At 60.9% G+C, this 57,671-nt stretch carries 55 protein-coding genes (1 of these 55 running past the window's edge); 27 read left to right on the top strand and 28 right to left on the bottom strand.

Annotation, left to right across the window (positions count from 1 at the left end; genetic code table 11):
* The 3 genes in view from JJE47_02915 to JJE47_02905 are tightly spaced (at most 9 nt apart) and all read right to left on the bottom strand, a layout consistent with a single transcriptional unit that may run on beyond the window.
* A protein-coding gene (locus tag JJE47_02915) for an FAD-binding protein (protein MBK5266360.1) crosses the window boundary here: on the bottom strand, positions 1-272 show its beginning. 1,126 nt of this gene lie to the left of the window's left edge; 272 of the gene's 1,398 nt are visible here — the first part of the coding sequence; the start codon lies at positions 270-272; its stop codon lies beyond the left edge, outside the window.
* Between the two features lie 9 nt (positions 273-281).
* Positions 282-1,466: a hypothetical protein gene (locus tag JJE47_02910; protein ID MBK5266359.1), complete on the bottom strand. Its 1,185-nt coding sequence runs from the start codon at positions 1,464-1,466 to the stop codon at positions 282-284.
* Positions 1,463-2,326: a fumarylacetoacetate hydrolase family protein gene (locus tag JJE47_02905; GenBank protein ID MBK5266358.1), complete on the bottom strand. Its 864-nt coding sequence runs from the start codon at positions 2,324-2,326 to the stop codon at positions 1,463-1,465. The genes JJE47_02910 and JJE47_02905 overlap by 4 nt, the downstream gene beginning before the upstream one ends.
* Positions 2,327-2,504: 178 nt before the next feature.
* Here JJE47_02905 and JJE47_02900 point away from each other — a divergent pair, with 178 nt between their 5' ends.
* Positions 2,505-3,617: a UPF0104 family protein gene (locus JJE47_02900; protein MBK5266357.1), complete on the top strand. Its 1,113-nt coding sequence runs from the start codon at positions 2,505-2,507 to the stop codon at positions 3,615-3,617.
* A gap of 92 nt (positions 3,618-3,709) precedes the next feature.
* Positions 3,710-4,465, top strand: a complete 756-nt coding sequence (locus JJE47_02895) for a hypothetical protein (GenBank protein MBK5266356.1) — start codon at positions 3,710-3,712, stop codon at positions 4,463-4,465.
* Here the strand turns inward: JJE47_02895 and JJE47_02890 are convergent.
* Genes JJE47_02890 through JJE47_02880 form a run of 3 tightly spaced genes read right to left on the bottom strand, consistent with a single transcriptional unit; the run spans position 4,453 to position 6,808 of the window.
* Complete coding sequence (locus tag JJE47_02890; GenBank protein MBK5266355.1) at positions 4,453-5,502, bottom strand: Ldh family oxidoreductase; 1,050 nt, start codon at positions 5,500-5,502, stop codon at positions 4,453-4,455. The genes JJE47_02895 and JJE47_02890 overlap by 13 nt on opposite strands.
* Entirely contained in the window at positions 5,495-5,905 is a 411-nt protein-coding gene (locus JJE47_02885; GenBank protein ID MBK5266354.1) for a cupin domain-containing protein, read from the bottom strand. The genes JJE47_02890 and JJE47_02885 overlap by 8 nt, the downstream gene beginning before the upstream one ends.
* Positions 5,906-5,920: 15 nt before the next feature.
* Positions 5,921-6,808, bottom strand: a complete 888-nt coding sequence (locus JJE47_02880; protein ID MBK5266353.1) for a TRAP transporter substrate-binding protein — start codon at positions 6,806-6,808, stop codon at positions 5,921-5,923.
* Between the two features lie 75 nt (positions 6,809-6,883).
* Here JJE47_02880 and JJE47_02875 point away from each other — a divergent pair, with 75 nt between their 5' ends.
* Both JJE47_02875 and JJE47_02870 read left to right on the top strand, forming a co-directional pair.
* Positions 6,884-7,957 (top strand): hypothetical protein, encoded by a 1,074-nt coding sequence (locus tag JJE47_02875; protein MBK5266352.1) that lies wholly within the window; start codon positions 6,884-6,886, stop codon positions 7,955-7,957.
* Positions 7,958-7,967: 10 nt separating this feature from the next.
* The gene (locus tag JJE47_02870; protein ID MBK5266351.1) at positions 7,968-9,011 is read left to right on the top strand and encodes a DUF3500 domain-containing protein; all 1,044 of its coding nucleotides are present in this window, start codon (positions 7,968-7,970) and stop codon (positions 9,009-9,011) included.
* 429 nt (positions 9,012-9,440) lie between these two features.
* Here JJE47_02870 and JJE47_02865 read toward each other — a convergent pair whose 3' ends face one another.
* Positions 9,441-10,616, bottom strand: a complete 1,176-nt coding sequence (locus JJE47_02865; protein ID MBK5266350.1) for a CoA transferase — start codon at positions 10,614-10,616, stop codon at positions 9,441-9,443.
* A complete protein-coding gene (locus JJE47_02860; protein MBK5266349.1) occupies positions 10,613-11,821 on the bottom strand; it encodes a thiolase family protein in 1,209 nt (402 codons plus the stop codon). The genes JJE47_02865 and JJE47_02860 overlap by 4 nt, the downstream gene beginning before the upstream one ends.
* A gap of 72 nt (positions 11,822-11,893) precedes the next feature.
* Between JJE47_02860 and JJE47_02855 the strand changes: the two genes are divergently transcribed.
* The 3 genes from JJE47_02855 to JJE47_02845 are packed head-to-tail and all read left to right on the top strand — an operon-like array spanning position 11,894 to position 15,269.
* The gene (locus JJE47_02855) at positions 11,894-12,967 is read left to right on the top strand and encodes a Gfo/Idh/MocA family oxidoreductase (GenBank protein ID MBK5266348.1); all 1,074 of its coding nucleotides are present in this window, start codon (positions 11,894-11,896) and stop codon (positions 12,965-12,967) included.
* Positions 12,964-13,818 carry an NAD(P)-dependent oxidoreductase gene (locus tag JJE47_02850; protein MBK5266347.1) on the top strand — a complete coding sequence of 285 codons (855 nt, stop codon included), beginning with the start codon at positions 12,964-12,966 and terminating at the stop codon, positions 13,816-13,818. The genes JJE47_02855 and JJE47_02850 overlap by 4 nt, the downstream gene beginning before the upstream one ends.
* Positions 13,815-15,269: an NAD-dependent succinate-semialdehyde dehydrogenase gene (locus JJE47_02845; protein MBK5266346.1), complete on the top strand. Its 1,455-nt coding sequence runs from the start codon at positions 13,815-13,817 to the stop codon at positions 15,267-15,269. The genes JJE47_02850 and JJE47_02845 overlap by 4 nt, the downstream gene beginning before the upstream one ends.
* 8 nt (positions 15,270-15,277) lie before the next feature.
* Here JJE47_02845 and JJE47_02840 read toward each other — a convergent pair whose 3' ends face one another.
* On the bottom strand, positions 15,278-15,925 hold the full coding sequence (locus JJE47_02840) for a hypothetical protein (protein ID MBK5266345.1): 648 nt from the start codon (positions 15,923-15,925) through the stop codon (positions 15,278-15,280).
* Positions 15,926-16,065: 140 nt separating this feature from the next.
* Positions 16,066-16,818 (bottom strand): SDR family oxidoreductase, encoded by a 753-nt coding sequence (locus JJE47_02835; protein ID MBK5266344.1) that lies wholly within the window; start codon positions 16,816-16,818, stop codon positions 16,066-16,068.
* A gap of 73 nt (positions 16,819-16,891) precedes the next feature.
* Here JJE47_02835 and JJE47_02830 point away from each other — a divergent pair, with 73 nt between their 5' ends.
* From JJE47_02830 to JJE47_02810, 5 genes are read left to right on the top strand one after another with little or no spacing between them, the layout of a single operon-like run.
* The gene (locus JJE47_02830; protein ID MBK5266343.1) at positions 16,892-17,689 is read left to right on the top strand and encodes a hypothetical protein; all 798 of its coding nucleotides are present in this window, start codon (positions 16,892-16,894) and stop codon (positions 17,687-17,689) included.
* Positions 17,690-17,701: 12 nt separating this feature from the next.
* Positions 17,702-18,799, top strand: a complete 1,098-nt coding sequence (locus JJE47_02825; protein ID MBK5266342.1) for an Ldh family oxidoreductase — start codon at positions 17,702-17,704, stop codon at positions 18,797-18,799.
* Positions 18,796-19,335, top strand: coding sequence for a hypothetical protein (locus tag JJE47_02820; protein MBK5266341.1), 540 nt, complete (start codon positions 18,796-18,798; stop codon positions 19,333-19,335). The genes JJE47_02825 and JJE47_02820 overlap by 4 nt, the downstream gene beginning before the upstream one ends.
* Complete coding sequence (locus tag JJE47_02815) at positions 19,332-19,940, top strand: thiamine pyrophosphate-binding protein (protein ID MBK5266340.1); 609 nt, start codon at positions 19,332-19,334, stop codon at positions 19,938-19,940. The genes JJE47_02820 and JJE47_02815 overlap by 4 nt, the downstream gene beginning before the upstream one ends.
* A 4-nt stretch (positions 19,941-19,944) precedes the next feature.
* Positions 19,945-20,586 carry an O-methyltransferase gene (locus tag JJE47_02810; GenBank protein MBK5266339.1) on the top strand — a complete coding sequence of 214 codons (642 nt, stop codon included), beginning with the start codon at positions 19,945-19,947 and terminating at the stop codon, positions 20,584-20,586.
* Here JJE47_02810 and JJE47_02805 read toward each other — a convergent pair whose 3' ends face one another.
* Positions 20,587-22,257: a thiamine pyrophosphate-binding protein gene (locus JJE47_02805; protein MBK5266338.1), complete on the bottom strand. Its 1,671-nt coding sequence runs from the start codon at positions 22,255-22,257 to the stop codon at positions 20,587-20,589.
* Between the two features lie 97 nt (positions 22,258-22,354).
* Here JJE47_02805 and JJE47_02800 point away from each other — a divergent pair, with 97 nt between their 5' ends.
* The 3 genes from JJE47_02800 to JJE47_02790 are packed head-to-tail and all read left to right on the top strand — an operon-like array spanning position 22,355 to position 25,635.
* Positions 22,355-23,326: a cyclase family protein gene (locus JJE47_02800; GenBank protein ID MBK5266337.1), complete on the top strand. Its 972-nt coding sequence runs from the start codon at positions 22,355-22,357 to the stop codon at positions 23,324-23,326.
* Positions 23,327-24,472: an MFS transporter gene (locus JJE47_02795; protein ID MBK5266336.1), complete on the top strand. Its 1,146-nt coding sequence runs from the start codon at positions 23,327-23,329 to the stop codon at positions 24,470-24,472. It abuts the gene before it with no gap.
* A complete protein-coding gene (locus JJE47_02790; GenBank protein ID MBK5266335.1) occupies positions 24,469-25,635 on the top strand; it encodes an MFS transporter in 1,167 nt (388 codons plus the stop codon). The genes JJE47_02795 and JJE47_02790 overlap by 4 nt, the downstream gene beginning before the upstream one ends.
* Positions 25,636-25,656: 21 nt before the next feature.
* Here JJE47_02790 and JJE47_02785 read toward each other — a convergent pair whose 3' ends face one another.
* Both JJE47_02785 and JJE47_02780 read right to left on the bottom strand, forming a co-directional pair.
* A complete protein-coding gene (locus JJE47_02785; GenBank protein MBK5266334.1) occupies positions 25,657-27,753 on the bottom strand; it encodes an amino acid permease in 2,097 nt (698 codons plus the stop codon).
* Between the two features lie 259 nt (positions 27,754-28,012).
* A complete protein-coding gene (locus JJE47_02780) occupies positions 28,013-29,839 on the bottom strand; it encodes an S-layer homology domain-containing protein (protein MBK5266333.1) in 1,827 nt (608 codons plus the stop codon).
* A 132-nt stretch (positions 29,840-29,971) separates the two neighbouring features.
* On the opposite strand from JJE47_02780, the gene JJE47_02775 reads away from it, so the two are divergent.
* Entirely contained in the window at positions 29,972-30,538 is a 567-nt protein-coding gene (locus JJE47_02775; protein MBK5266332.1) for a GNAT family N-acetyltransferase, read from the top strand.
* Positions 30,539-30,550: 12 nt separating this feature from the next.
* Here JJE47_02775 and JJE47_02770 read toward each other — a convergent pair whose 3' ends face one another.
* Positions 30,551-32,437: a hypothetical protein gene (locus JJE47_02770; GenBank protein MBK5266331.1), complete on the bottom strand. Its 1,887-nt coding sequence runs from the start codon at positions 32,435-32,437 to the stop codon at positions 30,551-30,553.
* Positions 32,434-32,943, bottom strand: a complete 510-nt coding sequence (locus JJE47_02765) for a sigma-70 family RNA polymerase sigma factor (protein MBK5266330.1) — start codon at positions 32,941-32,943, stop codon at positions 32,434-32,436. The genes JJE47_02770 and JJE47_02765 overlap by 4 nt, the downstream gene beginning before the upstream one ends.
* 183 nt (positions 32,944-33,126) lie before the next feature.
* Between JJE47_02765 and JJE47_02760 the strand changes: the two genes are divergently transcribed.
* From JJE47_02760 to JJE47_02750, 3 genes are read left to right on the top strand one after another with little or no spacing between them, the layout of a single operon-like run.
* Entirely contained in the window at positions 33,127-33,504 is a 378-nt protein-coding gene (locus JJE47_02760) for a hypothetical protein (GenBank protein ID MBK5266329.1), read from the top strand.
* 17 nt (positions 33,505-33,521) lie between these two features.
* On the top strand, positions 33,522-34,202 hold the full coding sequence (locus JJE47_02755) for a response regulator transcription factor (GenBank protein ID MBK5266328.1): 681 nt from the start codon (positions 33,522-33,524) through the stop codon (positions 34,200-34,202).
* A complete protein-coding gene (locus tag JJE47_02750) occupies positions 34,195-35,277 on the top strand; it encodes a HAMP domain-containing histidine kinase (GenBank protein ID MBK5266327.1) in 1,083 nt (360 codons plus the stop codon). The genes JJE47_02755 and JJE47_02750 overlap by 8 nt, the downstream gene beginning before the upstream one ends.
* Before the next feature lie 47 nt (positions 35,278-35,324).
* On the opposite strand, the gene JJE47_02745 is transcribed toward JJE47_02750, so the two are convergent.
* The 6 genes from JJE47_02745 to JJE47_02720 all read right to left on the bottom strand — a co-directional run bounded on the left by JJE47_02745 (position 35,325) and on the right by JJE47_02720 (position 42,681).
* Positions 35,325-36,932 carry a HAMP domain-containing protein gene (locus JJE47_02745; GenBank protein ID MBK5266326.1) on the bottom strand — a complete coding sequence of 536 codons (1,608 nt, stop codon included), beginning with the start codon at positions 36,930-36,932 and terminating at the stop codon, positions 35,325-35,327.
* Positions 36,933-37,049: 117 nt separating this feature from the next.
* The gene (locus JJE47_02740; protein ID MBK5266325.1) at positions 37,050-37,931 is read right to left on the bottom strand and encodes a DMT family transporter; all 882 of its coding nucleotides are present in this window, start codon (positions 37,929-37,931) and stop codon (positions 37,050-37,052) included.
* Positions 37,932-38,185: 254 nt separating this feature from the next.
* On the bottom strand, positions 38,186-38,374 hold the full coding sequence (locus JJE47_02735) for a hypothetical protein (protein MBK5266324.1): 189 nt from the start codon (positions 38,372-38,374) through the stop codon (positions 38,186-38,188).
* 362 nt (positions 38,375-38,736) lie between these two features.
* Positions 38,737-40,584 (bottom strand): sodium:proton antiporter, encoded by a 1,848-nt coding sequence (locus tag JJE47_02730; GenBank protein MBK5266323.1) that lies wholly within the window; start codon positions 40,582-40,584, stop codon positions 38,737-38,739.
* Between the two features lie 42 nt (positions 40,585-40,626).
* Positions 40,627-41,841, bottom strand: coding sequence for a DNA polymerase IV (dinB, locus tag JJE47_02725; protein MBK5266322.1), 1,215 nt, complete (start codon positions 41,839-41,841; stop codon positions 40,627-40,629).
* Positions 41,842-41,952: 111 nt separating this feature from the next.
* Positions 41,953-42,681, bottom strand: coding sequence for a GNAT family N-acetyltransferase (locus JJE47_02720; GenBank protein ID MBK5266321.1), 729 nt, complete (start codon positions 42,679-42,681; stop codon positions 41,953-41,955).
* On the opposite strand from JJE47_02720, the gene JJE47_02715 reads away from it, so the two are divergent.
* Both JJE47_02715 and JJE47_02710 read left to right on the top strand, forming a co-directional pair.
* A complete protein-coding gene (locus JJE47_02715; protein ID MBK5266320.1) occupies positions 42,670-43,920 on the top strand; it encodes a glycosyltransferase family 39 protein in 1,251 nt (416 codons plus the stop codon). The genes JJE47_02720 and JJE47_02715 overlap by 12 nt on opposite strands.
* 148 nt (positions 43,921-44,068) lie before the next feature.
* Entirely contained in the window at positions 44,069-44,539 is a 471-nt protein-coding gene (locus JJE47_02710; protein MBK5266319.1) for a GyrI-like domain-containing protein, read from the top strand.
* A 4-nt stretch (positions 44,540-44,543) separates the two neighbouring features.
* Here the strand turns inward: JJE47_02710 and JJE47_02705 are convergent, their stop codons facing one another.
* On the bottom strand, positions 44,544-45,740 hold the full coding sequence (locus tag JJE47_02705) for an ABC transporter permease (GenBank protein ID MBK5266318.1): 1,197 nt from the start codon (positions 45,738-45,740) through the stop codon (positions 44,544-44,546).
* Entirely contained in the window at positions 45,737-46,618 is an 882-nt protein-coding gene (locus JJE47_02700; GenBank protein ID MBK5266317.1) for an ATP-binding cassette domain-containing protein, read from the bottom strand. The genes JJE47_02705 and JJE47_02700 overlap by 4 nt, the downstream gene beginning before the upstream one ends.
* 108 nt (positions 46,619-46,726) lie before the next feature.
* Between JJE47_02700 and JJE47_02695 the strand changes: the two genes are divergently transcribed.
* The 5 genes from JJE47_02695 (at position 46,727) to JJE47_02675 (ending at position 50,869) form a co-directional block, all read left to right on the top strand.
* Positions 46,727-47,674: an SDR family NAD(P)-dependent oxidoreductase gene (locus JJE47_02695; protein ID MBK5266316.1), complete on the top strand. Its 948-nt coding sequence runs from the start codon at positions 46,727-46,729 to the stop codon at positions 47,672-47,674.
* On the top strand, positions 47,671-48,231 hold the full coding sequence (locus JJE47_02690) for a TetR/AcrR family transcriptional regulator (GenBank protein MBK5266315.1): 561 nt from the start codon (positions 47,671-47,673) through the stop codon (positions 48,229-48,231). The genes JJE47_02695 and JJE47_02690 overlap by 4 nt, the downstream gene beginning before the upstream one ends.
* 81 nt (positions 48,232-48,312) lie before the next feature.
* Positions 48,313-49,284, top strand: coding sequence for an ATP-binding cassette domain-containing protein (locus JJE47_02685; GenBank protein ID MBK5266314.1), 972 nt, complete (start codon positions 48,313-48,315; stop codon positions 49,282-49,284).
* Positions 49,281-50,087 (top strand): ABC-2 family transporter protein, encoded by an 807-nt coding sequence (locus tag JJE47_02680; protein ID MBK5266313.1) that lies wholly within the window; start codon positions 49,281-49,283, stop codon positions 50,085-50,087. Before JJE47_02685 ends, JJE47_02680 begins: the two co-directional genes overlap by 4 nt.
* Positions 50,084-50,869 carry an ABC-2 family transporter protein gene (locus JJE47_02675; protein MBK5266312.1) on the top strand — a complete coding sequence of 262 codons (786 nt, stop codon included), beginning with the start codon at positions 50,084-50,086 and terminating at the stop codon, positions 50,867-50,869. The genes JJE47_02680 and JJE47_02675 overlap by 4 nt, the downstream gene beginning before the upstream one ends.
* Positions 50,870-50,878: 9 nt before the next feature.
* Here JJE47_02675 and JJE47_02670 read toward each other — a convergent pair whose 3' ends face one another.
* Positions 50,879-51,265 (bottom strand): hypothetical protein, encoded by a 387-nt coding sequence (locus JJE47_02670; GenBank protein MBK5266311.1) that lies wholly within the window; start codon positions 51,263-51,265, stop codon positions 50,879-50,881.
* 38 nt (positions 51,266-51,303) lie between these two features.
* Positions 51,304-52,515, bottom strand: coding sequence for a DUF222 domain-containing protein (locus JJE47_02665; protein ID MBK5266310.1), 1,212 nt, complete (start codon positions 52,513-52,515; stop codon positions 51,304-51,306).
* Between the two features lie 129 nt (positions 52,516-52,644).
* Between JJE47_02665 and JJE47_02660 the strand changes: the two genes are divergently transcribed.
* On the top strand, positions 52,645-54,312 hold the full coding sequence (locus JJE47_02660) for a hypothetical protein (protein MBK5266309.1): 1,668 nt from the start codon (positions 52,645-52,647) through the stop codon (positions 54,310-54,312).
* 33 nt (positions 54,313-54,345) lie between these two features.
* Here the strand turns inward: JJE47_02660 and JJE47_02655 are convergent, their stop codons facing one another.
* The 3 genes from JJE47_02655 to JJE47_02645 form a co-directional block, all read right to left on the bottom strand.
* Positions 54,346-55,698 (bottom strand): stress response protein, encoded by a 1,353-nt coding sequence (locus JJE47_02655; protein ID MBK5266308.1) that lies wholly within the window; start codon positions 55,696-55,698, stop codon positions 54,346-54,348.
* 103 nt (positions 55,699-55,801) lie between these two features.
* On the bottom strand, positions 55,802-57,049 hold the full coding sequence (locus JJE47_02650) for an RNA-directed DNA polymerase (GenBank protein MBK5266307.1): 1,248 nt from the start codon (positions 57,047-57,049) through the stop codon (positions 55,802-55,804).
* 237 nt (positions 57,050-57,286) lie between these two features.
* The coding region (locus JJE47_02645) for a hypothetical protein (protein MBK5266306.1) at positions 57,287-57,671 on the bottom strand (385 nt) is incomplete at its 5' end.

Genomic DNA, 57,671 nt, shown 5'->3' with positions numbered 1-57,671 from the left:
CTGACCGGAATGGCATGACCTTCTGAACTCGATGCCGCCCCCCACCCGGTGATCGGCTCGCCATATTCGGCGGCCAGCGTAACGATCCGGACCACGTCGTCGGTGGATTGCGGCCAGACCACGAGATCGGGCACCACGGCTGGATAGGTCGATTCGTCCTGTGAGTGCAGGTGCCTTTCGGCCCCGCTCACTGAAACCGCTTGTTCACCAAGTGCCGACTTCAACCCCTCGAAAAGATCCGGATTGGTGGGGCGCAATGGTTCTTCCAACATATGATGTCGCTACCAGCGGCCTTCGATGGCCAGGCGGGCGCCGTGGAGGGCCCCGGTATTGGCGAATTGTCTGGCTCGCTCGTCGTCACCGAGGATGTTGAGTTCTCGCGACGACACTCCATTGGGCGTTCGGACGGCGATTCCGACCGTGCGGGAAGTATTCGGGTTGGAGGGATCTCCGGCTACGCCGCTCACCGCGACGACCACATCGGCCGGGCAGTCATGGGCGTCGAGCAACTGTCGGGCTGCCGCCTGGGTATCGGCGCCCTCAGGAAGCCTGACCGGTCGTAGTCCGATCGATTCGGCAAAGTGGGCAGGACCGACATTGGCGAAACGGGCGCCCACCGCACCGGCCGTGAACTGTTCGATGGTGCCAAACGTCCAGTTTTTCCGCGAGAGGCTGTCGATCAGGACGACCTCGATCACCTGGTCATCTCGCCCGAACACGGCGTCGCCGAGTTTTGCCACGATGGCGGCGTCGACCCGATCCAACATGGCGTCGACCGTGGCTTCGTCGTCGTCCTTGGCGGTGATCCGAATCCGGACCTCGCTGGCGTCGATGAGAAACGCAATCGACGGGTTGGAGGACTCATAGAGGTCGTCGAGTTTTTCCGCCACCGACGACTCGCCGTATCCCCAGGTGCGCACCACCCGGCTCTTGAGAATGGCCGGTTCGCCGGCCGAGGCCCGCAAGCGGGGCATGACCTGCTCGTCGAACATGACCTTCATCTCGGTTGGTACTCCCGGCATGGCAAAGATCCATTTGCCGCCCTGATCAAGCGCGACTCCGAGCGCCACCCCTTTGCGATTCTCCATTGTCTCGGCGCCTTCCGGATAATCGGCCATCCGCAGGGTGTTGATGTTCACTTCGCCGCGCAGGCGCATGAGGCGTTCGCGGATTTTCTCTTCGTGTTCGAGGTCCCGGGTCATGGCCCTTCCGGTTACGCGGCAGATGGCTTCGCGCGTCACATCGTCCTGGGTCGGTCCGATCCCTCCGGTGAGGATTACCGCATCGGCGCGTCCGAGCGCTTGCTCGATTGCGAAGGTCATTCGGTCCAGGTTGTCACCGACGGTTACCTGGAAGTGCGCGTCAAATCCCTCGTCGTGCAGGCGGGATCCTAGGAACGCCACGTTGGAGTTGATGATCTGGCCGATCAACAATTCCGTGCCGACGGCGATGACTTCAACGATCACTCGATGACCGGATTGGTAATGGTCCCGATTCCGTCTACCGAAACGTCAACGATGTCCCCGGCTTTTAGGTAGATCGGCGGGTCGAACCCGATCCCGCAGCCGACCGGTGTGCCGGTGGCGATGATGTCGCCTGGCTCCAACAGGACGGTCTCGGAGATGGAAGCGATCAGGGTCGGAATGTCGAAGATCAGCTGTGAAATTTCTGCGTCTTGTCTGGTCTCGCCATTGACGACGGTGCGTAAGCGAGCCTTCGTGATGTCGGGAATCTCGTCGCGGGTCGTGATGCACGGTCCCATCGGGCAGTAGGTTGCCGGGCTTTTACCGAGGAAGAATTGCACATGGCGGCGCTGCACCTCGCGGGCGGTCATGTCGTTGATGACCGTGTACCCATATACGTGATCCCACGCATCCTCCTTGGCGATTTTGGTGCCGCCAATTCCGATAACCACGCCCAACTCACCTTCGTAATCGCTTGTGTTGCTGGGGTCGTTGGAGATGTCGATGGCGTCGCCGGTCCCGATGATCGATGACAGAGCTTTCGTAAAGATGATCGGGAAATCGGGGATCACTTTCACTTCCGACGCATCAAAGCCGCTGTCCGAGAACTCCTGGGCGTGATCGAAGTAGTTGCGCCCGACCGCCATGATGTTGTTTCGGGGACGAATCGGGGCCAGAAGTTTGTCCGGGGTCACGGCCGTTCCGGTGACCTCTGCAGCGCTGGCGGCGGCTAACCCCGGATCGCCCATCGCCACGAGTTCTCCGACCGACCCGGCGATGTCCGAAAGGTCGATGACCGACCCGTCCGGTTGGACGGCGCCGGGTCGGGCTGACCCTTCTGAGGTATAGGTGACGAGTTTCATTTCAGTCTCCGAATGGGGTTGGTTCAATTAATACAGGCAGGGACGACGCCCCGCACACTAGATCATATATTTTGTATGGCTCTTCAGTTATGCGTCATGCTCGTCGTGAGAGGCCCAAGTTCCGTAACTATCGCGTTAAACCCCACATCTAGGGGCCTGAGTTTGCCAGACTGATGCAATGGCAGTTCCTCGCACTAGACGGCGTATGTTGACGGGCGCCCGCTCCACCTTGCTGATGGTTGGGTTTGGCGGGTATGCCGTGGCGCTCGTATTGGCCTTTCGGCGGTGGGATCTACCGAGCTTCACTGCCCGAGCGTTGGCGTTTCTGGTGTTAGCCCTGCTGTTTGAGCTCCTCGGCAAACTGATGTTTGCGGCCTTGTTCAGGTGGGAGCTTGGTTCGGTGAGCCACCTGGTCAGCTGGAAAGGTGCCATCTCGGCCGCCTTTGCGGGTTCGGCCGTCGCCAGGCTGATTCCGGCCGGGGGAGCACTGACTCCGGCGACGATGGCCTGGTCAGTGCGCGATGAGGAGAATGACGCCGCCGGAGCAGCGGTTCGCGCCACTCTCCTGACGTATGCGGGATTGCTCATCATCACGGGTCTCGGCCTGGTTTGGATGGCGACGGAAGGTCCGCATCCAGTTGTGTTTGCCGGCGCGGTGATACTTGGGGGGTTGCTCCTTGTCGCCGGCTTCGTGGTGATGGCCGGAGCCGCCTGGCTTGACCGGGTTGTGGTTCGACTTCCGCGCCGTCTGGCGAATTATCTTGGTCCGACCGCGGGTGGGGGCCGGGTGACCCCGGTTGAGGCGGTGCTGGTGGCCGTGCGAGTTCTGGCTGAGTCGGCAGTGTTGTGGTCGGCGCTCGCCGCGTTCGGGATCTTTCTAACTCCATCCGAGGTGTTCGTTGCTCACGGACTCTCGATGCTCGTGGGTGGTTTGCCCGGTCTGCCAGGAGGTCTTGGCATTGTTGAGGGCGGCCTTATCGGGATTCTCTCGCTGTACGGGTTGTCGGCAGGAGTGATAGTCGCTCCGGTGCTCGTCTATCGGGTCGTGGACTACTGGATCCCGGCGGGTGTTGGCCTGGCGGCTTTCGGAGTCATCAGTCGGTCGATATTTGATCGGCAGGCGGCAACGGACCGGTCTCCGACCGCCAATGAGCCATCCGCACCGACAGGCGGGAATCTGGATGCCTCCCCCCTGTCTGGTCCGCGTGTGCCGCGCCGACCCGGTGATCCCGGTGTGGCAGATCTAGATGAAGATGGGACTCGGCGGGATCGAAGCCGGGCGGGCACCTAACGCTATGTCACCCTGACTGGTTTAACTAGCACGCTACGTGAAGTGGTGATACTCTCCCGCCAAGGGAAAACGGATACCGGGGGGTGTTTGCGATGCAGTGGGCCAAATCAGTTGTGAATGGACTATCAGCGGAGTGGCATCCGAGTCGTTGGTTCACTGCCACTACCTTCTGGTTTCCTTTCGTTATTTCGATCGTCACCATTGTGGCGGCCGTCCTGGCCCGTCCAGTGTTCGACTTCATCATTGGTGAAGATCTTCTTGCCGAAGACCTCCAGGTGGTGGGGTGGGCTGTGGCCCTCTACTTCTGCATCCGGATTGCCAGGAATGCGGATTTCCCGACCTCGACGAGGGTTCTGATGGCGGTTTTGGGGGCCGGGATCTTCTTCATCATCGGTGAGGAGATCAGCTGGGGGCAACGTATCCTCGACTTCCAGACTCCTGCCGAACTTGTCGAGCAGAATCGCCAGGGGGAGTCCAATCTTCACAACATCTACGGCGTCCAGGACGTGTTCAGTTGGCTGATGTTCCTTATTGGAGGCTACGGCGTCGGGGCATCGTGGTTCGCTATGAAGCGGTACGGTAATTATGAGTCGTGGTCGCCCCTCACCCGGACCCTGGCGCCGCACCCAATCCTGATTCCCTCCTTCCTGTTGATGTTCGTCTGGAGGTCCTACCGGAACTTCTTTGAGCCACCCGAGAGCCTGTACTACGGGGTCTCGGAGTTCGGCGAAATCACCGAACTGGCCCTGTCCTCAGTCTTCGGGTTGTATACCTGGCGGCGGTGGGCCAACCCGTTCGCGAAGTCGGAAACGCCCGCTTTGGCTATTGAGGACGTTCAGTCGAGTTGAGCGACGACACCCAGGCGAGCGGCTAATTCGTTCAACGAATGGCGCAGTTGCTCTGGTAGCGGGATCCCGATTCGGAGATTCTCGACTTCCGTTGCGTGGGCGCCGTCGCCTGGCAATCGGACTCGTTCTCCACTCGCCGTCCGCGAGTTCCGAAGTTGTTCGAGATGAGCATCGATTGAGGCCAACGCTTCTTCGGCAGGCAACATGAGGTCCGAACGCATCACGAGCATTGCCTGACCGGTGTTGGTAGGTACCTCAAGGTGCTTTCGATGATCGACCACCGCCTTGCCAAACGCCGCGCCGTTCATGGCACCGGCGAGGAGTCCGATGGCAATGTTCAGGCCGGCTCCCTTGTATCCGCCAATCGGAAGCAGGAACCCTTCATGGGCCCTGGCAGGGTCGGTAATCGGGTTACCATCGGCGTCGGCGACCCAACCGATCGGCATCTGCTCGCCGGCCTGAGCAACCACTTTGATCGTGCCGTGCGATGCCACTGTCGTCGCGATGTCGAGCTGAAACGGTATGCCATCGCCAGCCGGAATGGCAATGGAGATCGGGTTGGTGCCCAGAATTGGTTCGATCCCACCCCAGGGTGGCATACCGTTGGCGTTGGCCACCGCGAAGTACATGGCGATGAGACCACGTTTGGCGGCCATCGCCGGGTAGATACCAGCCGCCCCGGCGTGATTCGAGTGCACCGTGCCCACCCAGGCCATGCCGAGGGCTTGCGCCTTGGCGATCGCAACCTCGGCGGCCATCGTCATGACCACCTGGCCCATTCCGTTGTCACCGTCGAAGTGAGCGGAAACGGGAGTTTCATGGATGATCCGTATGTCGGGGTCGAGGTTGACCCCTCCTGCTTCGATTCGCTGCACATACGGTCCGACCCGGATCAGCCCATGACCGGTCCGGCCCCGCAGGTCGGCTTCAACGAGACGGGTCGCCACGATGTCGGCATGCTCAGCTTTGACCCCGACGGAGCGAAAGATCGCTGACGTAAACTCTTCAAGTTCTGCGATCGGATAGCGACTACTCATGGACGTGGTCGTCGTGGCCGGGCCGCCCGAACTGTTCGACCGTCTCGCCCGTTTCGGCGAAGGTTCTCGTCACGTACGTGTTGCCGTACACCCAGAGGATTTTCATGGGCGTGTCACCGGTGTTGATGAACCGATGTACCGAGCCGGGTTCGATCATGGTGGTGTCGTAGGGAACGGCCTCCTGTTGAACACCGTCAATCTCGGCGATCCCCGATCCTTCAAGCACCGTGACTTGCTCGATGGTGTTGTGGGTATGGAGGGGGAGTTCACCACCCGGCGGGAACATCGTGATACCCATGACGAAGCATTGGCCGTCCACCGGTGGGTCGGTCAGCCGGATGCTCTGGATTCCGTTGCCTCGTTCGACGACGTCGGCATCCGCGAACTTGATCAATTGTCCCATATTCCTCTCCTCTGTTTACAAGAAATTCAGGGCCGGTTGGCCCGCTCTGGCTGCGGCGATCACATCGGATGCCGCGTCTGCGAAGGCCTGTCGGTCGGTCGGGTCAAGATCGATGACCACTCGACCTTCCCCTTCAAATCGGGTTCGCAATTCAGCTTCATAGTCGGCGGCGGCTCGTCGTTGGAAAATGATCGCCGCCCTGGCGGCGGAGCGGACCGCGGTTGCTACGTCTGATCCGAGGGTCGACATCTGGGACCGATTGGCATAGAGGCCGCGGGCGCCATAGAGGTGTCCCGTCATCGTGATGTGCTGGTGATCGACGCCATAGGCGGCCGAGTTGGCGAGGGGGTTCTCCTGAGCGTCAACCTGCCCCGAGGCGATCATGGCGATACCATCGCTCAACTCGGCGGGCACGGGTTCTCCACCCCAGGACCGGATGAGCGCCTCGTGGACGGCGTTCGGTTGGAGGCGGACCCGCATGCCGGCAACGTCGGCGGGGGAGCGCACCTCGCGCAGTCGGTTCGTGAAGTGTCGGAACCCGTTGTCCCAGTAGCCGAGTACTTCGAATGGAGTGGCCGCTTCGGTGGCGGTGGTCAGCGCTGCGCCGAAGTCGCCGTCGAGTGCGGTATGGGCCTGTTCGAGGTCTGCGAAGAGGAATGGGACCTCCAGCGCGTTGAGGGCGGGAACTTGTTTGCCGAGGTATGAGGTCGAGAAATAGCACAAGGTCAGTTCGCCATTCGCCACCATGTCGAACAAGTCGGTGGCGGGTCGACCATCGTCCATGACGTTATACATGACTTCGGCCGGATGATCGGTAACGGCTGCCAGGGCGTCCACAAAATGGTCAAGAGCCCGGCTGTGGGCACTTCCCTGGGGCGCGTAGCCACCTACTCGAATCGTCATGTGAACCTTTCCCCGAAGCGGTCGACTCGAATCCTATATAATGCAAAAACCGTTTGGTGCTCGTATGGAGGGTTTATGAAGATTGTCAGCGTCGAAGCCATCCCCATTGCGGTCCCGCTCACCAAACCGATCGTGATGTCGCACATCACCATTACCCAGTCCAACAACGTTCTTGCCAAGGTGACCACCGACACCGGGATAGTTGGATGGGGCGAAGGAGTCGAGGCCACCGATCTGACGGGAGACACCCAGGAGAGCATCAAGGCCGCCCTCGAGTTTCTCGGCCCGCAGATCGTCGGTGCCGACCCCCTTCGCCGGACCACGCTGTGGTGGGCCATGAAGAAAATGATGCACGCCAACGAAACTGCCATCGGGGCCATCGATATGGCCTTGTACGACATTGCCGGCAAAGAGTTTGGTGTCCCGGTCGTCGAATTGTTGGGGGGACGGGTGCGCGACGAAGTTCCTGTGCTGACGATGGTCGGCAGTGGTGTGCCGGATGTCGACATTCAGGCGGCCGTCACCAAGTATGAGGCTGGTTATCGCTGGTTCAAGGTGAAGCTTGGCATCGGTGAGGTCAACGACGAATTGAAAACGGTTCAAGGGGTCCGCAGTGAGCTGCCACCGGAGGCGATCGTGAGTGGCGACGCCAATCAGGGATGGGACGAACCGACCGCCATGCGTTTTCTGAACGGCCTGTCGGGTCTCGACGTCCGGTTCATCGAACAGCCCATTCCCCAGGGTGATCACGCCGCCATGGTGCGAATCGCCCAACGATCGCCCATCCCGATCTGCGCCGACCAGAGCGTTCATTCGCTCAACGACGTGATGTCGTTCGGACGGACCGGTGTGGCAGGTGTGAGCCTCAAACTTGTCAAACTGGGTGGCATCACCGGAGTGATGCGCGGTGCGGCGCTCTGCGAATCGCTCGGGCTTTCGGTAAACCTGGCAGGCAAGATCGCCGAATCGAGCGTGGCGGCCGCTGCCAATATTCACTGCGCAGCGGCCATGAAGGCAGTGGATTTCGGTTGTAGCCCAGGCAATCAGGGGATCAGTTCCGACGTTACCTCCCACCCACTGGCAATCGAGAACGGTGTGATTGCCGTGCCAACTGCCCCCGGATTGGGGATCGATGTCGACCAGCCCTAGCCCGACCCGGATGGCCGAAGCGGCCATAGATTTCCTTGAGTCGCTGCCGGCCGATGCCCAGGCTACGTTCGGGTTTGATGATCCAGGTCGCATCGACTGGGCGTTCTTCCCGAGAGAGATGGCCAACGGCACCTATCTTGGCGTACCTCTGTATGCCATGACCCCGGTCCAGCGAAAACTGGCCCTGAAGCTGGCCCGGACCGGTTTACGTGCCGAGGCCTATCACCGGGTGGCGACCATCATGTCCCTCGACCTGGTTCTAGACGAACGCGAGAACTACGTTCGCACCCATTGGCGTGACCCGCTGCGGTACTGGATAACTATCTACGGCGAACCAGGTCCGACCGGGCTGTGGGGGTGGCGCTACGAAGGACACCACGTGTCCGTCAACTACACGATTCGCGACGGCGAGGTTTTGTCGAGTACGCCGTTGTTCATGGGGGCGAGTCCGGCCGGGATCGGCCCGTCCGCCCATCCCATCATCAGGCCCTGCGGTCAGGAAGAGGACGCCGGGCGGGCCCTCTTTTCGTCATTGGATGCCGATCAACAGGCAGTGGCGCTCCTCGACGCCACAGCTCCGATTGACACCATCGTTCCCAACGTCTCGTTCGTACCGGAGGTCAGCGAACCGGGGAACCCGCCGGCCGCCTTGACCATGTTTCAGGAAGTCCATGAGGCCATGACCGCCGAGCAGAAAAGCAACTTGCGGTTGGTCGCCGCCGAGCCGTCCGGCCTGAGAGCTGATGCCATGACTAAAGATCAGGTCGGCTACCTGCACGATCTCATTGCGGTTTATCTCGACCGGCTCCCTGAGGATCTGGCTGATCGAGAGAAGACTCGTCTCGGAGCCAACGATTGGGCTGGCCTGCACTTCGCTTGGGCAGGGCCGGCCGAACGCCATCAACCGCACTATTACCGCATCCACAGTCCCGATTTTCTGGTTGAGTACGACTGCGTCCAGGACAACGCCACCCACATCCATGCCGTCTGGCGAAACCCCCGGGGCGACTTCGGCGAGGATATCCTCCAGAGCCACGTTTCGCGCGCTCACTAGCTTCATCGCCTAACTCTCGATCAATGTGCCCTTTGCGGTCACCAGGAGATTCGCGACGTAACGATCTGGCGGGTTCTCGGAGATGCAGTCACCTGGAATTACCTCACTTTCAACCCACTCAGCTGGTCCCCAGGTACCTTCGATATCGAATGAGAACGTTTGGCAGGCCTCTGACGTACTAATGCCGAGCCAGCACATCGGGGTATCCCCTTCCCAATAACGTCGGTAGGTCATCGTCGCCTCTGCTCCTTCCGGCGGTCCGATGAAGGAGCCGCTTGTCACGGCTTCATTCCAGACGTCGACGCACCCACCTGGGCCGGTAAAGGTCGGTCCACTGCACGCGGCCACAGCTAGGGCGACTGCAAGAAGTCTTGTTGCTTGATGGACTGCTGCCATACCGCTGTAACGTCCCTTACCGGGTGTGCGTTCCTACAAGCGTCTGATCAGGTGGGCAGCCTTGAGCTGGGCAATCTCCTCATCGGTGGCTCCCAAACTGCGCAGGACGGAGTCGGTGTCTGCTCCCAGACGTGGCGCGGCCGATGGTGCCAGCGAGGGTTCTCCGGTCATCCTCACAGGGGAGCCGGTAACTGCCGCCCCATCGGGCAACTCGACCCTCATCCGGTTGTGTTGGACTTGAGGGTCGTCGAACACCTCGCCGAATGTCATCAGCCTCCCGACTGGCAGGCCAAGGCCGAGCAGTCTGTCCATCCAGGCGTCCGTGCTGTCGGAGGCGAAGATCGGCTTGACCAACTCGTTGAGTTCGGTGCGATGTTCGACTCGAGCTTCGTTGGTGGCGAAGCGGGGATCGGCGACTATGTCCAGGCCGAGGTCGTCGCAGAGGATCTTGAAGTGCCCATCGCTGACGATCGCCAGGTTGAAGTAGCCGTCGGCGGTCGGGAAGGTTTCGGTCGGTGCCGTGAACCAGGATGCGGTGCCGACCCGTCCGGGCTGGCCTCCTGAGGCAAAATACATGGCGTTCCAGGTCGACTGGATGGCAATGAGTCCGTCTCTCAGGGAAACTTCGATCTTGCGACCCTTTCCAGTCCTGGCCCGGCCGACCAGGGCAGCCGATACGGCCATCGCCGCATTCGTTCCTGCCAGGTAGTCCCCGACCGTCGTCGCCGTTTTGGCCGGTGGGCCTCCCTCTTCACCCGTGATGCTCATCATCCCCGATTCGCCCTGGAAGATGATGTCGATCCCGGCGCGCTCGGCGTCGGGACCGGACGACCCGAAAGCCGAAATCTCCGCATATACGAGCCCGGGGTTCTCGTCGGCGAGATCCTCGTAGCCCAGACCGGCGCGTTGCATGGCGCCATGACGAAGGTTGTGGACGATCACATCGGCATCCAAGCAAAGCTTGCGAACCCATTTCTTCGATGCATCGGCGCGGGGGTTGATGACTGCGCTCTTCTTTCCGCGGTTGACGGCCGCGAAGTAGTAGCTGACGCCATCGACGTATGGGCCGAATGCCCTGGCCAGGTCGCCCGAAGACGGCTCGACCTTGGTCACGTCCGCTCCGAGATCAGCCAGCAACATCGCGCAGTATGGGCCGGCAATCAGGTTGCCGAATTCCACAACCTTGATGCCTTCCAACGGTTGACTCATACCCGCTCCACGATCATCGAAATGCCTTGTCCAACGCCAATGCACATCGTGGCCAATCCGTATCGGTCACCCCGCCGGTGCAGTTCGTGCACCAGAGTGGTGAGTATCCGGGCGCCGGAGGCTCCCAAGGGATGCCCTATGGCGATGGCTCCACCGTTGACATTGACGATTTCCGGATCGATGCCGAGTTCGTCGCGAGACGCCAGAGCCTGGGCGGCGAATGCTTCGTTCAGCTCAACCAGATCAAGATCTTGAATGGATAACCCGGCCCGAGACAGGGCTTTGCGGGTTGCCGGCACCGGGCCGATCCCCATGTAGTCGGGGTGAACTCCCGCCGCGCCGCTGGCGACTATTCGCGCCATCGGCCTCAGGCCATATCGCTCGAGCCCGGCCGTGCTGGCAAGCAGCACGGCGGCGGCTCCATCGTTCATAGGAGATGAGTTTCCGGCTGTCACGGTCCCGGCTTCGGTGAACACCGACGGGAGCTTGGAAAGCATCTCAACGGTTGAGTTGGGACGAACACCCTCGTCGGTATCGACGGTGGTTACCGTACGGCCTCTGGCATCCTGGGGTGCCTCGATAGGCGAGATCTCGCTCGTGAAGCGACCGGCCTGCTGGGCTGCGGAAGCCAACAAATGTGATCGAAGTGCGAACGCGTCTTGCCGCTCACGGCTGACCGCGTACTTTTCGGCTACCCGTTCGGCGGTAAGACCGAGGCTGATTGGTGGATAGTCCTGCTGCATTTGCGGGTTGATCAGCCTCCATCCGAGTACGGTGTCGGCGACCTGGGGTGGGCCAACGGGGAACGCCGTGGCAGCCTTGAGCGTGACGTACGGTGCTCGGCTCATCGATTCGGATCCGCCGGCCACCATGATGTCGCCCCAGCCTTCGGCCAGGGAATGGGCGGCGGAAATGACCGCCTGGAGCCCTGACCCGCACAACCGGTTCACGGTCATCCCGGTGACTTCGATCGGCAAACCGGCCAGCAGGGCAGCCATGCGTCCGATGTTGCGGTTGTCCTCGCCGGACTGATTGGCGGCTCCCCAGACCACGTCTTCGATCCCAGCCGGATCCAGGTCGCTCTGGCGAGCGACGAGCGCCCGGATGGCGTGAGCCGCCAGGTCGTCTGGTCGGATGTGAGCCAACTGACCCCCGATGCGACCCATCGGGGTACGGACCGCATCAACAACATAAATGTCTGTCATGAACCCTCCAGGAGCAGATCATATATGATGTAGAACCCGGAGGTCGACCTTGCAAAAAGACGAGACAACCCGATGAACCGTCGATCGGTTGGTCTGGCGATCGTGGGTGCCGGCAAGATCGGCCGCCATCGCGCCCGGCTGGCATCGGCCCATGCCGGTGTCGGGTTCTTGGCCATTGTCGACCAGGATGCCGCAGCTGCCGAGAAGTTGGCTGCCGAGACAGGAGCCGATGTTTGGTCAACTGACACCGACGCCACCGTTCTGCTCGACGAGGTGGACGCAGTCGTCGTGGCTACCCCCGAAGGCGCCCACATGGCCCCCGTCGAGGCGGCATTGCGGGCCGGTAGATCCACCATGGTCGAAAAACCGATCACCCTGAACCTCGATGAAGCGGACCACTTGACGCGACTTGCCGATCAACTCGGGGTGGATCTTCGGGTCGGTTACTCGATGCGATATGCGCAGCGCTACGCGGTTGCCCGCCAACAGATCGCCGCGGGCAGGATCGGAACATTGATTGGTGGTCTGGCACGAACCTATGACACGCTGGCGATCGGCGAAGCGATCCTGAAACGGTCGCCGACGGCCACCCCGGTGATGGACATCCTCACCTACCTCGTCGATATCATCGGCTGGTATCACCCGTTTGCACCGGTGGAAGTGGTGGCTCGCTCCCACGGGTCCATTCTGCGGGCCAAAGGCCACGACGTAGATGATCTCACCGTCGCTTTGTTGACGTTTGCCGATGGGGCCGTGTTCGAGTTGGCCACCAGCTATTCGCTGCCGGCCGGCTATCCGATCAACGGAATGGCTACCCGATTCGAGTTGCTCGGGACCGACGGGGTCCTCATGGTGACCGAGGATCACGGTGACCAGATCATGTACAGCGAGGTCGGCCACGACAACGAGTATGTCGATCAACATCTCAGGCTGACGTTCCTCGGAAGTCGCACCTCGGGGGAGTGGGTGGGCGACACCATGTTCGGACGGGTGGCAGATGAAACCCGTGCATGGCTCGATTTTCTGACCACCGATAAGCCGTGCCATCTCACCACCGCCCGAGAGGCCCGGCAGACCCTCCAGATAACGTTGGCGATCGACGCGGCGGCCCGGACAGGAGACACAATCACATGGGAGGCGAAATGAAAGTTGCGATGGTTGGTTTGGGCCGGATGGGATTTCCGATGGCCCGCCACATGCAGGAAGCAGGTCATGACGTCGTCGGTTTCGACGAGTCGCCGGTGGCCCTCCAGAAAGCTGCTGCCGCCGGCATGGTCATCGCTGACGGTCTAGCTGGTGTAAAGGACGTGGAGTTGGTCTGCTCATCGCTTCCTGCCACGCCCCAGGTCGAGGCGGTTTATGGCCAGGTATTCAAGCTCGTGAAGGAAGGCACCGTGTGCGCGGATTTATCAACGATTGGGGTCGAGGCGTCCAGGAACCTCGCCGCACTGGCAGCGGACCACGGGATCCGTTTCCTCGATACCCCGGTGAGTGGCACGTCGATCCACGCCGATGCGGGCACTCTCGTTGTGATGGTTGGTGGAGAAGACGACGCACTCGCAGTAGCCAGACCTGCTCTCGAGACTTTCGCATCCCGGGTGGAACACGTCGGTCCAAACGGTTCCGGTCTGTTGCTCAAGCTCATCACGAATCGCCTTCTCACCTCGCACTTGACGGCGATGGCAGAGGCGGTTCTCGACCTCGAAGCGGTCGGCCTTGACGTGTGGCAAGGTATTGAAATGATTCGATCAGGTGCGGTCGCGAAGCTACTGGAGTACAAGGCAGCGCCTCTCGTGGATCGTGACTTTACGCCCACGTTCACCGTCAACCTGATGAGAAAAGATCTGGGCCTGGCGGCGGAGGCTCTTCCGGCCGCCAGGGTCGGTTCGCTCACCCGCCAGATTCTTGAGGAAGCCGGCGAACTCGGGTACGGAGAAGCGGATCTGGCAGCCCTCATCAAAGCCCTTGAAACCGGACCGACGGGAGAGGCAACATGAACCTTACCGACCAGCGTTTGTTGCGAACCGACGCCTACATCGGTGGTGAGTGGGTAGAGGCAGACTCGCGAGCAAGGTTTCAGGTGCTCGACCCGGCCGACGGAGCCGTCCTCGCCGAAGTAGCCGACCTGGGTCAAGCCGAGACGCGACGTGCCATCGAAGCGGCCAATGAAGCGTTCCCGGCGTGGAAGGCGCTGACCGCCAAACAACGATCAGCTCTCATTCGCCGGTGGTACGAGTTGATGGTCGAGCACGCTGACGATCTGGGGGCGATCGTCACCGCCGAAATGGGCAAGCCGCTGAACGAGGGCCGGGGGGAAATCATCTTCGGAGCGAACTACGTCGAGTGGTTCGCCGAAGAAGCCAAGCGTGCCTACGGTCAAGTGATCCCGACCCACGATCCCAAGTTGCGACTTATTGTCGTCAAGGAGCCGATTGGCGTAGTGGCGGCGATCACGCCGTGGAACTTCCCTTCGTCAACCATTGCCCGCAAGGCGGTCCCGGCCATGGCTGCCGGATGTACGGTGGTTGCCAAGCCAGCCGAAGACACCCCGCTTTCTGCTTTGGCGTTGGCCGAACTGGCCGATCGCGCCGGTATCCCGCCAGGAGTCTTCAACGTCGTGACCGGGTTGGATCCTGCTCCGATAGGCGCCGAACTGACTCGCAACCCGATCGTGCGGGCGGTGTCGTTTACCGGGAGTACCGAAGTCGGCAAGCTGTTGATGCGTCAGAGCTCCGACACCGTCAAGAAGGTGAGTCTGGAATTGGGAGGCAATGCCCCATTCATCATCTTCGATGACGCCGATCTCGATCAGGCCGTTTCCCAGGCGATCATCGCCAAGTATCGCAACGGTGGACAGACGTGTATTTGTTCCAATCGGGTGTTCGTCCAGGACGCCGTGTACGACGAGTTCGTTGATCGATTCACCGCGGCCGCCAGCCAGCTCAGGGTTGGCGCCGGCGGATCAGCCGGCTCGGATGTCGGCCCGCTGATCAACCGGGAAGCTTTCGACAAGGTGATTCGCCTGGTCGATGCAGCCGTTGCTGGTGGGGCGCAAGCCCGGATCGGGGGCAAACCCCATCCGCTCGGACATACGTTCTACGAACCAACGGTGTTGACCGGCGTGACCGGTTCGATGGCGATCGCCAACGAAGAGGTATTTGGGCCGGTCGCCTCGATCTTTCGATTCTCAACCGAAGAAGAAGTCATCGCGGCCGCCAACGACACGCCGTATGGCCTGGCTGCCTACTTCTTTGCTCGCGACGTCGGGCGTGTCTGGCGGGTGGGAGAAGGACTCGATTACGGCATGGTCGGCATCAACTCCGGTCTGCTGATGACCGAGGTCGCCCCCTTCGGCGGTGTCAAAGAATCCGGCATCGGCCGGGAGGGTGGCCACGAAGGCCTCGAGGAGTTCCTGGAGACCAAGTACCTCGCCATGGGCGGGATCTAGCGGACGAACTAGTCCCAGGTGAGACCCGCGATAAGCTCGTCGAGTTCGAACTGGAAATCCGGCCAAAGGTCAGGTCCGGCAACGCCGATGATCGTGACCACTTCGCTGCCGACATCCACCATGTAGACGCGGCCGGAGTCGCCGGGTTCAAACGTAAAGTCCAATTGTCCAGGTGCTACTGAGTTCTCTTGGGCCGTGAATGTCAGGTAGGCACCGGTAATGCCACCGATCTCGACCTCGGTCGACTCGTTCGAAACGGTGATTGGCTTGCCTACCTGGCTCTCTCGCCACTCATCAAGGGTCGATGGGCCCCTTGTCGTCAAGACGACGCCCGCGTTCTCGCCGGACTTGTGTTCAAGGTAGTTGACCTCGCCTGAGTCGGGAGATTGTTTTAGAACCGTCTTCTCCGGCTTGATGATCGCATACGACACGGGGAAATTTCGGTCCTTGAAGGTCGCCGGCCCTGGCGCAGCGGTGGCGGTCGTAGGAGTCTCCGGAGTCGGGGCAACGGTCGTGTCGACGGGGACGGTGGTGGGCGTCTCAGTTGGGGCCGTCGTGGTCGTTGCAATGGGGACCGTGGTGGCGGCCACTGTGGTGCTTCCGCAAGCGCTTGCGAGGAGTCCGATGATCGTCAACGAACCAATTAATCTTCTCACGGTCCCTCCCACTTGGTCGATGGAGAGATCATATGGATCTCACCGAGCGTTGGGACCCGAATCGAGACTATTTCGGCGAGTGGGCTTCCTGGCTATTGCAGAAGAATTCGCTCGCTCTGCAGGCGATATGTCGGCCAGCGCTAAATCATGAACCGGCCGCCGTTGACCGTGATGGTCTGGCCGGTCATGTAGGCAGACTCGTCAGAGGCGAGGAACATCATCCACTGGACGATGTCATCGACTTCGCCATAGCGGCCGAGCGGGATGGTTTTCTGGGTGGCGGCACGCTCTTCGGGCCCGCGAACTTTGAGGATTCGATCGGTGAGTACCGCACTCGGGGCGATGACATTCGATGTGATACCGTCGGCGGCCAACTCATACGCGAGGTTCCGGCTGAGCGCCATGACCCCGGCTTTGGCTGCGGCATAGGGAGGCGACGATCGATACATCGTGGTCTGGCCGGCCAGAGATCCGATCGTGATGATTCTGCCGCTCGACGACAGCCGAAGAAGGGGGATCGCTCTTTGCGCACACAGGAACACGGCTTTGAGGTTCAGATCGATGACCTTGTTCCATTCCCCTTCGCTGGTTTCTTCGACCGTCAACTGTTCCCAGAAACCGCCGGCATTGTTGATGAGGATGTCGAGCTTGCCAGATTCGGCAGCTATTCGATCGAACGTTGTTCCCACCGCGCTCCGGTCGGTGATGTCACAGGCAATGAAGGTCGTGTCGGTGTCCAGGGCTACCTGGGAGCCGCGTTCCTGATCAATGTCGAGACCGTATACGGTGGCTCCGGCCTGGCGGAATCTGGCTACGGCATCGGCACCCATCCCGATGGCCGAACCGGTGATCACTACCACCTTGCCCGAAAAATCCCAGTTGATGTTGCTCAAGAAATGTCTCCCGTCGGCTTGCCCGATGTCGTGTGGCCGCCGTTCCGGCCGATCACCAAATATAATGCAAAATATGAACCCTGCTGCGCTCGCCCCCGAAATTGACCGACTGGTGTGGGCGGTGAATTTTCGAGCCCGCGATCACGAGGTGGATCTGGCGATTCTGGAGAAGGCGGGGATGGACCCTGGCGCCTTCGGCACGCTCAATAACCTGGTGCCGTTCGTTGATGTTCTGTCCGAAGAGTTCGTATTGCGACGCTACCTCTATCGGCCGCCGGAAGTATTGAAGGCGTTTATCGAGGACATGGTCGACGGCGGCTTCTTTTCGAGAGACGGGGACCACTTGCGCCCGACAGATCGAGTTCAGCCGATCCTGGAGGAGTTGAACACCGCGGTCCGAAACTCGGCGCGTTACTTTTGGATTGATCATCGAGACACGGTTGAAGCGGCCGCCGGACCCGTGCGTCGGATTCTTGAAGCGAGTCCTGAACGGTACGGCCTGGCGCAGGCCGCCATATCCGGTCCAAAACCTGACGACCTCTTCCACCGATTCCACTATCGGTTGTCCGGACTGCGGCTTCTCCGCAACGAAGCTCACGTCGAAGCGTGGAAGCGGTATGACTTGAACCCGGCTGAGATCGAGATGCTGACGGCCGCCTGGGGTGGAAGTGACACTCAGGCACCGGTGGTCATGACCGACCGCCTCGAGGAGCGCGGACTGGTCGCCGACGGGGCAGTAACTGCGGCAGGTCTCAAGTTGCGTCAGACCATCGAAGACGAAACCAATGTCGGCGTGGTGTCAGCTTTTGCGACCGTCGATCAAGTTTCTCTCTACGCGGCTCTCGTTTCTCTTCCGCCTGAGACGCCATGACGAGCGCACCACTTGGTTGAAGCAGCGCCCCCGGCGGGAACCATCCGGGTTTCTCCAGCCGACGCCAAGGCGTTGGTACGGCGACTACTTGAAGCCGTCGATGTACCGCCTGCCGACGCCGACCTGGTGGCGGACGTTCTGGCTAGTGCCGACCTTCGGGGGATCCGCAGCCATGGGGTTGCCAGGGTCAGCTACTTCCTCGTGCGCCTCACCCGCGGCACCATCAATACGCGACCGACCTTTTCATACGCTTCCGATTCGCCCACCACCGGAGTGCTCGACGCCGACAACGCCATTGGAATTGTGGCGGCCAACCGCGCCATGGACGAGGCCCTCACGATGGCCAATGGATACGGCTCGGGCTTTGTGGCCGTCGGCAACTCGAGCCACTTCGGTTTCGCAGGCTATTGGGCGCAAAAGGCCATGCGGCAAGGGTGCATTGGTATCAGCGTTTCCAGCGGGGGAAGGCGGGCGGCCCCGACATTCGGGGTCGAGTCGATTCTCGGAACGAACCCGATCAGCATCACCATGCCGGGAGCGGGAGATGGGACCGATTTCTACCTCGACATGGCGACCACCGCCGTGGCGGTTGGCAAGATCGAAACCGCGCTACGGGAAGATCGCCCGGTCCCTCCTGGGTGGACCGCATCAGCTGCTCCGACCCCGCAACTAGATTCGAACGGAGTGCTTGATTACTCGGCTCCGCTCCTGCCGCTCGGTGGGGAAGGCGTAGAAACCGGCGGACACAAGGGTTATGGGCTCTCCCTGCTGGCCGAGCTTCTATGCGGGGCGTTACCGGGCAGTCCACTGGCTGATCGCCTGGCGGGTGCCGACGGGCACCAGCCGCCCGCCATGGGCCACTTTATGGGTGCCATCAAGCTCGCCGGGTTTCGGCCACCGCAAGAAATTGCCGCCGAGATGGAAGCGACTTTCACGCTCATACGCGACTCCGCCAAGGCGCCCGGTCATGACCGCATCTTCATTCCTGGCGAACCCGAGGCGATGGCCGAAGCCGCCAACCGTGTGGAGGGGATCCCGATCACGCCAGCCGTGCTGGCCAATCTCAAGCGGTGGGCGGATCAGCTCGGCGTCGAGCCGATTACCCCGTGATCGCCGATCCCGCCGTGATCGCCGATCCCGCCGTGATCGGGGCGAGCGCCCGACTTACGATTGATGAGATCGTTCGGCTTGGATTCACTCACGTGATCGCCATTCCCGACAGCGAAAGCCGGCTGCTCTGTGAAGCTGCCGCCGCCCACGAACGGCTTTCCTATCTCACCCCCTGTCGAGAAGGCGAAGGTATCGCAATTGCCGCCGGTCTATGGGTGGGTGGCGCCAAGCCGCTACTCGTCATTCAGAACACGGGGCTGATGGAAGCGGGCGATGCCTTGCGAGGATGTGGAATTGGGCCCAGAGTTCCTCTGCAAATGCTGATCGGGTGGCGCGGCTACGCCGGGGCCTCCCAGGGTAAGCAGCCGGTGGATTCGGCCTATCCATACACCGAGCCGATCCTCGACGCCTGGCAGATCCCCTATGAACACCTCATGTCGAACGACGATATCGGCGTTATCGCCAGCATGGATGAGCGGGCCGCCCGCACGTCGAAACCGGCCGCAGTCATAACCGGTTGGAAGTTTCGACCATGATGGAACGGCTCGATGTCTTCAGAGCGTTGGCCGACTCCCGGACTGACGAAATCGTGGTCATGACGATGACGGCGACGTTGCAGTGGCCTCTCGTGTCGGACCATCCGCTCGACTTTGATTTTCTGGCGTTCGGGATGGGGCACGCCTCGGACTTTGGGATGGGACTCGCCTTGGCTCGACCGGAACGAAAAGTGATCGTGCTCAAAGGCGACGGTGGACTGCTAATGAGCCTCGGATCGCTGGTGACCATGGCCCAGTACGGTCCGGAGAATCTGATCGTGTTGCTGCTTGAGAATCGAACGTACGAAATGGTGGGTGGCCAGCCCTTGCCGGCCAGGGTCGACTTCGTGACATTGGCGAAGGGGGCAGGGATCCAGGGTGGCGGCGCTACGGGGAACGGCAAAGTCGAACGTATCGCTGACCTCGAGACCTTCCAGTCGGAGCTTCCCGGCCTGCTTGACGAACCCGGTCCCCACTTTGTGGTGATGCCAGTTCTCAACACCCATGAGCTTCGGGCAGTGCATCACAGCGATCACGCCGGGCGGATCCGTCGGCTCAGGGATGCCCTGGCCGTGGGAGAACCCGGAGCGACGATCAAGGAGTGACCTGATGGACAATGCGATCGAGCTCCCCGAGGAACTCCAGGACTACATCTTCGCCTCGTCCGAGCCAGTCCATCCGGTCGTGCGTCGCATCATTGCCGAGACCCAGGCCATGCCGGAGCGCTCTATGCAGATCACGCCGGACGAGGCGATTTTCCTACGAGCCATGGTCCGCCTCATTCGCCCAGAAGCAATCCTCGAGATCGGTACTTTCACCGGCCTGTCCTCGCTGATCATGGCTGGCGCCATGGTCGATGGTGGGCGGATGACCTGTCTCGACATCAGCGATGAGTTCACCGCCATCGCTCGTCAGGCCTGGGCAGAGGCGCGGGTTGCCGATCGGATCGATCTCATTATCGGCCCCGCCCTCGAGTCGATTGCCCACCTCGACGGTCCCTTTCAACTCGTCTTCATCGACGCCGACAAAGAAAACTTGCAGGCCTATGTCGAAGCAGTAATTCCCAAGGTGCCGCAAGGCGGCGTCGTCATGGTCGACAACACGTTGTGGAGACGCCAGGTGATCACCGACGATGCGTCACCGTCCACCGTCACCATCCGGGCTTTCAACCAATGGCTCGTCGCCCATCCAGCCTTCGACGTCGAGATGGTTGGCATCGCCGATGGGCTGACTCTGGCCATCAAGAAATAGCTATTTGGTGACGGCGAGGGGGGCCAGGGCGTCGATGTCGGTCACCGTGTCGATGATGACCGGCCGATCCATTTCGAGCGCTCGCTCCAACGCAGGGCCAAAGTCGCCTGGCCGTTCCACTCGTATGCCAACCGCTCCCATGTCCTCGGCGATCTTGGCAAAGTTCAGTTCGGTGAACTTCCAGAGTTCGCCGGCCTGGTCGGTTTGCTCGCCACCGTAGGCGCGGTCGAACCCGCGTTTTGACTGGTTACCCGACGAGTTGTTGTTCACGACGGTGACGGTATTGATCTTCGAACGGACGGCAGTCTCGATATCGCCGATGTGGTAGAGGAATCCGGAATCGCCGGTGAAACAAACCACCGGTCGATCGGGGGCGGCACACTTGGCCCCGAGGCTGGCAGGGAAGGCCCACCCCAGATGGCCCGCGCTGCGAATGTACGTCTGTCCGGCCCGCACGTCGTACATGCCCCCCATCCACATCCCGGCATGGCCCGTGTCGACTACGAACACTCCGTCGTCGGGGACGAGGCTGCTCAGCTCTGAAGCGAGTCGCTCGGGGCGGATGGGTGCTTGGTCGGATGTCAACAATGGCTCGAATTCGGTTCGCCATGCGGCGACCCGGGCCTGGGCGTCGGTAATCCAACCAGCTCTGCGACTGGCCGTCGAAGGGTCAGCCAGTTTGATCATGGCCGCCAGGGTCGTTCTGGCATCGGCCTGGATAGCGACCTCTAGCGGGTAGTTGCGACCGAGAGCTTCGGGATCGATGTCAATCTGCATGGCCCGGCGACCGACCTCGGGGACCTGCCAGAAATGTGTGGTCATCCCGCCGGTTTCGGTTCCGATGAACAACACCAGATCGGCGGACGCTACGACCGAATTGGCCGAGGAACGCGAATAGCTGCCGACGACCCCAACCGACATCGGGTGTGAAGCAGCAATGGTGTCCTTTCCATTGAGGGACGTCGCGACCGGGATCGCCAACGCTTCGGCCAGGGCAACCAACTCGGCGCCGGCCCGTGAATGGCGTACTCCGCCACCGGCGACGATCACGGGACGCTCGGCTGTTTCCAAAGCCCGGACGGCGGCCTGGATGGCGGAGGCGTCTCCGGCCGGACGGAACGGGGGAACGGCCTTGAACAAGTCGTCAACGATGACATCCATGTCGGCTTCGCCAAGATCAATCTGGCCCTCGTTCCCGGCGAATTGCAGATGCACGGGTCCTGGTGATCCGCTTACTGCCACCCGGAACGCTTGGCGAACCATGTCGGGGATTCTTTCGACCTTGTCGACTGTCGCGTTGAACTTGGTCACCGTGTCGAACGAGGGGAGGTCATCGACTTCTTGATAGACCTTGCGGTACTTGTTATTCGGGTCGCGTCCGCCGGTGAAAGCGATGACCGGCGAGTGGGCAAGGTGGGCGTCTCTTAATCCGGCGGCCAGATTCTGGGCGCCGATGACTTGTGCCATGCAGAGGCCCGGTTTGCCGGAGACCCTGGCAAAGCCATCCGCCATGTAGGCGGCCGGTTTTTCACCATGCGGTCGAATACGTTTGATGTCGGTGAGGAATTCCAGTTCTGCCATCGTTCTGCGGAGAACGGCTGGGACGGCGAAGATGTGGGTCACCTCGTAGAGATCGAGCATTCGTGCCAGTACCTGTGCGCCAGTAATCATCTTCTACCTCCTGTGGGCATACTGGCACATTCGGACGGTGTATGGTTCACTTGGTACGACACCGTCTCACAAAATGAGACACTTAGGGAGGATTAACATGTCTGATGGTCCCAACATTGATACCGTTCGTGCCCTCGGTCAGCAGCTATCCAACTGGGGTCGGTGGGGACCCGAAGATGGCAAAGGGACGCTCAACCTCATTCGACCTGAGCACATCACCCACGCCGCTTCGCTGGTCCGATCGGGGAAGGTGATCTCCATGGCGGTCCCGTTCGACGAAGACGGGCCGCAGACTGGTGGACTCGGGCGTTTCAACCCTATCCATCTCATGATCCGCGATGGGGCAGATGCCATTGCCGGAACTTCGATCCGGGACTTCTATGGCGGTGTCGATAAGCACTTTCGTGGCACCGATGACATCATCATCATGCCGCTCCAGTCCGGAACCCAATGGGATGCTCTCGGACACGTCGTGTTCGGCGACATCATCTGGAATGGATACTCCGCCGATCAGGTCAGTAGCAAAGGAGCCATGAAAGGCGCCATCACGGAAGCAGCCGAGGGCATGGTTGGTCGAGGCGTGTTACTCGATGTCGCGGCCGCCCTAGGCGTGGAATGGCTTGAGCCAGGATTCGCGATCGGCGCCGACGAACTTGATCGCGCCGCCGCCTTTGGCAATGTCACCGTTGGCGAGGGCGACTACGTGTTCGTACGCACCGGAGCCATGGCGAAAGTCAAGGCAGATGGAGCTTGGGGCGACTACGCCGGGGGCGATGCTCCGGGGCTAGGACTCAAGAGTGCCGAGTGGGTGCACAGCCGCAATATTGTCGCCGTGGCTACCGACACATGGGGCCTCGAAGTGCGCCCGAACGAGACGGCTGACGTTGCTCAGCCCATGCACATCATCTTCATCGCCCACATGGGGCTTTGGCTCGGTGAGATATTCGACTTCGAAGCCCTCGCCAAGGACTGCGCAGACGATGGCGTGTACGAGTTCATGTTCGCCGGTCCGCCATTGCCGTTCACCCGGGCGGTTGGTTCGCCTCTCAACCCGTTGGCCATCAAGTAGGTGCGCTCGACCGGACCTATCGCGACACTGGCCACCGCGACACTTTCGGTAACTCTGGGTGCTCTACCTATCTTCCTGGTCGGGGCCAATGCCATCTTCATCCGGACCGAGATCGGCTTCGGTGAGACGGCGCTTGGGGCGGCCGCTTCGTTATTTTATCTAGGAGCGGCTGCCTTCTCCGTTCCGGGCGGCCGAATCACCGAGCGCCTTGGTGCGGCCTGGTCGATGGGAATCGCCGCGCTACTGACGCTGGTGTCGGTCGCCGGTATTGCCGGACTGGTCCACGAGTGGTGGTCTCTGGGCCTTTTTCTGATGATCGGCGGCTCGGCGAACGGCCTCTCCTTCCCGGCCTCCGCTTTGGCGCTGGCCGAAGGGATCCCGATCCAACGGCAAGGAATCGCTTTTGGGGTCAAACAGTCTTCGGGGCCCTACGCCACCCTTTTGGCGGGAGCTTCGGTGCCGTTGGTAGCCCTTACCATCGGATGGCGGTGGGCCTTCGTACTTGCCGCGCTGATAACGATCCCGGTGCTGGCCCGTTCGAATGTTGGCTCAAGTCCTAGCCGGGCCGGAAAGCGGCCAACCCGGTCTGTCGACACCCGCTCCCTGTGGATCCTGTCGATGGGCGCCTTTTCTATCGTTGTTGCGACCAGTTCTTTCGGGGCCTTCTATGTTGAGTCATCGGTGGTCAGGGGGATTACGCCGGCATTGGCCGGGACCCTGTTGGCGGTTGGAAGTGCACTTGGCGTTGTCACCAGGATCGTCTGGGGCGGTATCGCTGATCGTCAACGTGAGTGGCACTTTCCGATGATCACGGCGTTTCTCCTGATCGGAGCGATCGGGTTCTCGCTTATGGGGCGAATCTCCGGTGGCACCCAGCTGTTCTTCTTGACCGTGCTCATCTACGCGACCGGATGGGCGTGGCCGAGCGTGCTCAGCTTTGCCGTGGTGCAACGGCAACCCCAGGCCCCGGCGGTCGCATCGGGCATCATCGGGACCGGGCAGTACGGGGGTGGCATCATCGGACCGATCGGGTTCGGGTTTCTGGTCGAGCGGTTCAGCTATCAGGTGGCGTGGCAATACGCCGGTGTGATGGCACTGGTGGCGGCCGGCTTCATGTTCGTCGGTGGGCGCGGCCTGAGCCGATGAGGAAAGCCTTATTGCGCTTTCCGATCTTGACCGCGGTGCTGTTCTCGGTCGTTGCCTCGTATCCGCTGTTCCTGGCGAGTGCCTACGCCGTTCGTATCCAGGAATCCTTTGGTGTTTCAAAAAGCCAATGGGGATGGGCGGCGGCCGCCTACTTCGCCGCCGGATCGCTTGGATCATTCCAACTTGGAAAACTCGTCGATCGTTTCGGCACCCGATTCGGCGGGTTGGTTGCTTCCGTCGGAGGAGCCGCGTCGTTGTTGATCATCGGAGTCACCACCCGCCACTGGGCGGTCGTTGTACTGGCACTGGCACTCACCGGCTTCAGCAACGTGGCCGGTCAGCTGGCCGGTAATCGGATCATCGGGGCGTATGTGGAAACCGGACGGCAAGGTGTCGGGTTTGGCGCGAAACAAGCGGCAGTCCCGCTTGGGGCCCTTGTCGCCGGGTTGGTGGCGACGTTCGCGGTGACCGCCGGCGTCGAGTGGCGTACCGTATTCCTGCTGTCTGTCATTGGTTCGTTGGGGCTTGCCGTCGTTGCTCCCGAGTTCGGAGCGGTCCTGCCCGAAGATCGGCGGTCCACGACCGGGGTTGGTGCCGATGCCCGATGCTTGATCGCCCTGAGTGTCGCCGGAGCCCTGTTTGGGGCCACCGGCAACGCGCTGGCGGTTCTCGTGGTCGACGCCTTCGAGACGGTCGGCTATTCCCAGTCGGTGGCGGCCAGCGTGTTGGCGTTCGGGAGTGCCGCGGCGGTCGTTGGCCGGGTCTTGGCTGGTTGGATCGTCGACCGGCGAGGCACCAGTGGATTCTCAGAGCTCATCGCCATCGTTGTACTAGGTGTGGTTGGTTTCACAACCCTGGCGCTCGCCGGTACTTCGGTGCCCCTGCTCGTGGTCGGCGTAGCGCTTGGTTTTGCTGCCGGGTGGGGCTGGCCGGCGATCATCTACCTGGTGACCGCTCGTAATTCGACCGCCCCTCCGGCCACCAGCACCGGGTTCGTGATCACGGGAGTCTTCTTCGGAGCCGTGATTGGCCCGCCGCTGTTGGCCACGATTGCTGAGCGAGTCAGCTATCCGGCGGCCTGGGCGACTGCCGCCTTGATGGCGGCAGCGGGCATTGTCGGGATAGTTCTTAGTCGGGCTTGGTCGGTTGTTCAGCCGGCCTGAGCCGGTCCAACCTGGATGGCGTCAAGCGATAAATCGTTCGAGGATCCGCCGACGGAATGACAGGTTCTCGTGAATCGGGGTGTGGATGAGCAACGTCGGGCAGTCGACCTGTTCGGCGATTCGATCTGCGAGATCGGTGACGAGGTGAAATCGATGAGATGGGGCCCCCATGAGCACCAGGTTGGCTCCCCGAGAAAGCCGCGAAACCGTTTGGACGAGGTCGTTCGCTGCTTCGACAACGGAGACGGCTGGCACATCAAGAATCTCTATCAACCGACGGTGGTAGTTCTCGATGGAGGCGATTTGCTCGGGGGAGGCTTCCCCCTGGACCACATGGATGAGGCGGAGAGTGGCGTTCTCCCGCCGGGCGATCCGGGAAGCCAGGTTGAGTTTGAGCGGGTCGTAGGGTCCGCCCGTTCCGAGGACACAGATGGTGTCCATTCCCGTGGGGGGTCGGTTGCGAATGAACGCCGAGTCGCTTGGTAAATGCTCACGTAGCCAGCGCCAGTCGCGAATGATCGATTTGGTGGCTGCCAGCTCTTGGGGAAGGTCGGCCAAGACCAGATCGACGGCGGTGCGTGAGACATAACGATGTACCTCGCCCCGTGGGTTGGCTTCGGGTGCATACTCCACGGTGACCGTGATGTCGCGCCCTGCCATTTCGGCAATGTCGTCAATGGAGGGCACGACGTTTTCGAGTTTGGCGTCGAGATGCAGCACATGCAGTTGGCCCCCAGGGGCCACCAGGTTGGATGCCAATCGGATGAGGCTCTGAGCCCGTTCGGCTCTGGCGGGCCGACGCAGGGCAACGAGCACATGCTGAAGTCCGGCGGATGACACCGCTTGTGAGGTTTCGGCGACCAGTCGGTCCTGGCTGCGGAGACGGAGCGCGTCGCGTGCGGCGGACTCTCGAGACGCCCGAGCCTGGCCGAATCCCCGGTACCAGAGGATCCCCGCCACGATGAAGCCAATGGCGCCGACCGCCGGGATGACCCCGATTTGGGTAAGGAGGACGAGGGCGCCGACGATCCCAAACCACTGCATCCACGGGTATAGCGGGGAGCGGAACGTGGGTTGGTACCAGGCGGGGTGGCTTTCCCGGAATGCGATGAGCGCCAGGTTTTCAAACGCAAATACGAGCAACAGAAAAGCCGATGCCAGCTTGGCGAGTTCGAGGATGGGCACCGTGGCAACCAGAAGCCCCATGACGAGGCCAGTGATCATGATGGATGAAGTCGGAGCACCAGACTTCTTGCCTACGTTGGCGAGGAAGGCAGGGGCGAGCTGGTTGCGGGCCATGGCGAATGGGTACCGGGCCGAGGCGACCAGGCCGGCATTACTCATCGAGATCAACGCGATGATGGCGGTCCAGGATACGATCTCAAGAGCGACGGTCCCTCCGAATGCCTCGGCGGCCGCCGCCGCCGGGGCCGCGGTCTTGGCCAGGATTTCGGGTGGGGTCACTCCGACAATGACGGCGACGACGGCCGGGTAGAGCAGGATCATCAGTGCGATCGATATGAACATTCCCTTCGGAATGGTCTTTCCCGGATCGCGAACTTCCTCGGCGATCGAGGCAATCTTGGTGACCCCGGCATAGGAAACGAATACGACGGCCGCCGCCTTCAGCAGGCCAATTTCTCCGTGGGTGACGAATGGTTCGAAGGCGGATGCCCTGATGTCGGGCAGGCCGAAGCCTACGAACCCGACCAGCACCGCCACGACAATCGTCACGAGAATGGTCTGGAACTTCACCGATTGTTTGACACCGAGCAAGTTCAACCCGATCAGCAAAGCGGCGATCGCCAACCCAACTGCCTTCGCAGGCACATCGAAGAACAGTGACATGTAAGCACCGAGTCCGACGAGAGCGAAGGCCGCTTTGAAGACCATGGAGAACCACACCCCGAACCCGGCGATCGTCCCGAGGAGCGGCCCCATCGCTCGATCAATGAAGAGGTACGTGCCGCCGGCACTGGGCATGGCTGTCGACATCTCGGCCTTCGAGAAAACCGCTGGTAGAACTACGACCCCGGCAATGACGTAGGCGATGACGGCAGCTGGTCCGGTGATCTTGAATGCCAGGCTCGGCAGGACGAAGATACCCGACCCCATCATGGCTCCGATGGAAAGGGTCAGGACTCCTACCAGCCCCAGGGTCCGACTCAGTGAGTCGTGTCCGGATGGCTGGGGGTTGTTGTGGTCAGTCAGGATGGTTGGACACTACCTGTCGATCGCCTTGCCATGTGAGGATCAGATCGTCTGATTCTTGTGCCTGACCTTGAAATTCGTCCGGCGCGGCCGATCGGCTTGCGGGCGCTACGGAGTTGCACGCGGCCACAGCAGAGTTTCGGGTCTCTTTTGAGGTAGCGACTCCCTACCTGCCGAGGGCCCGATACAGGAACGCCGCCATCTGGGCGCGAGTCACCGGATTCGTCGGACCGAATGTCGTTGCCGACGTACCCTGGGTAATACCGCGCGAATACAACCATTCGATATCCGCCTCGAACACCGAGCCGTCATCATCGGCAAAATCGATAGCCGCACGAGCCTCAGGTAAGTCAGGCAGTGCCCGATGCAAGAACGCTGCCATCTGACCGCGCGTCACGGTGTTGTCCGGGCAGAATCGATCGTTGTCAGGCGGGTTGCATCCCAGGGTCACCCCGGCAGTTGCCAGGCGATCGATGTCATGTTCAAAGATCGAAGTGTCGTCGTCGATGAAACGGTCGGTTGTTCCTCCGGCGGGATAGTCCAGGGCCCGGGAGAGCAATGCGGCCATCTGCCCTCGAGTCAGTGAGAGCGAGGGGCAGAACAAGTCATTGGCGGGAGGATTGCATCCCAACGTGATCCCCTCCCGAGCAAGCCAAATGACCTCGTTCTCGAACAGGTAGCCATCTGGGACATCCCAGAACCCCGAGCCGGGAAGTACCTCAAACCGGGTCGTGGTGCGGGCATCCTCGACGTCGAGGATGCCCGGTGCAGGCAGGGCGCCTTCCGTGAAGGAACTGAGAGCGTTCCACAACATCCAACCGACCCGCCGATCGTCGGCTGCCTGGATCTCGGCATTCACCTGCGAGGCCGAGTAGTAGAAATCCTGGATCCAGGGTCGAAGCACCGCCGGGGCGCCGTCGATGCGGGCCTGCCCATCGGCCAGAGCCCGGGTCACCACCTCGTACGGGTGCGCGTTCGGATCCGAGAAGCCGAACCAACCGGTGGAATAGTGGCTCGGGTACAGCATGGGCGAGAGAACATCGGCCACTTGAGCGAGGTCCTCGAGTTGTTGACCGATTCCACCGTCGCCGGACGTAGAAGTGATGAATCCGAAGATGTCTGCGGCGACGGCACACCCGGCGGGGTGCAACCGAGCCGCCGCCTCGGCCAGGAATCCGGTGATGGCCTCTTTCCGGCCTGTTTCGGTCGTCGGGCCGTCAAAGCGTGCCGTCGAAGGGTACCCATCCGGGAACCGCACATAGTCGAACTGCACTTCGTCGACCCCCATCGCACATGCGTCCTCGGCCAGACTGAGGGCGTATCCGCGGGCATCGGGATCCCACGGATCGAGGAACCATTGGCCCCCTTTGCTGTAGGGACCAGCCGTGGCCGTGTTCCACACGGCCCAGGAGGTTTCGGCCCGTGCCGCGATGGGGTCCTGAAACGCCACCACGCGCACGATCACATAGAGCCCGGCGTCATGGGCGGCCTCGGCTCGGGCCGACAGGTCGAACAGCGGAGTGGATGCCCCTACTGTGGCCGCCACCCCGGATGGGGTCAACGAGAACACTCTTCCCGATTCGTCTTTGAGATCGATGACCAGCGCGTTGACGGCGCTATTGGCGGCGATGGCCAGCATCGATGACCACCGATTGGCGGCCGCGTCGCCCGTCACGTGCAATGCGAACACGGGACGCGGAGCGAGGGTGACCGTCAACCGACCGGGAGTACCTTCCCAGGTGTACACAGCCGGTAGGTAGGCAGGTGCCTCAACCCGCACCGCTCCTGGACCGGTCGCCAGAAACGCGCCATCTTCGGAGGCGGTCAGGGCGACCCCGTTCAGTGTGACCCGAGCCGAGGTAATGGGGGCAGCGGAGTCCGTTTGCACCACGATCCGGAGGAACTCGGCACCTTCGACGGCACCCACCGGAGCGACCAGAGCCGCCACGAGCGTTAACCCGACGAAGGACGCGGTCCACCTGGTGCAGTTCATCTGGTAATCCTAGATTTCCTAGATCTCCTGCCGGGCGTGCTCGGAGACCAAACCACTCGAGCAGCGTGGGCAGCAAAGACTCCGCCATCGGTTGCGATCCTGACTCTTTGGGGATCGGATAGTCTGATTTCTGTGCCTGACCTTGACATTCATCCGGTCACCGCCGATAGGCGGACTGATCTGCTGGTGCTGTTTGGCGAAAACGGGGCGTACTCGAACTGTTGGTGTACCTGGTTTCTGCTTACGAACAAGCAGTTCAATGAAACCGCTCCCGACGACCGGAGGGCCATTCTCCTCGCGCAAGTCGACGACGGTCTTGAGCCAGGTCTTTTGGCTTATCGCGGCGGCGTGCCGGTTGGCTGGTGCGCAGTCGGTCCCCGGGAACGCTACGCCCGGATGAACGCTCCCCGGGCCATCAGCCACAAACCAATCGACGACCAACCGGCCTGGGTGGTCAGCTGCTTTTACATCGACAAGGCGCACCGGAACACCGGCGTGGCGACGGCGCTGCTCGAAGCCACAATCGACCATGCTCGGAACCATGGCGCCCGCTTGTTGGAAGGCTTTCCGTGGGACAAGCCCATGAAGGACGACGCCTGGGGAACCATGTTTGTCGGCAGTCTTACGATGTTCGAGAAGGCTGGCTTCGACCTGGTCGAACATCGCGGCAACCGGGCGGTCGTGCGTCGACCGATCTAGCTCCGGCAGGGGCTAGGGCCACAGTCTGGTGGGATCGGTAGGCAGGCTCGGCTCGACCACGTCGCCCGTCGACGTCAGCGTTCCGATCAAGTCGAACCAAACCGGGCCCCCGGTAGCCATCATCTCGGTACACCCTGAGCATTCCAGGTCGATGATCCAGACCGTTTGCGGCGGTAAGCCCGGTTCCTGTGGCACTGCGCTCAGAATCAAGCGGCGTCCGTCGAAGTCGTGAATCTCCACAAACGGTCGGTCGGTGGTCCCTACAGGAACTCTAAGCAGTTCGGTCCCGTCGTCGGCAGTCACAAGAAGCTCCGGCAGGTCGTAGGGCGGGATCGGCTCGCCGCCTTCGCCCAACTGAACGTTGCTCCAGTCCGGCGGGGCGATGGTGGCCGTCCTTCCGCCCGCCGAGAATGTGAGCCCATCGAGCGTACGAGCGAGCGTGGGTGGGTCTGTCAGGGTGCCGGACTCAAGCTCGAACCAGATGATGGTGTTCACGCTTCGGGCTAACCGAGCACCAACCACGTAACCATTGTTCTTCTTGACCACCTCGACGATCTCCGCGATGGCTTGGCTGGGTAGCGTCGGGAAAGACTCACCTCCGGGTCGCATCCACCGAAGTAGTCCATCGTCGCCGAAGGTCACGACACCCCCATCTTCGTCCCAGGCCGATGGTCGCCCGAGGAACGCGTAGGTCCCTCGAGCGAGAACGGTGCCCTCTGGCGACCTGATGGTTTGGTGGTCCACGGCGATCCAATCAACGTTTTTTATGGTGAATGGCGGGAGTGGATAGAGCGTCTCCAGGGATGCAACCGAGATGAATGTAAACGACTCGTCATTGCCGCCTAGCCCGAATAGTGCTTGGTCTGTGGTGGAGATCGTGGTGGGCCCGGGCATGAACGGTCCAAAAACGCGGTCAAGCCAGAATCCCATCGGAGGCACACCCGGTTGGAGGACCGCGACGAGTACCCGGCCCACTTCTGATGATGGGTCAGCGACTGCAGTGACGAGAAGACCATCAAGAAACGGATCAGCTGACACGACGGTCAGGTCCTTTGGCAGCTCCCATTGGATACCGCTTCCATCGGCTCCGATGAGGCGGGCGAAGTATTCGGTGATCCCTACCGACCGTCCGTCTGGCAGAGGCCGCGATTCCATTCGGCGACCGGACACGTCTTGCGTTCCATTCAAGTTGGCAATCGGGAACCACTGCACCTCGGCAAATCCAGAGTCCTCAGGGAAGAAATTGCGTGCCCCCCGCCAGATCACGTTGTCTCCGTCTAGCGCCAATTGCGGGCCTTCGCCCCAATCCACGCCGAGAGGCATGGACCAGCGCAACGATCCGTCTGCCGCGTAGAGTCGCAGTACTGAACTGCCCGTGTCGTCGGTCCCGGCGATCGCTAACCCCTCGGACGTGGCAATGAAGGCCAGACCATTCATGTCGTCCCAGGCGATGAGTTCCCTGGTCCCATCCGTGACGGACAACACCCGGTTGGGTCTGAGGACAAGCAACTCGCCGTTGGCTCCCTCCACGATGCAGCAGTCGGTCGCTGGGTTGACCGTTTCGACAGGCAGCGGGAGGATTGAATCGGTGTGGTCATCGAAGCCAATCAGATCGGAATCGGTCACGACCACAGTCTGGAAGACGTTCGGTAGGGCAGTCGATGTCTGCGTGTTGCCGACACTGGTGGCGGTTGGACTGGTCGCGACCGGGGATGTCTGTACAGGTGGTGGCGTCAGAACTGCAATCACCATCCAGGTGGCGGCCACGCCGAGGATCGGGACGAGAACACCGACAGTTCGACGATGCTTTCTGACTTCCTTGATCGGAACAACCGGCATCTCTTGTGCGGCGTTGCGAGCTTGGCGGGCGGCATTTTGTGCGAGATCTTCAAGTTTCATAACACCATCTCCAGCGTTTTAGCGAGCGATACCCTGGCCTGAGCGAGCGAGTTCTTGACGGTGCTCTGAGTGATTCCCAGCAGAGCGGCGATGTCGGCCGTGGCCATGTCCTCCAGGTAGTGGAACGCCACGACTTCACGCTGGCGGCGGGGGAGGGATCGAACCGCCGCCCAGAACTTCTCGTTATGTGGTTCCAATTCGGGGAAAGCACTGACGTTCATCCCGGCGAAGCGGGCCAGAGCCCGGGCCTCGGCTCCGAGACGTCGGATCCGGGATCGACCGAGGTTCATGGCGACCACCCTGACCCAACCTCCGGGGCGGTCATAGCGGGCGACCTCGTCCCAATTACGGTGCGCCCGGAGGAACGCCTCCTGGGCGATGTCCTCGGCGCCGTTCCGGCTCCCGCTGAGTGTGTACACCAGACCGACCACGGCCGGATTGTGCTCGCGGTAGAAAGGCTCGAACGCGAGGACAATGGGTTGCGGATCTGAGTCCGTCCGGTTCACGTCACTCCTTGTGCGCATGACAGTACGACGCTCAACGCCACCCTGGTGGTCTATCCCGGAAGTGGGGCAGTTGGCGTTTCCTCAAGGCGACCAAACCTCCACCCCATCTCCGCACCGCGTTCATCGGATCTCCACATTTGATCGACATGCTGTGTCTATCGAATCAGATGAAAGGAGATTTCGATGACTGTTATGCGAAGGAGCCCATTCGGGATATTGATCCTGGTGGGGCTGGGTGTTTTGCTTGGTGCCACATTGTCTGGCGGTTCGGCCGCTACGGCCGGTTGGTTGGCAGCCCCGTTCCTGGTGTTCGGTCTGATATTCAAGATCCTGTTCTTTTTCCTGCTGTTCGGCTTCATCGCCAAGGCCTTCGGTGGTCATCGCCGTTGGGAAAAGGCGACAGGACCTTGGTCCGAAGAAGCCCGCCAGCACTGGCAAAAGCGCCATGAAGCAACTGCAGGTGATGAACCCCGATCATCCACTGATCGGTTCGAGGAATGGCACCGGATGGCCCATGCCCGGGAGGAAGTTGACGATCACGTCCCGCCCGTCGAGGACTGATCGGCGAGAATGCCCTTATGAAGACTATCCTCGTCGTAGATGACGAACTGAAGATCACCCGCCTGTTGCGCGATTACTTGCAGCAGGCGGGCTTCAGTGTGCTGACTGCAGCCGATGGGCCGTCGGCCCTGGCAGTCGCCAGGCGGGAGCACCCTGACATGATCGTGCTCGACCTCGGGTTGCCCGGATTAGACGGCCTTGACGTCACCCGGGCACTGCGTACAACGTCTGACGTCCCCATCATCATGCTCACCGCCCGCGCCGACGAGTCCGACCGAATCGTCGGGCTCGAGCTCGGTGCCGATGACTATCTCGTCAAGCCGTTCAGCCCGAAGGAGCTGGTGGCCCGAGTCCGGGCGGTCTTACGGCGCGTCGATGCCTCCGTGGAAACTCCCGACATCGTGCGAGCCCCCGGCCTGTCCATTGACACGGCACGTCGAGCGGTGATTATCGACGACGAGGTGGTCGACCTCACGCCGACCGAGTACGACCTGCTCCTGCATTTCGCCAGGTCTCCAGGACGGGTGTTCACACGCTCACAACTCCTCGACGCCATTCATGGAGTCGCCTTCGAGTCGTATGAGCGAGCCATCGATGCGCACATCAAGAATCTTCGTCGCAAGGTTGAATCTGACCCGACCCATCCGAAGCATCTACTGACCGTCTACGGGGTGGGATACAAGTATGCCGATGCGTAGACACGGTCACGGCCCCAATTGGTGGCCAGAAGGGGAGCAATGGCCACCGAAAGGTGGACCCGGGCAAGAGGCGTGGTCGGGCGCCGGTCGCAAAATGCTTGGCGCCGCTATCGCCTTCCTTACGTTCATCACATTCGTGGCGGTCCTGGTTGGCACGGTTATTGCGACGGTAATGAGCGGCGTATCAGCGGGATCAAAGTGGCCGACCGTGGTGGGGACCGTGATCCTGGCCTTCTTCGGCTTGAACATCATGAAGCGCATCTTTCGGCGGACCTGGCGACCGGTCCGCTCGCTCATTGACACGGCCGGCCGACTAGCCGATGGCGATTATTCCGCCCGGGCTGATGTGCGGTCGTCGCCGAGCATGCGAGCGGTGGGGTCGTCGTTCAACACGATGGCCGAGCGCCTTGAAACAGCCGACGAACAGCGCCGCCGCCTCATGTCAGACCTCGGACACGAACTTCGTACCCCGTTAGCAATCATCCGCGGCGAGATCGAAGCCGTGATCGACGGCGTAAGGGATGGCGGACCAGAACACATGGCATCGCTACTCGACGAGGTGGCAGTCATGGAACGCCTCATCGAGGACTTACGGGTTTTGTCGATGTCGGAGGCTGGCAAGCTGGAGCTGCAGACCGAACTTGGTGATTTGCTGTCGATCGTTAACGAGGTGGCGTCCTCTTATCGACCAACGGCCGCCGCCTCCGGGGTCGAGATTTTGGTTGCCGCCCCGGACGGCCCGCCTCCGGTCGAGCTCGATCCGGTCCGGATCCGTCAGGCACTCACCAACCTGGTGGTCAATGCGCTCCGAGCGATGCCTTCCGGTGGCACGCTCACCATTGAACTGCACGTCGAACCCGTGCGGATGACTGTCGACGTCACTGACACCGGAGCCGGCATCAGCCCTGAGCTCTTGCCGCATGTATTCGATCGCTTCACCAAATCCGACGATTCCGGCGGCAGCGGCCTTGGCCTCTCGATTGCGCGGAGCTTCGTCACGGCACACGGTGGTGACCTGGAGATCGTCAGTACTGGTCCCTCGGGTACAAGGGTCTCGCTCTCTTTGCCTCGGTGAACCGGCGCGCTGTGTGAGAGCTTGGCCGTGTTCTCCAGTCGGGTGGCCTAGGTCTCAACCTCCTGCGAGACGTCCGTCGGGTCGCTGATCCGATACAAGGTGATCGGGCGCTGGACGCCTTTGAGGTTACGCTCCCCGGCTGACTCGGCGGTAACGAGTCCGGACGGGAGCAATGCGAGAGTGCGGTCGGAGACGAGGATTTCTCCGGGGCCGGCATCGTCAGCCAGCCGCGATGCAAGGTTAACGTGGTTGCCCATCACCGTGTAGTCCATTCGAGTGGGAGATCCGATGTTGCCGACCGTCACGAACCCGGTGGAAATACCGATACCGGCGCTGATCTTCGTCAGAGCGGCGTCGGCCATCTCCTCGCGTAGTTCCGCCAGTTCCTTTTGCATGTCGAGTGCCATGCGTACGGCCCGTTCGGCATGGTCCTCCTGGGGGAGGGGGTCGTTGAAGAAGATCATCAACGCATCACCGATGTACTTGTCCAACGTTCCCTCGTACCGGAAGACCACGTCGGTCATGGCGGTTAGGAACCGGTTGAGACTCCCGATCATTTCCTCAGGCTCAGACTGCTCAGATAGCGCCGTAAACCCACGGACGTCGGCGAACACGATGGTGAGTTCTTGCCGCCGGGACTCTCCGATGCCGCTCCGGCCGGCGACGATCGCTTCGGCCACCTGAGGTGACAGGTATCGGCGAAGCAAAGAGGTGTGCTCAAGCAAAGCCACTTGTTCATCCACGGTCGTCTGGAGGTCGCGGTTGACTGTCTCAAGTCGTCCGTAGAGCGTTTCCAGCTGTTCGCTGGCCCGGTTGACGTTCTCCGAAAGTTTGCCGAACTCGTCCCGATTGGGGACGTCGATGCGGGCGGTGAAGTCGCCGCTGGCAAGGGTGTCGAGGGCTTCGTCGATTTTGCGAACCGGGCCGATGACCGTCCAGGAAATGATCGCCCCAACTGCCAATGCCCCGAGAAGGCTCATGGCTGAGAAAGCTCCCAGTGCCACGGTCAAGAATTGTGTGTCGCCCGAGAAGTCGAAAAGCACCCCCTCTACGAGCTTGTCAGTGTCGCGGATGAACGCATTGAGCGAGTCTTCGAGGTCGTGGCTGATCTCGTGTTCCGACTGAATGTGGGCCAGAGTTGCTTCCTGGGTGTCCTGCTGCTGAATCGCCCCGACTCGCTCGCCGGCGGCCTTGTATCGCACGTTGATCGATCTGAGGCTATCAAATAACGCCTGGTGATCCCCGATGGCGTTTGACTCGGTTTCGTCGAGAAGCGTTTGAAAGTTGGCTTTGGCCGTCACGATTTTTTCGGTCCAGACCGGGTCGCCAGTCAGCAGGGCCATTGTCCGAAAGTGCGATTGAGAAGTAATGCTGTACAGCATTTTGTTGGCGTTGTTTGACTGTTCATGAAGGGCGGCTACTTCTTGGACTTGATCGTGCATGCGGTTCACTGCCAGCAACCCGACAACTCCGAGGGCAAGCATGAGTACCGATATACCAAGAAAGCCTGCCAGCAGTTTTGTCTCAAGCCGAGCCTGGATCTTGGCGACGAAGTGGACGAACGGTCTCAGCAGCACCGGAACCGTGTCGCCGCGCCTGTGACCGTCTCGCCGCGATGATCCGTCCGGTTTCGGTGGCGTGACGGTTGCGGTCATCGTTCTCCCAATGCGCGTTCTGTAAATGTACGCAGTTTCGAAAGATCATGGCGGGCAGTTTCCGGAGGTTTGTTTAACACGTGGGCAGGGTTCGGCCGTTCTTGGTGTGCGTTGCGTTTAGCCGCCGACGACGCCGGCGACTCCGAGCAGGACTACTCCGATCCCAACTGCCTGCATCCTGGTCACTGGATCCCGATAGACGAACCGGCCGATTGCCACGCTGGCGGCGGGGAACATGGAGGCTGTCACGACGGCAGGTGGCGCGTCGGTCTGGACCCCGATGAGAAAGAATATGGTCGTGAGTCCTGCGAATACCCCTGCAGTCACCGCACTGAGCCGCACCCCCTTGGGAGGGATGACCGGTGCGGACACGCCGCGTGCGACGACAACCATGAGCAGGAAAGCAATGACCCGTTGGCTCACGGCCGGCCAAGCCCCACTTTCGGAGGACGCTCCGATGATGACACTCAGCCCGAAGCCGTAACCGAGTCCTGAGGCGAATCCCCAGGTGAGCCCGGTTCGGACAAAGGCTGCCCGGCCCTTGGGCTTGCCGGCAGTGATGATCGCCAATCCAGCAAAGGCGATGATCGCCCCGCCCAAGGCGAGGGGCGACGGGCGGGCGCCGGTCACCAATGTGTACCCGTAGGGGATGACCGCCGACATGACACCTACCAGTGGAGCCACCACGGTTGAAGACGATCGAGCGATACCGCCGTAGTAAAGCGCCAGGCCGGCCCCCATTCCCAGACCGGAAAGTGCGCCGATGACAAGGTCTCGCCACCCGAACGAGCTCGCAACGAGAACCATCGAACCGAGCGCCGAGAAGATGGCCACAAACTGCATGGTTGCTGCCGCAGTGGTGGCACTCGAAGCCCCGACCACCCGACGACCAAACAGATCTGCAAAACCAATGAGCAGGGCGCTGATCGACCCGAAGAGCGCCCCCACTAATTGCCACCGGCTTTGAACATCCGGCGAGGATAGGCTCGGCTTGTTCACGAACAGACACTCACTGGCCAACGCCCGATTTAGTGGGCCCGTATATTTTGCCGATGAATTCGGCCCCGGTCTTTGCTGCATGGCGCAGGCGTCTTAAGCATTTCGGGACAAGGCGCTACTGCGCAGTGTGCGAAACGAGTTCACGGGAGTTCTTGGAGTTCGGGGTTGTTGCCAGAACCGATGCGCGCTGCCCTCATTGTGGAGCTCTTGAACGCCATCGGCTTTTGATTCTTTTTCTCCGACAGATGACCGATCTATTCGACGGGAAGCCGAAGCGGTTTCTGCATGTCGCCCCCGAAAAGGCCTTCATCCCCATATTCTCCAGGGCGATTGGAGGGGGATATCTGACCGCCGATCTGCTCGACGACAGTGTGATGGAGAAGATGGATGTCACGGACATCGGGTATCCCGACGAGATCTTTGATGTGATCTACTGCAGCCACGTGCTGGAACACGTTGCCGACGATCGGAAGGCCATGGCCGAATTCCGGCGAGTTCTCAAGAACGATGGATGGGCCATTTTGAATGTGCCGATTGGCAAGAACCCAACGGTTGAGGACCCAACGGTGACCGACCCTGTCGAACGATTAAGGCGATTTGGCCAGAAGGACCACGTTCGTGTGTACGGACCTAACTATGTCGATCGACCAGTAGAGGCTGGATTCAGAGTCGAACGTTTCAACGCTCGTGACTTGCTCGACGAACCGGAACTTGAGACGCTAGCGGGGACGTGCAGGCCATCAGGTCGGCATGCTTCTCGCAACCGTGGGTCATCGGGGGGTGCTGGTGATTTGGTCGCCGTTCCTCAATCCTCCCCACCAGACGGTGGCTCGGCGGCCGGGGCCGCCTCGGAAGGGATCCATAGGACCGTGTCTCCCAGCCGGGTCTTGTCGATCAGAGGCGGCCGCTGCTCGTCGGTGGCTATCAGCAAATTTTTGCCCCGAGCCACAAAGAGCATGCGCCCGTCCGTGCCGAGCTGGGCTTTGAGGTCGGCAACCGTGAATTTCTCGGTGAGGCTCGTTTGGCGAATCTTCACGCCGCGCCTGAGGCGGTCACGAAGCTCGCCATATGTCAGTGCCGAATCAAACAGTGAGCGCCCGCCGATGTCGGCGGCCACGCTTTCGAGGCCGGGTCCTGGTCTGGCGGCGGTCAACTGGTAGGTCTCCGCCGCACCGAAAAGTTGGGCGAAACTCCGAGCGGCCAGCGTGTTCACCTCGTCATTTGGTGTCAGTGCGAGGAGGCGACCGAGGCCTGACATTTCCAGATCCCACGGAAGCTCGTGTCCGATCAGGTTGCCGTAGTAGGTCCGGAAGCCTTGCTGTCTGAGTCGTGCCTCATCACCGTGGTTGGTTGACGAGAACAGAACCGGGATCTCGAGCTCGAACAGGCTGCGCCCGATCGCCTCTTCTACAGGGCCTGCCCCAAGGATGAGAACACCCTGGCTCGATTTTTCTGCCAACCCGAAACGGTGGGCGATAGGCCCGGCGCCGAAGCCATAAACGATGACGGTCCCGACGATGACGGCGAACGTCACCGGGGTGAGCAGTTCGGCGCCGGCTACGCCGGCATGCTCGAGCTCCAGGGCGAAGACTGAGGCCACGGCAGCCGCCACAATTCCCCGCGGGGCGACAGAGGCCAAGAAGATGCGTTCCGCCTTGGTCAATCCGGACCGCCACGTGGCGACAGCCACACTGATCGGGCGGGCTACGAGGACCAGCACGGCGATGACGCCGCCTACTCCCCACGAGATCGAGCCAAGCTGATCGCGACTGAGGCGGGCACTCAAAAGGATAAAGAGGATTCCGACAAGGAGCAGCTGAAGCTTCTCGGAGAAGTCGATGAGTGGCTCGGTGCGGACCTTCGAATTATTGGCGAGAACAAATCCGAGAACGGGTGTGGCAAGTAGCCCCGACTCGGGAGCAAAGGCATGGGCAACGGCGAAAGCGAGCAGCGCCGCCGACATGCCAACCAATGGCACGAGCCGCTCAGGTACCAGGTGCCGTTGGATCACGAAGCCGGTCGGAAGCGCGACGACAAGACCCGCGCCAAGTCCTGCGCCGATGAACAGGAGCGCACCGGTAACCAGCTGGCCCGGGGCCTGCTCGGCTCCCAACAGGATGATCTCAAACGTGAGGGCCGCCAGCATCGCTCCGATGGGGTCGATGACGATGCTCTCCCATTTGAGGATGGAGGTCACCGTGCGGGTCGGGCGGACGTGATGGAGGATCGGGCCGATGACAGTCGGGCCGGATACGATCAGAATGGCTCCGAGCAAGACGGCTATAGACCGTGGCACGCCGAGGAACAAGCTGGCCGAGACGCTTCCGATCAACCAGGTGATGAGCACACCGACTGTGACGAGTAGCCAGAGCACCAGTGGATTGCGCCTCGCTTCGTGGAGTCGAAGGCTTAGCCCGCCCTCGAACAGGATGAGGCCCACCGCCAGCGACACGAATGGCGTCAAGAGATCGCCTGCCATTGCGTCGGGATCGATGAGCAGCAGGCCGGGACCCACGATGACTCCGGTTGCGAGCAAAGCCACGATCGACGGAATGTTGAGTCGGGAGGCAATGTATGCAGCGGCCACGGCGAGAATTACCACACCGGCCAGTGCATTAAGAGGGTCTTCAAAGATCGCCGCTAACGGAGTCATGGCAGCCAGGCTAGCCAGGGCGGGGCGTATCGAGAATCGCAGTCAGTCGGGAAGTTTCGGCACTTCAAAACCGGTGTGGCGCCCGAGAAGCGAGGCACGGGTGATCGCTTTTGTGCCGTATCGCTCTCGTAGATCGTCCAATGCGTGGTCGAGTTGGCCGGTTTGGCAGATCTCGGCTAGTGGCAACGTCAGCTGAACGACTTTGTCGTCCGATAGGTTGGCGACCGAGAGGCCGATCAGCGTCAGCCCTTTTGATCGGATGGTCGGTTCGGCCTCGTGGAGGAGTTCGAGGGCGATGGCGGCGATGGGTTCGGTGGCACCGGTAGCCCATCGCAGGCTGCGAGACCGGGTTGCCCTGGTGAAATCGTCGTAGCGGAGACGCAGTACGACTGTTCTGGCTACCCGATGGCCTGAGCGAAGCCGACGCATAACCCGGTCAACAATCCCGAGCAACAGTGACTCGATCTCTTGTGGGGTTTTGCGAGACCGTCCCAGCGCCTGCTGGGAGCCGACCGATCCGCGGCGCTTGCCTGTCTCCACCGGACGAGGGTCCTGGTGATGAGCCAGCGCGTACAGGTGATGCCCGGCGGCCTTGCCCAGGATTGATGTGAGGTTGTCCCGGCTGACCAATGCGACATCGCCGACGGTTATAAACCCGCAGTTGTTGAGTTTCTCGGATGTCACTTTGCCGACCCCCCACAGAGCTCGGACCGGCAACGGGTAGAGAAACTCGGTCTCCATGTCGGGAGGCACCACGAGCAAACCGTCTGGCTTGGCAACGGCACTCGCCACTTTGGCGAGGAACTTGGTGCGAGCTACTCCCACCGTGATGTTGAGGCCGACTCGGTCTTTGACTTCGGCTCTGAGCCAGGCAGCGATTCGCTCCGGGCTGCCGGCGATCTTGGCGAGACCGCCGACGTCGATGAATGCCTCATCGATGGACAGGCCCTCGACGGTCGGCGACGTGTCGTCGAACACGTCAAAAACGGCCCGACTCGCTTCGGTGTACGCATCGAAGCGAGGACGTACGACGATGGCCTGGGGACAGAGTTCCTTGGCCTTCCTCTCGGTCATCGCGGTCTTGACGCCGAACTTCTTGGCTTCGTAGCTCGCCGCCAGAATCACTCCGCCCCCTACGAGAACCGGTTTGCCGCGAAGTGACGGATTGTCGCGCTGTTCTACCGAGGCGTAGAACGCGTCAAGGTCTGCGTGGAGGATCGTGGCTTCGGTTCGGGTGGCGCCACCTATACGCGACATCGAACATATGTTCGCATGTGTGGGTCCGGATTACCAGCGCGAATCGCGTCGATGTATCTAATCGGGTTAGAAATTCAGGAGATGACCCCAAGTGCGCGATCGTGGCTCTTCCTAGTAGCCATGGCTGGTGAACGCAGTGCGCATTGGCACGTTGATGAGGTCTGTCTGAGCTCGGATCGGCAGGCCCCATCCGGCCTCGAGGGCGAGTTTCGTTCCATGACGGACCAGGTCGTTCGCGTAACCGTTACCGCGATGGTCTGGCACAACCGCGATGTAGGAGATGTATGCCGATTCGTCGGGGTTATTCAGGGTAACGAGCCCCCCATGAGCAGGCGGAATCCGATCGCTTCCAGCTCGCGGGTTCGCGTTTCGGCGTCCGCATGCTTGGATTCGTTCAGTTTCGTCAAGAGAAGGTGTATGTCGTCGGGCAAGTCTCGGGGAACTGTCTGTTGGATGAATTTGCGGAACAGTTCCGCATACTCCGTGCCTTCCCGCCCGATGCCAAACAAGCGGGTGGCCGGCAGCGTTCCAGAATGTGTTGGGTCGTGCGGGAGCCCGCAGCGCTGGATCCGACTGGCCGGCGCCTACCGACCCGCCCGAATGGCAGCGACTTCTGCAAGTACGCCATAAAGTACTCGGGTGAATGCGCTGAAGATTTGGTCGCGACGCGCCGGTGCAGGCGTGGTGTTGCTCGGCCTTGCCTGGCTGGCTTGGCGGACTCATCGTCCAGGCCACTATTGGGGGGACGACTTCGCCCTTTATCTGCGCCAGGGAGCCAGCCTTCTGGGCGATCTGTCGGTCCGCGATGTGATCGCCGACAACCAGTACATGCTTGATCATTCGTATAAGTCGGATTTCTCGCCGCCGATCGGCCCGTGGGGTTGGCCGCTGATCCTGGCGATACCCATACGAATCGTCGGTTTGAACATTGATCAACTGTTCTTCGTGAGTCTGGCGCTCTATGTCCTTGCGATGGCGACCTGGTACTGGTTCGCTCTTGAGCGTGTCAGCCGGTTGACGGCGCTGTTCGGGCTGTTGGCTATTGGCACGAGTCCCATATACATCGACTGGACCGAGCTGCTGCACACCGAACTCCCATTCATGGTCTTCGTGTTCGCGACGCTGATAGTCATCGACCGGAACCGGGGTAGATGGTCGACCTCGTGGACGAGAGGAGCGCTCGCCGGAGTATTAGCAGCGGCCGCGTTCTCAACCAGGCGAGAAGGGCTGGCGTTGGTGGGGGTGATCGGCCTAGCGCTGATCGCTGATCGGGCTTTCGCCGATCGGGACCGTCGCTGGGTCGCCCTGACACCCTATGCGGCGTTCGGATCGGCTGTCCTGCTGCTCCAACTTGTCCTTCCAAGCACTCTGGTTCCGAATTATCCCGCGAACACCGTTTGGAATCTCTTTCGATACGCCAATGTGATCGCTCAGCGGATCGGCGAGATCGTGGGGTTCGACAACTCCGTAATCGGATGGCTCGTCGTCTCACTCGGGTTCGTCGGATGGGCCATGGCCCTACGTTCGGACTGGAGGAAGCACGCTCCGATCGCGGGATATCTGCTGGCCGTCATGGTGATCGGGGGCAGCTTCTTTGTCCCCTCTGGACGGTATTTTTCCACGGCGGTTCCCTTGCTCATCTTGGGGGCTTTGATGATCCCCACCCGCGATCACGGTTCACCCTCGCGATTGGCGACCTTGCTCGTCATCCTGGTTTTTGCCCCGGTCGTATATCTCAACGGGGTGAAGGCCGTTCATGAAGGGGAGCGGGCGAATCAGTTCAACGGTGTGATCAAAGAAGGTCCGAACCGCTCCGACGCGGTGGAGATGTTTGCCGCCGTCCGGACCGAGACAGCCGACGTGGCAGTGATAGGGTTTTTCAAAGCACGGTCAATGACCCTTTACACGGATCGCCGAGCCGTCCAGATCGACGAGGCCGACCCGCTCAACCCGGACTCGGAGTTCGACGTGCTGGTCGTCCGGAGCGATGAAGTCGATGAAGAAGATCGCCTCGCGATCGATGGAGATTACCTAGTTGAGTGGTCCAACGAGACCTTTGAAGTACTCACCCACCGGTGATCAGCGGATTGATCGCTCCGAGTGAGTGAGTCCGCTATCGATGCGCAGGTTCTGGGCCGGTGACTTAACCGGCCCTGGTGACTTTGGACCCTCAACCCCGTGACTGCCCGTACTGGATAATGAGCGGAGATAGTCACATGGAGGTGACATGGTTCAGTGTGCACTAGTTCCACAGGAAGAAACGCCGACGATCGGTATTCGCTCGGTAGTTCCGATGGATCAGATGCAGTCGTTTTTCGGGGAATCCTATGGTCGACTCTTTGAAGAGATCGGTCGGGAGCACATCAAAGTGACCGGGCTGCCTTTTGGGCGCTATCGCGGTATGCCAACGGACAAGGTTGATGTGGAGGCCGGGGTCCCGATTGCCAAACCAGCCGAGGGCCACGCCGATGTGGTGGCGGGCGAACTACCCGCAATCGAGGCGGTCGAGGCCGTGCATGTTGGCCCATATGACACGCTCGAGCAGACCTACCACGAGATGATGGACTGGATGAGCAACCACAGCCTGGTTCCGTCAGACGAGATGTGGGAGTTCTACCTCACGGATCCGGCCGAGGAACCCGATCCTGCCAAATGGGAAACCAAGGTCGTCTGGCCGGTAGCCCCGGTTTCGGTTTGAAAATCTATTGGTGGTTGGCGCCCGACCAGGCTTGACGAAGTTTGAGTCGGGCACCGTATGAGAGGAGCGCTCCCCGGTAGATCCGCCCTGCCACCCGGATCATCAAGTACGCAGTGACGATCGTGAGTAGGGCAGCCACAACCATTTCCCACCAGGCGATGGCGTCGAGGGCATAGCGAACCGGAACCACGTATGGGGCGGTGAACGGTATGAAGGTAGCGATTTTGGCGGTGAGGCCGGACGGGTCGTTCAGCGTGACGATGGAGATCATGAACGAGCCGACCGCGGCGATCGTCACTGGCGTTGAGGCCGAAGAGGCATCTTCGGCGCGACTGACCAGAGCCCCGACGCCGGCGAACATCACCGAGTAGATAGCGAATCCGAGCACGAACCACAGGACCACCATCCCGGCTGAGTCGAGAGGGATCTCGCCAAGGTCGACACTCCCGGTGACCCGCGACAGAACGAGCCCGTAAATGATGGTCAGCCCGAACTGGAAAATCGCCAGTGTCCCGATTCCGGTGACCTTTCCGGTGAGGAGTTGCCAGGGCTCCATGGTCGAGACGAGGATCTCGACGACCCGGTTGGTCTTTTCCTCCGTGACCCCGGCCAGCGTCCACGTGCCATACATGAGAATGGCCATGTACATGAGCATGAGACCCGCATACGCGACGATCTCGCGGGTGGGGTCTTCAACATCGACTCCCGATAGGGTGCGAGCCTCGAGGGTGGTGCCGGTCAGCAGGTCGACAACCTGTTTTGGTGTCATGCCGGTGTCGACCACGAGTTGTTCGACCGCATTGGCGGCGGCCGCCTCCTGGAGCAGGCGCGAACCGTCGTTTGATGAGAAGCTGCCCTGGCCGAGGGTCACCAGTTCCTCGCCGTCTACCAGCAAGGCTTCGATTGTTGCGTCTTCGATGGCTGCCTCGGCAGCTGCCAGGTCGTCGAAAGCGGTGATGGCCAACTCGACGGAGTCGTCGGTCGCCGCCAGGAGTTGAACGGTGGCGATGATGGGTTCCGAGCCGTCGCCGACGTGGCCGATGGCAACTTTGTCAGGTCCGGGATTGATGAGTGGCGGGATCACAAAGATGGCGGTGACGATCAAGAGCGTGGCGGCGGTCCCGACCATGAAGACCTTGGATCGCGCCCGCTCGGTCACCTCGCGCCGCCACACGAGCGATATGGATTTCCAGGAGCTCATTGCACGGCCTCCCGGTATAGGTCGGTAAGCGACGGCGGCGAAAAGCTGAAGCTTTCGACGGGGGCGTCGATGGCGGCGAATACTGTGGCGGGGTCGATCCCAGCTTCGACGAGGACAACCACCCCCTGGTGGTTGCGCTCGACTGAGATTACGCCTGGGAGCGAATCAGTCCAGGCATCGTCGGCTCCTGGAGCAAAGACCTCGAGTCGCCGAACCCCGGAGGCCCGCTTGAGCTCGGAGAGTTCGCCGGTCAGCACGATCTTGCCGGCATTGATGACCGCGACGTCTTCGCACAAGTCCTCGACCAGGTCGAGCTGATGGCTTGAGAACACGACCGCAACGCCGGCGGCGGCCCGTTCTCGCAGGACGTCGGACATGACGTCGGCGGCGAGAGGGTCAAGGCCCGCAAATGGCTCGTCGAGTACCAGGAGACTGGGGTTGTGGACGAGGGCAGTCGCCAGTTGCACCCGCTGCTGGTTACCGTGGGACAACTGTTCGAGACGGTCAGATAGTCGTTCGCCGAGTCCAAGCCGTTCCAGCCAACTGATGGTGGCGGCCCGCGCTTCAGATCGACTTTGCCCATGGAGTTCACCGAAGTAGGAGACCTGGTCGGCAATGCGCATCTTGGGATAGAGTCCGCGTTGTTCGGGCATATATCCGAACGTGAGCAGGTCGGCCATTCCGATGGGTTGTGACTTCCACGACACCGAGCCCGAGTCGGGTTTGACGAGGCCGAACACGCATCTCATCGTTGTCGTTTTGCCGGCTCCGTTCGGGCCAACAAAGCCGAGCATCCTCCCGGGCTGGACTGTGAATGTGCAACCGGCGAGCGCCTGGACCGTGTTGTAGCGTTTGGTGAGATCCCTGAGTTCAAGCACCTCGACACCCTACCCCTTGGACGTTGGATCCCAACGTCCGGCAGAAGTTGATTACGAATGAATGTTCATTCATAATGAACGAACCTTCATTATCTACGAGGTGTATTCATGTCCTGGACCGCAACCAACATCCCTGATCAGACCGGCAAGGTAGCGGTCGTAACGGGTGGCAACGGTGGACTGGGACTTGAGACCGTCCGTGAACTGGCCCGAAAGGGCGCACATGTAGTGATCGCAGCTCGGAACCTGGATAAGGCTGCGTCAGCCGAAGCCGATGTGAAGGCTGGGATTCCCAACGCTTCGCTTGAGGTTCGCAAACTTGATCTCTCTTCGCTCGCTTCGATTGAGGAATTCGCCACGGGCGTCATTGCCGCGTATCCGGTCATCGATTTGCTCTTCAACAACGCCGGTGTCATGGCCACTCCCGAGTGGAAGACCGAAGACGGCTTCGAGATGCAGTTCGGAACAAACCACCTTGGCCACTTCGCGTTAACGGCCCGTCTGCTTCCCGCCCTTTTGGCAGCCCCTGAGGGCCGCATCGTCAATACGACCTCAACCGCCCGCTTTGGAGCAGGTGAATATGATCTTTCCAACCCTCACCATGAGGGGGTCTACGACTCATGGCGCGCCTACGGATACTCGAAGCTCGCCAACCTGCAGTTCACGCTCGAATTGAACAAGCGACTCGCCGCTGCTGGCGCAAACCTGAAGGTCTATGCAGCCGATCCCGGGTTCTCGGACACCGACCTTCAATCCACGAGCTCGACGAATACCGGTGGGGCAGGGCGAAGCCGCTTTTTTGAGAAGACGACTCCGCTGTTGGCTCAATCAGCGGCAAGAGGGTCCCTTCCACAGCTCCGTGGCGGGACTGATCCAACAGCTCCCGGTGGCACGCTGTATCGGCCCAAGTACTTAATGAGGGGGGTGCCGGTCGTCGGAAGAGTCGGCGAGAAGCTCCGGAAACCGGCCGATCTCGCCAAGTTGTGGGAAGTTTCCAAAGCGGACACCGGCATTGAGTTCGACGTGGCAAAGATGGTGGCCGAGGCGGCTGCGTGACGGCTACCCGGATCGACCGGGCCGCACTGGTCCGCCGGGCGTTGGTCGAGTTGGTCGCTGAACGAGGGTTCCGGGGAACGTCGATGGCGGCTGTGGCAGAGCGTGCCGGAGTGGCGACCGGTACGGCCTACGTGCATTACGGCTCCAAGGATGACCTTGTCCTGGCCGCCTACAAGGAACTGAAGCATGACATGGGCTTGGCCGGGTCGGCCGTGGAGTTGGCCGTCGACCCGGCCGCCCGTTTCCGGGAGCTGTGGTTGTCGTTCTACCGACACCTTGCGTCCGACCCGGTGCGAGCCCGGTTCCTGGCGCAGGTGGCAGCTTCGCCGCTTGCTGCGGCTGCGCATGACGCGGTGGATATCGACGAAGTCAGTGAACTGGTTCAGGTGGTCGGTTCCGATATGCTCGAGTTGTTCGTTGATCTGCCGATGAGCGTCGTATACGACTTGTCGATCGGCCCGATCGTCAGGCTCGTCAGCTCAGGCGAATTGCTGACGCCGGCTGATTTGGACTTGCTGGCGGCCGCATGTTGGCGCGCGGTCACCAGACCCGCCTAGGCGGCCAAACTAGGCAACTGCCGGCCGCTCTGAAGTAAATGCGGTGTCGCCCGCAAGGTCTGTCTGCCAGACTCAGTCGTCATGGCTGCCATCGAAGTGACCGATCTCTCCAAAACCTACAAGGTACCGGTGCGCGAGTCAGGGCTCCGTAACTCGGTCCGCAGCCTCTTCAAGCGGGAGTTCCGCGAAGTGTTGGCCGTCGATCAGGTGTCCTTTGAGGTACCGGACGGCCAGTTGATCGGGTTCCTCGGTCCCAATGGAGCCGGCAAGTCCACGACCTTAAAAATGTTGTCCGGGTTGTTGTACCCGACGTCAGGCCAGGCCCGGGTCCTCGGCTTCGATCCCCGACTGCGGGAGGAGGCCTATCGCCGTCGGATTGCCCTCGTGATGGGCAACCGTAACTCCCTGCAATGGGACTTGCCGGTGTCTGACAGTTTCGAGCTGCAACGAGCCATCTATCAAGTCCCCAAAGCCGACTTTGTGCGCCGTCGCGACGAGTTCGTCGAACTGCTTGACGTTGGTGACCTCATCACAAAGCCGATCCGCAATCTATCGCTGGGGGAGCGGATGAAGGTGGAAGTGATTGCATCGCTCCTCCATGCGCCCGAAGTGTTGTTCCTCGACGAGCCAACCCTCGGTCTTGATGTAACGATGCAGAAACGATTGCGCGGGTTCATCGCCAACTACCAGAAGGAATCCGGTGCCTCGATCATCCTGACGAGCCACTACATGGCTGATGTCGAAGCCCTGTGTGATCGCATCATCGTCATCCACGAAGGCACGATGCTGTACGACGGCGATATTGGCGGCCTCCGAAGCAAGTTCGTGTCTCATCGACTGATCTCGTTTGGTGGCAACGAGGTGTCCGACGAGATGGCCCGGCTATGCGACTCTGTCGAAGCGACGCCGGAACGGACCATGTTGAAGGTACCCAACGACAACGTGGCCGAGGTGGCGTCGTTGCTCTTGGCGCGGGGAGTGTATGACCTGAGCATCGAGAATGTACCGCTCGAGGACATCATCGACATGGCGTTCAACGCAGACGAATCATGAACCTGCGCGGTCTCATTTCGGTTGGCTGGGCGGAAGCCAAAGTTGGTCTGCTTCAGGAGATGCAGTTTCGCGTCGTGGGATTTCTCCAGCTGTTGGGGTTCCTGATCGAGCCGATCGTGTTGCTCATCGTATGGCGTACGGTCTCGCTTCAATCGGGGTCGATCGGCAACTACTCCTCGGACGAGATCGTCGCGTATTACGTCGTGTGGACGCTGGTGCGAGCTATGAACCTGGCGCTGACCCCGTATGTGTGGGAATGGTGGATTCAGTTCGGGCGGGTCTCACACATGCTTATGCATCCGACCAGCGTGTATTGGCGATCCACCATGAATTTCGTGGGAATGAAGTTCCTGTGGTTCACCATGTGGCTACCAATCGGAGCCACCTTGTTTCTCGTGTTTCATCCGAACATCGTCTTCACCTGGCGGACGTTCGTGTTCGGGTTTTTTGCATTATGGGGTGCCTACTTCGTTCGGGCCAGCTATCAGTTCCTCCTCGGACTGATCGGCTTCTGGACCACCCGGGTGGCGGCTCTGTTCGAGGTCGTCATTATGAGCGAGATCCTCCTGTCTGGCAGGCTGGTGCCGATGTCGGTGATGCCCGAATGGGTCCAGTCGATCTCTGATTTCTTACCCTTCAAGTGGACGTTCCAGTTTCCGATCGAAGTGATCATCGGTCGGCTGGCGCCGTCGGATGTGTTCATCGGTTGGATATTTCAAGCAGGATGGATCGTCGTGCTCGCGACCAGCATTGGTCTGGTTTGGAAAAGGGCCGTTCGCAGATATACGGCGGTCGGCTCATGAGAGTCATGCGCCTGAGCTGGTTGTTCATCAAACTGACCGCCCAATACGAGATGCAGTACCGGCTGAACTTTTTCGTCCAGCTGGTTCAATCCGCCCTCCAGATCCTTACCGGCATCGTGGCGATCCAGTTGGTCTTTTCATACACAACCAACCTCGGTGGTTGGACCAGGCCGGAACTGTTCGTCGTGCTCGGTGTGCACCTCGCTCTTGGCGGGGTCATGCGGGCAGTCATAAAGCCAAACATGGAGCAAACCATTCGAGAGGTCGACGAAGGCACCTTCGACCATCCGCTCGTCAAGCCGGTTGATTCACAGCTGCTGACCAGCCTGCGCACCTTCCGGGTGTGGCAGTTGACCGATGTGGCGCTAGGCACCGGCATCATCATTTGGGGTTTGAGCGAGTTCACCGGTGGCCTGTCCTTCATCGGATTGTTCGTCGGTGGTCTGCTCCTCGCCTGTGGGGCGACGTTGCTCTACAGCATGTGGCTCATCATGACGTCGTCGGCTTTCAAGCTGATCAAGATCGGTCGACTCGGCGAACTGGTCACGGGTAGTTATGAGGCGGGACGCTGGCCCGTCACCATCTATCCGATCGCCATGCGCCTGTCGCTGTCCTACATAATCCCGCTCGGGTTCGCAATCACCGTTCCGGCCCAAACCCTGGTTGATCGAATCTCGGGCAAAGATATCGCTCTGACGGTGGCGCTGACCGTGGCGTTCGCAGTCGTGTCACGTATTGCGTGGAAGGCCGGCATCAACAGCTACACGTCGGCGTCGTCCTAGCGAAATGCGTTATCCGAGTTCGAACGTGCCGGTCAGTTGGCCGTCTGCGATGTCGATGTGGAAGGACTTTGGCACCAGCGCGGCAATATCGGCAACGGCGAAATCGACCAGGTTCGGCTCCGATTCGCCATTTTCGGGGCGGCATAGTTCGTAGAGGACCGGGCGGACCGAGACATGAAGGTTCTCGGTGATTGGCCAGGACAAAAGATCTGGTGAGGTATCGCGGAACGTCAGTCGCTTGCGGATGAGACAACTGAACAGGATCTCGGCTTCGGCGACCAGCGGGACATCTCGATCGCGCAGGAATTCGGAAGCCTCGGATGACATAGTCACGGTGATCGATTTCCGGGCAATTTCGGCACTCATCGTTTCGACCGGAACTTTGGTTTTGAGCACGGATTCAGTATGGCGGATAGGTGGGGACGCTGCCTGCCCTATCCCGTATCGAGGAATTCGATGCGGCCGAGAGGTTGGCCGTTGGCTCGATAAAACCGCGGTTCGTGACCAGTGCCGCGCAATGTGAACTTGCCGGCGTGGATGAGTGAGTGGTGGTGGCGACAGAGCAGGATCATGTTGCCCGTCGAGGTCGGCCCGCCTTCCCACCAGGGGATGATGTGATGGGCATCGCACCACTGTGGTGGACGATCACATCCGGGGAAGGCGCAGTGCCGGTCCCTGGCGACTACCGCATCGCGCATGGGCTTCGTGACGAGGCGGAGTCGGCGCCCTACGTCGATGATTTCTGACTCCGGGCCGAACACAATCCGCCGGAAATCGGCGTCGCAGGCGAGTCGATCGACGGTGTACTTCTCGAGCACGTCCCGTCCGATCTCGGCCAGGCGAGGTGAGTCATCGCCGAGTGTTTCGGCGCCCACATGGACAAGCATCGTCGGGGTGGCGGGCCGCTCGCCGTCGGACACCACCAGATCGAACAGGGCGATAGCTCGACGTTGCGATGGCGTGGACGGTTCTCCTTCGATCGGCGCAGGGGTGGCGGCCTTGATCGCTTCGATAAGTTGAGCGCCTCGTTCCCGGTCGAGGAGGCCATCGAGCTTGACCATATCCTCAAAGGCTCGCGAGACATAGAGGTAAGAGGCGTTTCGCTGGTCTTCCAACGTCGGATACGACGGCTCGGGAGCCGCGGCCTGCTGCCAGTAGGCTGTTACCTTCCGGAGGTCGGCAACCCATTCCAGCGTTTCTGCGATGTCGCAGAGTTCCTTTTCGTCGGCCGCGAACTGGTCCGGGGCAGATTGTTTGGCGGAGATGAGCGTCCGCACTTGATCGCCGCTTAGCCGACCAAGTTCAGCGAGGTGGCGGGTCCGCGGCATCTCCTGAAGCGCCCTTACCTCGGTTACTTGCCGCATCGCTTGGCCACCGGTGGTGCGAAATCGGTGCTTCAGGTAGGCGGTCGTCGAGGTGTAGCCGTCGGTTTTGTACGACTGGCGCTCGTCGACGACGGCGAGGCGCCGCTGTGCCTGCGCATGGAAGAGGTCGCCAAGCATGCGGAGTTGTTCGTAGCTCAACGTGAGCTCGTCGTTGTTGAAGTCAACGACTACTTCGTCCTCGGCCCAGGCTAGAGCCGTGACGGCGATGGCAAGCACGTCATCGGTGCCTCCAGGGTCGCGGCCTTCATTAGTATCGAACATATGTTCGATTATGGCCTAAAGCTGTGTACTCGTCAAGGGGTCTGTATGGAGGATTCGTGATCACGATCTGTTCAGGGCCTCGTGCCTTTGATCGCCAATTCCGAAGGCAGTATCAGGTATGTTCAAGCCATGAAACAGGGGTCATTGGTGGCTGTTGCCACCGCCATTCTCGTGCTGGCGGGTGCCTGTACCGGGGGCAGCGCTCCGACAACGTCGACCATTCTCATCCCACAATCGTCGAGCACCTCGGCGCCTTCAACAACGAGCACCACTCCAACCCAGCGGGCGAACGATCCCACCGTGCCGCAGACCGACAGCAATCGGGCCTTCGTTGGTGCCTTGCCTGACGGAACGAGCTACACGGTGATCATTGAACCGAACCGCCCGAACGAGATGATCGGGGGAGTGACGGCGGTGATCGCCGCCGAGTTGGGCGACGTTTCGGCCTTCCTTGACGTGTCGGTAGAATCGGAGGCGGCCGGGACACCCTCATGGGAGGGTGATGCGTACCTGCTCCCGGTCGGTGATTGGACCGTGCGAATCTCGGGCGTGCCACCCGACGAGCGAGAGCTGCGCCAGGCAGTTGAAGCCGTCATCGGGCGGGAATCATCCGGCATGCCGATCCTGGACCTGGAGCCGCCGTTGCGATGGGCGACCGACATAGAGACTGAGACAGTCATGCAGGTTCAGTATTCGACGTTCTCGGTGCGCCGTGGTTGCCAAACGCTGGCGGCAACCTGTAGTGACAAGCACGCTGTTCAGCTGACCAATGTCGAGGCTTCTGACGATGACTTCTTGCTGCTTGAGTCGCGGGCGGCCAGGCCGACGACCGACGCCTGGTACGTCGATCCAGGGCCGCTCGTTCCGCGCGGTGGGCATCAAGTCATGTGGACCGGCGACGAGATGATCGTCTGGGGTGGATCGGTTGCTGATGCGCCGCCGAATTTAGTGGGTGGAGCGGCCTTTGCTCCAGACACTTCTACATGGCGATTGCTGCCGCCCGACCTGGTCGATACCCGCCAGCTGACCGCAGCAGTGTGGGCCGAGCATCGCATGGTTGTGGTGGGACAACTAGCCACGATGGCTTACGAGCCGGATCAGAATACATGGACAACCATCGGCGATGGAATCAATGTCGCCGGCGATTCGCACATCCATTGGACCGGTTCGATGGTGGCGATTTGGACTGCCGATGGGATCTCTACGCTCAGTCTCACTACCGGCGAGTGGAGCACGCTACCCGCTCCTGGATTCGGCGGGCCCGGACGGTGGGAGGGCAACCTTCTGTCAGCCAGCGGCGGGCTGATCGCAGTCGGTCTGGACACGCCGGTCTGCTCGGGACGCCTGGTCGCTAGATGGAATGGCGTCGAATGGGATCCGCTGCCCAAGGTCGATTTATCGACCGATACCTATGCGGATTGTGGGTTGGCCAATCAGTCGGCGGTGATCGACGGCCAGCTCATCTTGTGGGAGGATCGCGATCATCCAACGATGGCGTTCGATTTCGGGTCGGACGCGTGGAGCGAGATCGACCCGATTCCGCTGACCGGTGCCGAAGGTGCTTCAGGTGCGATCGACGTTGGGTCGGGCATCCTGGTGCCACAGTGGACTGATGCCGCCTGGCTTCCGAGCGTGGACGCCAGCTGGGTCATGCTCGACATGCCAGGGCAGGGCTCAGACCTCGATATGACTTGGACCGGCGACGAAGTCCTGATGTGGGGGTCCACATGCTGTTACGGCGCTGGCGACGCACCCTTCACTATTGATGCCTGGCGTTGGACCATGCTCGGTCCGTAACCCAAGCACGGGTCGAAACGGACCGGAGTGCGGTCATTCGCTTGTTGGCGGTGGGCTGACCCAATACCGTTCGTATAGAGAGGGCTCCTCCACGGCTGGCAGGCTTGTTGGGGGAGTCGGAGCTGGCCGGTCCTCTATCCGGGGTGCCTTTGGATGCCACTCCGTTATGTCCTGTAGAACCGTCGAGTAGAAGTCGGCGATCGCCTGCAACGTCGAGTCGATGAATCCGGGAGATTTGCCACCGGCTTTCCGACCTTGCCCCATTGAAATGCTCTTGGTGAGTCGGTACTTCGTGGGTGGGTTCTTGGTATCGGCGATATTCGCTCCGCGGTCGTCTCGAAGGGCCGCCAACGAGCAGGACTGTGGTTGACGGGCGTTCTTGCAGTAGGCGTCAATGATGAGCGAGTCTGGCGCATTGCTTAGCTGGTTGACCAACCACGTGTTTCGGCCTTTCGCTCCCCGGTCGGAAGGCGCAGTAATCGTGGTTTGGGCATGGATCTGACTCGCCCTCAGATCCGCAGTTACGGAAAGTGTTCCGGCAGTGTCGGGGATCTTTAACTCGGTTGCTGCGACACCTGAATCGCACACTGACGCTATCAGCGCCTTCAATCGTGATGCGGCATCCTTCTGGTTGCGAGGGTAGACAACATCCACATCTTCTCCCACTTTCGAGCCGAGCAGTAGAGCTGCGTAGCGCGCAAGTTGCTCAAAGTTGCCTGCGAACTCCGTTGCTTCAGAGTCCTTGTGACTAAGAGTGCCGAGGCGGGCCTTGTCTCGCGCCGTTGTCCAGCCGGGTCCCATGTCGTTGAAGGCGAGCGCCCCAGAACTTGGGTGTTCAAGATATCTGATGAGCTCTTCGAGGATCCAGGCTTGCTCCGGGTCAGCGACACCGCGGTGCTGTTTGATCTTGATGGCAGATGTCAAGATTGCGGTCCACGAGTAATGCGTTACTTGGACCGGGCTATTCGAACGCACCTTGAGACCATCCGTTGGGTGTTGACCCGGGACAGGGCTGAGCTCATTGCTAATCGTGATTACGTGGTCAAACTTTTGATCGCGGGCCAAGGCCCAGTAATCGTTGATTTGGTCGGCGTTCAGTCTCGTGGGACCGGTCTTGAACTCAACGAGAGCAGTCCAGACCGCTTTTCCAAATGACACTCGGATCAGGCCGTCCGGTCGGACTGGCTTTCCGGCGACCTTGAAGACGACTTCTGTGAAACACTCGACGTTCGCCTTTGCTGCCCGTGATGCGCCGAGCGGTGAAAGCAGCTCACTCGAGAGATCCCGGACGACCGTGAGCACCGCGAGGAGTGCCGAAGCGGCCCTCTGTTCCGCTTCCTTGTCGCTGCTGATTCCCGACACCGGGATGATTCGCGCTCGCTGCATCTCTACCATCTCCTTGTCAGACCGAGCATAGGTTATCGGTAGGTTGCGTCCGCTTCGTTAACCCGCCCTGCAATTCCGGTGAGCGTAACTGCGAGCAGGATGGCTACGCGGCTTCGAGTAATCGAGCGGTGGGTCCGAGTTCGGTGTCTGCGAGTTCGACTTGCCGGATCCATTTGCCCATTTTGCGATGACCACTCTGCTGTTCCAGGGTCATGGCAAAGGCACGCCTAGTGCCGAATTCGCCCTGTTCTTCGACTTGGTCGATCGCTCGTTCTGCCTTGAACGCTTGCGACTTCCCCCAGATGTATGCCGCCCAGACGCGTACAGGGCCTGCCCACCCGCCGCTCATGGTCGCGAGATCTAACAGTTTTGTTCCGGAGTCCCGGTCGATAGATATATTCGAGAGCGCCTGTAGCGCGAGCAGGACCCTATAGGCCTCGTCGGGGCTTGGGGTATCACATGCGATCTCCAGGAGCCAGCTCTCCACTTCTGAGCGGGTTTCGCGTCGACCGGCGAGGCGGGCGAGATTTGCCCGCCACTTAAAGGGCGCTATCCGTAGGAGCGAATCGTCGGTTACCAGTCGATCGAACGGTATTCGGCTTTCGTATGTTGTGAGAACTCCTAACGATCGCCGAAGTTCGGTTCTGCGCTGGACCGGATCCTCCAACGCGTACTCCCACAGCGCGAGAGCAGCTCGGAGTCCTTCCGGCCCAGGGTCGTTGAGTTGCTCACCAAAGTATTGGATCGCCGACCGTACAACTTCATTCTCGGCGTCGGCTCCCTCTAATACGCGTGATTTCTGCTCGTTTAGACGCAGCCCGAGATTATCCAGCCAGGACTCGTACGAATCTTTGATCGCTCGGAATTGTTCCTCGCTATCCACGAACAACCACGTGTCGTCGACCCATCGAATGAAGGGGACGCCCAGGTTTGCAAGACCTGTGTCCGTGGGGATCAGCAGGCCGTTTGCGAGGATCTGGCTCGCTTGCGGACCGACCGGCAACCCTTTGACTCCAGATACCTGGTCAAGATCGGACAACCATTGGACCTGCTGTTCGACACTCGACACGTCGCACCCAAGATCCGCTAAGACGTTGGACAGCGCGGCGGGCTTGACAGTTGGGTAAAAGTTGGCGATATCCATTGTCCCTAGATAGCGGTGCTCGTCGAGTAGGTCTAGCCCACGAGCGCGGCGTTGCCCCAGCGCCCCATAGATGGGCTGCAACATCCAAAGCGGGGGTCCCGAACTAATGCCGCAAGAAAAGACCGATTCTTTGTCGGTCGATCCGACGATGGGCTCCACCAATCGCCCGACTAGAGCGTGGTAGCTGATTTGGTCGAATGGATCCATCCATGCCATCGGTCGATACCCAGAAGCCTCTTTCGGCCACCGAAAGGTGTGAGCGCGCCCAGGCGATCGAGACTCGACGAATCGTTGTCGCGTCAACTCAACGGTGAGTGTTTCTTGAGCCTTTAAGTCACGCCATCTATATGGATCACTGAGAATCGCGTCGCCCTGGCGTCGACTTTCGGCTCGCAGTGAGCTGACTAACTCCTCCTCGGTTGGTATCCCGGCCACGACACGGGCCTAACTACACCCAGTCGTATCACCACACGTCAGGCAGACGTAGCACGAGCCGTTGCGGACGGTCATGTGGCCGCAGTTGGAGCAGACCGGGGCGTCGCCCATGTTCTCCGACAGGGCTACGTCGGCGACGTTGGCCTTGGTCATTGCCGGGCCATGGCGACCTGGGTCGCCTTCAGCCATCGGCGCGTGGGTGGCTCCTGCACTGCTGCCGACCGGGACCGGGCGGGGAGCGGACATGGCCACATCCGAGTCGGCGAAGGCGGCAGCTGACTGTACGGCATCCACATCACGTTCGGCGGCGGCGTCGGATAGGTCCAACTGGACTCCGGCGTCGACGGCCATACCGGTTGGCGGCTCTGGCAGGTCGCCGAGTTCACGATCCGGT

The organism is Acidimicrobiia bacterium, from assembly GCA_016650365.1.
Lineage (GTDB): Bacteria > Actinomycetota > Acidimicrobiia > Spongiisociales > JAENVV01 > JAENVV01.
Note: the sequence above shows the minus strand (reverse complement) of the source record. Positions and strands in the feature narration are given on the sequence as shown.

Coding starts and splice junctions, on each gene's coding strand:
- JJE47_02905 (MBK5266358.1), bottom strand. CDS start 2,326: ATGAAACTCGTCACCTATACCTCAGAAGGGTCAGCCCGACCCGGCGCC.
- JJE47_02900 (MBK5266357.1), top strand. CDS start 2,505: ATGGCAGTTCCTCGCACTAGACGGCGTATGTTGACGGGCGCCCGCTCC.
- JJE47_02895 (MBK5266356.1), top strand. CDS start 3,710: ATGCAGTGGGCCAAATCAGTTGTGAATGGACTATCAGCGGAGTGGCAT.
- JJE47_02890 (MBK5266355.1), bottom strand. CDS start 5,502: ATGAGTAGTCGCTATCCGATCGCAGAACTTGAAGAGTTTACGTCAGCG.
- JJE47_02885 (MBK5266354.1), bottom strand. CDS start 5,905: ATGGGACAATTGATCAAGTTCGCGGATGCCGACGTCGTCGAACGAGGC.
- JJE47_02880 (MBK5266353.1), bottom strand. CDS start 6,808: ATGACGATTCGAGTAGGTGGCTACGCGCCCCAGGGAAGTGCCCACAGC.
- JJE47_02875 (MBK5266352.1), top strand. CDS start 6,884: ATGAAGATTGTCAGCGTCGAAGCCATCCCCATTGCGGTCCCGCTCACC.
- JJE47_02870 (MBK5266351.1), top strand. CDS start 7,968: ATGGCCGAAGCGGCCATAGATTTCCTTGAGTCGCTGCCGGCCGATGCC.
- JJE47_02865 (MBK5266350.1), bottom strand. CDS start 10,616: ATGAGTCAACCGTTGGAAGGCATCAAGGTTGTGGAATTCGGCAACCTG.
- JJE47_02860 (MBK5266349.1), bottom strand. CDS start 11,821: ATGACAGACATTTATGTTGTTGATGCGGTCCGTACCCCGATGGGTCGC.
- JJE47_02855 (MBK5266348.1), top strand. CDS start 11,894: ATGAACCGTCGATCGGTTGGTCTGGCGATCGTGGGTGCCGGCAAGATC.
- JJE47_02850 (MBK5266347.1), top strand. CDS start 12,964: ATGAAAGTTGCGATGGTTGGTTTGGGCCGGATGGGATTTCCGATGGCC.
- JJE47_02845 (MBK5266346.1), top strand. CDS start 13,815: ATGAACCTTACCGACCAGCGTTTGTTGCGAACCGACGCCTACATCGGT.
- JJE47_02830 (MBK5266343.1), top strand. CDS start 16,892: ATGAACCCTGCTGCGCTCGCCCCCGAAATTGACCGACTGGTGTGGGCG.
- JJE47_02815 (MBK5266340.1), top strand. CDS start 19,332: ATGATGGAACGGCTCGATGTCTTCAGAGCGTTGGCCGACTCCCGGACT.
- JJE47_02810 (MBK5266339.1), top strand. CDS start 19,945: ATGGACAATGCGATCGAGCTCCCCGAGGAACTCCAGGACTACATCTTC.
- JJE47_02805 (MBK5266338.1), bottom strand. CDS start 22,257: ATGATTACTGGCGCACAGGTACTGGCACGAATGCTCGATCTCTACGAG.
- JJE47_02800 (MBK5266337.1), top strand. CDS start 22,355: ATGTCTGATGGTCCCAACATTGATACCGTTCGTGCCCTCGGTCAGCAG.
- JJE47_02790 (MBK5266335.1), top strand. CDS start 24,469: ATGAGGAAAGCCTTATTGCGCTTTCCGATCTTGACCGCGGTGCTGTTC.
- JJE47_02785 (MBK5266334.1), bottom strand. CDS start 27,753: ATGATGGGGTCGGGTATCTTCGTCCTGCCGAGCCTGGCATTCAAGATC.
- JJE47_02780 (MBK5266333.1), bottom strand. CDS start 29,839: ATGAACTGCACCAGGTGGACCGCGTCCTTCGTCGGGTTAACGCTCGTG.
- JJE47_02770 (MBK5266331.1), bottom strand. CDS start 32,437: ATGAAACTTGAAGATCTCGCACAAAATGCCGCCCGCCAAGCTCGCAAC.
- JJE47_02760 (MBK5266329.1), top strand. CDS start 33,127: ATGACTGTTATGCGAAGGAGCCCATTCGGGATATTGATCCTGGTGGGG.
- JJE47_02755 (MBK5266328.1), top strand. CDS start 33,522: ATGAAGACTATCCTCGTCGTAGATGACGAACTGAAGATCACCCGCCTG.
- JJE47_02750 (MBK5266327.1), top strand. CDS start 34,195: ATGCGTAGACACGGTCACGGCCCCAATTGGTGGCCAGAAGGGGAGCAA.
- JJE47_02745 (MBK5266326.1), bottom strand. CDS start 36,932: ATGACCGCAACCGTCACGCCACCGAAACCGGACGGATCATCGCGGCGA.
- JJE47_02730 (MBK5266323.1), bottom strand. CDS start 40,584: ATGACTCCGTTAGCGGCGATCTTTGAAGACCCTCTTAATGCACTGGCC.
- dinB (MBK5266322.1), bottom strand. CDS start 41,841: ATGTCGCGTATAGGTGGCGCCACCCGAACCGAAGCCACGATCCTCCAC.
- JJE47_02715 (MBK5266320.1), top strand. CDS start 42,670: ATGCTTGATCATTCGTATAAGTCGGATTTCTCGCCGCCGATCGGCCCG.
- JJE47_02720 (MBK5266321.1), bottom strand. CDS start 42,681: ATGATCAAGCATGTACTGGTTGTCGGCGATCACATCGCGGACCGACAG.
- JJE47_02710 (MBK5266319.1), top strand. CDS start 44,069: ATGGTTCAGTGTGCACTAGTTCCACAGGAAGAAACGCCGACGATCGGT.
- JJE47_02705 (MBK5266318.1), bottom strand. CDS start 45,740: ATGAGCTCCTGGAAATCCATATCGCTCGTGTGGCGGCGCGAGGTGACC.
- JJE47_02695 (MBK5266316.1), top strand. CDS start 46,727: ATGTCCTGGACCGCAACCAACATCCCTGATCAGACCGGCAAGGTAGCG.
- JJE47_02685 (MBK5266314.1), top strand. CDS start 48,313: ATGGCTGCCATCGAAGTGACCGATCTCTCCAAAACCTACAAGGTACCG.
- JJE47_02680 (MBK5266313.1), top strand. CDS start 49,281: ATGAACCTGCGCGGTCTCATTTCGGTTGGCTGGGCGGAAGCCAAAGTT.
- JJE47_02675 (MBK5266312.1), top strand. CDS start 50,084: ATGAGAGTCATGCGCCTGAGCTGGTTGTTCATCAAACTGACCGCCCAA.
- JJE47_02665 (MBK5266310.1), bottom strand. CDS start 52,515: ATGTTCGATACTAATGAAGGCCGCGACCCTGGAGGCACCGATGACGTG.
- JJE47_02660 (MBK5266309.1), top strand. CDS start 52,645: ATGAAACAGGGGTCATTGGTGGCTGTTGCCACCGCCATTCTCGTGCTG.
- JJE47_02655 (MBK5266308.1), bottom strand. CDS start 55,698: ATGCAGCGAGCGCGAATCATCCCGGTGTCGGGAATCAGCAGCGACAAG.
- JJE47_02650 (MBK5266307.1), bottom strand. CDS start 57,049: ATGGATCCATTCGACCAAATCAGCTACCACGCTCTAGTCGGGCGATTG.